Raw genomic sequence first — 57671 nt, 5'->3', positions numbered from 1 at the left:
AGGGAAGCTTAAGGCCAATAGGAAAGGTATAACTGCCGAAATATATTATTTTCCCTAAAATAATATATTGGGACTATACTAAATAGGTATAGTACTGTCTACGGTTGATTGCCCGATCTTCCTAAGGAGTGCTAATTTACACGGGGTGAGAGGTCTTTATATGATAGTTTCAGTCATGGTTGCCTTTTGCTCTTGGCTGTTTTTTTATTTATTAGGGCAAAATATTAATATTAAAAAGATATGATCTTAATAAGGTACAGGCAGGTGAGAACATGGCGATAGTAGTTCAAAAATATGGAGGGACTTCCGTAGGTACGATAGACAAAATAAAGAATGTGGCCCAGAGGGTGGCTAAGAGTAGAGCCAAAGGGGATGCTGTTGTAGTTGTTGTTTCAGCAATGGGTAAAACAACGGATATACTTCTAGGAATGGCCGATGAAATATCATTGACTCCCGATAGAAGAGAGCTAGATATGCTTATGTCAAGTGGAGAACAGGTATCAATAGCATTGTTATCAATAGCTTTAAAGGAACTGGGATACGATTCCATATCTCTTACGGGACCCCAGGCTGGTATACTTACCAAGGGCTTTCATACCAAGGCGAGGATAACAGATATAGAGATTGAAAATGTGAAGAAGCACATTAGTGAAGGAAAAATCGTGGTTGTAGCAGGTTTTCAAGGAGTAGATGGAGACGGTAATATAACCACCTTAGGTAGAGGCGGTTCAGATACAACAGCTGTAGCTTTAGCTGCTAAGCTAGGTTCGGTTTGTGAGATATATACGGATGTAGATGGAATTTATACAGTTGATCCTAGACTTTATAAGGTTGCTAAAAAGTTAGACTATATATGTTATGAAGAAATGGTAGAAATGGCAAGCTTAGGTGCAGGAGTAATGGAGACCAGGTCAATAGAAATTGCACAAAGATTTAATGTTCCCATATATGTGGCTTTAAGTACTGAAGATTGGCCAGGAACTTATATAAAGGAGTTTGATGAGTCTATGGAAAGTAAAGTCATTACTGGATTATCTGTTAGTGACGATGATATGATGATAACTATCAATCATGTTCCCTATGCGGTAGGAAATATATCTATGATATTTGAAAAACTGGCTTCTAATGATATAAATGTTGATATGATCAGTCAAACGGCACCATCACGTGGGCGAGTAAATATTTCATTTACTGCTCCTAAAGAAGATAAATTTTCAATTGATAAGTTAATGTCAGATATAAAAAGTAAACTTCAAGAAATTGAAATTGATGTTGAAAAGGATATAACTAAGCTGTCTGTTGTTGGAATAGGAATGAAAAGTCAATCTGGGGTTGCTTCTAAGATGTTTAAGATATTTGCTGAAGAAGAAATAGAATTCAAGCAAGTAACAACCTCTGAAATTAGGATATCCTATACAATCAATACACATGACAAAGAAAAGGCGGTAATTGCTGTGGCAAAGGAATTTAATTTATAATATATAAATATTAGGCAATTATACCAGTAATCAGAACCTATGGCTATTAGATAATAGCCTGCTCAAAAGTAGATTCTTTTGGGCAATATTAATTTGATATTCATACCCCCATATGGATATATATTGAAAGGGGACTGTTATATATGACAGTCCCCTTTCTTTTTTGATATAATATAGGGAGCTACAAGTTTCGACTGAAATCTCTATATAAATACTTATTAAGTATAGTAAGTGAAGGTAGGGAATATGACTTATTGGAGAAAGGAATGATTATTGTGATAAGAGCAATATTTAAATATCTATTGAAAGGTCTAATTTATTCTGCTGTTTTCACTGTGATTGGGGGTGGGTTCTCATTATTTAAGGGATGGCATTTTCTCAAGGGGGCTTATATTTTCGTGCTTGGGGCTGGATTAATAGCCAGTGTTATCTCATCGGGTTTATTGATTGGCACACCTAAAATAAGAAAAGGATATTTTGCTAGGAATAAAAAAGAAGGTTTTGAGGATCCAACACGTGGAGGAGAAGGGATTGCTCCAGCGTTGATGGGTATAGTAATGCTAGTGGTTGGTTTTGCCCTAGAAGCAATGATGCATTAGGAGAATTGGAGGGATGAACTAAGGGCACTATTTTCTTGGGACATCCCATTTTTAACTTTGTAATAAAAAATTAATTATTAAAGTACCTGTATTATATGATAAAATAATACTTGGTATATTGCTCTAAAATATTCTTGGTTAGGGTTGTAGTATGTTATGATTTGATTGGGGGAATTATGAACTTTGCGGTATTAAATAAAAGAGCTTAATGCCCTTGAATTTCTATTAATATGTAAATACATATATTTTATATAATACTATTAGTAGTGACTTATATATTGGAAGGTGAGTTTATGAAATCATTTATAAAAATATTTGCAATAGCTTTTGTCTGTTTCACTCTTTTGTTTGGAGGGGTTGTACTGGCAATATTAAAGATGCCAAATGATGGTCCAAGTAATGCTATTAAGCCTGATCCAGATCCCATTCCTGAACAAAGTGCTAATGAAGCTCCTGAGAAACCAAAAAAAATAGAGAAAACAGAACTCCAAAAACTTACAGAAAAAAGTAGCAGAATAAATGTTTTACTTATGGGATTAGAAGGAACTAGAACCGATACGATGATTTTAGCTAGCTTTGATCCTGAAAGTAAAAAGGTGGATTTGATCTCTATACCGAGGGATACTTATCATGAAACAGCTGGCTATACTAGAGCAGATCAAAAGAAAATCAATGCGGTATATGGATTTAAAAGAGACAATGGCGGTGGGCCAGAAGGTGTTATGAAGGCTGTTGCCAATATTCTAAAGGTTCCTATTCATCATTATGTGACAATGTCCTATAAAGGAGTAGAGAATATAGTTGATTCCCTTGGGGGAGTAAAGGTTAATATTCCCTTTAATATGGACTATGATGACCCCTATTCTAAGCCACCTCTTCATATTCATTTTAAGAAGGGTACTAGGGTGTTGAAGGGTAAGGACGCTATAAAGTTTTTACGGTATAGAAAAAATAATGATGGTACTCATTCTGACGGGGATATAGGTAGAATAAAGCGTCAAAAGCAGTTTGTAAAATCTGCGGCTAAAAGTGCATTAAACCTTAAAAAACTACCTGCAGTTGCTCGTACTGTATTTAAATTTGTAAAAACCGATATGGAACTAGATCAAATAGTATACTATGCTACAAAGGCGGTAGGAATTTCTGAAAATGATATTGAGACATATACTCTTCCTGGTAAGCCTAAGGGAATATCATACTATATATATGATTCAACGGAAACTAAAAATCTAATGATACAAATATATAAGAATGGTTCTGGAGAACAATAAAATATTAGGCGGTATCCAAGACTCCTAGGTCTTAAGGGGAATTATTGTAAACGATGTTTTGAAGCGGCTGATATAAAGCCGCTTTTTTTTATTGTAATTGTAATAGAGCAGATAGATGGGGCATAGGGTTTTATAGATGGTGATTGTGTAATTTGCTAAGCCAATAAGTCAAGAGGATTTAGAGTAGGAAAGGATAATAAAGGGATGTTTGATAAAAAAAATGTTTTTACATTCATTGTATGTCTTATAATTCTATCTACAATTAGTGCTGCTATAACATATAGAATCGTTATTAGAAAAAGCAATGATAAGGTTATCATTAAAGAAAATTTAGAAAAAAAGGATATTGAGTTAGTTCCAAAAAAGATTGGAAATTATGGGCAAACAGAGTTTGGAGCTAATGATGTCTTTAATGATGTTAAAAAGATGAGTATAGTAAATGACGCTCAATCGACGACAGGCATTGATCTGGAGGAAGGTAAAAATAGAAAAGTAGTTATAGCAAGTATAAAGTCACTTTATAAAAAAAAGGTTGAGGATGAAGAGTTCATAAGAGAAGGCATAGGACTTAATGAAAATAATTATGAAATATATATTAATCATGATATAAAGCTTAAATTTTATAGTGAAACCGGGTATATGACAATAGGCTTAATTGAGTCTGAAGAAAATAAGAGGTATATATATAAATTAAATAAAAAAGAGTTAGTAAGTTTCATAAAAATTTTAGAAAAAATTTATTTAGAAGAAGCACAAAAAAAATTAGCTGATTTGTAAAAATAGTTAACGATTTCCCTTGTATATGTGATTTACTTTTCCCACCGATAGGCGTAGAATATATTTTGTTGTATTTTATATTCAATTTTGAAACACAACAAAATATATAGGATTTATATAGTATAAATTAAATTCTCTACTTAAATCCCTATACTATTAAATTCATAATTATGAAGAGGTGTGTGAAATGAATCCATTTATTGTATTAGGAATAGCACTAATTGTAGGTGTTTTATTTGGAAAATTTTTAAACAAATTAAAAATTCCAGCTGTTGCTGGATACATTATTGCAGGGTTACTGTTAGGGAAATCGGGATTTGATATTATAAGTAGTGGGTTTATAGAAGACTTGTCATTTATTAGTGATTTTGCATTAGGTATAATTGCCTTTAATATAGGTAGTGAATTGGAATTATCCGTTATTAAAAAGTTAGGGAAATCTATATTTATTATAGCCATATGTGAGGCATTAGGAGCCTTTATATTAGTTACGGGGATAACATTCCTAATAACTAAGGATATGGCAATTGCTTTGATATTAGGGGCGGTTTCATCTGCAACTGCTCCGGCTGCAACAGTAATGGTTTTAAGGGAGTATAATGCAAATGGGCCCTTAACAAGCACTTTGCTTGGGGTAGTGGCTGTAGATGATGCCATTTGCCTTATGATATATGCCATTGCTTCATCTATAGCAAAGGTATTCATCAAACATGAAGTTATAACCCTATATAAGGTGGTAGTTTATCCTGTTCAAGAAATTATTTTATCCATTATAGTTGGAGGAATAATAGGAATACTCTTAGCATACTTAATTAAAATCTCAACTAAGGAAATGGAAATGATTTCATTTATCATCGGCATTATTATACTTACGGATGGAATTGCAACCATGCTTACATTGTCGCCTTTGCTTACTTCTATGTCATTAGGCATAATGGTTGCTAATATATCCTCAAACCATAAAAGGGCTTTTTCTAGTATAGAAAGATTTTCTCCACCGATTATAACTGTATTTTTTATTTTAGCAGGGGCAAGACTCGATATAAGCTTAATTCCAAAGATTGGATTGATAGGTATAGCATACCTTATACTTAGAATCACAGGGAAAATTGCTGGAGCTTCCCTAGGAGGAGTAATATCAAAGGCATCGGATACCGTTAGGAGATATATTGGTTTAGGACTGTTATCTCAGGTTGGAGTAGCTGTAGGGCTTGCAATTGTAGTGAATAGAGAATTTGCAGGTACTAAACTAGGAAATATAGTTATCACAATATTATTGGCAACAACAATTATTACAGAAATAATTGGACCAGTTGCAACAAAATATGCAATAATTAAAGCTAAAGAGACTAACTTATAGTAAATAGGGAGGTGAAAATATGTATGCGCTATTTTTAATATTGAATGATGTTGATAAGGTAGAAGATATTCATAAAATCTTTTATGATATTGGCTGTGGGGCAACAACCCTTGATAGTGTGGGAATGGGTAGAGTGCTTCTTCAGAATAAGGTAGATGTCCCTATCTTCGCAGGTATTAGAAAGCTTTTAGATGGAAATAAACCATATAACAAAACCATAGTAAGTGTTATTAAAGATGAAGACAAGCTAAGAAAAGCAATAGATGCCATAAAAGAAGAGTTGAAATTAGGAACAGAAAATACAATGGGTATTGGATTTATGTTTGTTGTACCGGTTTTAGAATGCTATGGGGGTATAAAATAGAAACATAGGTCTATGGGTGATATTTTGTATTGAAAAATTCTTTACATATATTAATATGTAAAGAATTTTTCAATGTAGCCATCTTAAAATGTAGTTTTTTATTCCATACCCTAGGGTTTTAAAATAAATGAAGTCCAAGGTATGGAGATACCCCTATGAATTGGCATTTTCTTCAATTAGCATTTTTCCGACCTCATAGACATTTCCAGCACCCATAGTCAATACAATATCTTCAGAAACCGTATGTTCCTTTAAATACTCTACTACCTCATTAAGGGAACTAATGTAAGTTACATCAAGGTCTTCCTTTCTAATAAGATCAACTAAAGTTTTTGAATGAATTTCGCCGGTATCTTCTTCCCTCGCAGCATATATATCTGTAATAATAATTTTATCAGCATCATTAAATGCCTTGGCAAAATCTAAAAGCAAGGCTTTAGTTCTACTATAGGTATGGGGTTGAAATACACACCATATTTTATTGTGGGGAAATTTTTTAGTGGCATCTAAGGTCGCCTTTATTTCAGTTGGATGATGGGCATAATCATCAATTACTCTAACTTCATTCCATTTACCTAATATATCAAAACGTCTATGGGTTCCCTTAAACTGACTTAGTTTTTCTTTGATTTTTATTAAAGGAACATTTAAGGTATAAGCGGTAGCTATAGAAGCAAGGGCATTATAGATATTATGTTTACCGGGAATATTTAATGTAAAGCGTTCTAAGTTTTTGCCATTATGCATTACATTAAAGGATGGATATCCCCCTTCACTGAAGGTTATATTTGTTGCTTGAAAATCGCTAGCTAAATTAATTCCACAAGTGATGATATTACATTTTGCATGGGGAATAAGCTTTTTAACATCATAATCGTCATTATTTAATATGAGATGCCCCTTCTTAGGGATGAGCTTAACAAACTTTGAAAAGGTTGAAAGAATATGGTCAAGATCATTGAAATAATCTAGATGATCTTCATCTACATTAAGTACTATTCCCACATTAGGATTGAATTTAAGAAAATTATCTTTATATTCACAGGCTTCTGTAATTAAGATTTCATTACTACCTATCTTAACATTCCCTCCTATTTCCGATAGTTCTCCCCCCACTAATATAGTTGGATTTAGCTCAGCGTGTTCAAATATTAAGGATATCATTGAAGTTGTTGTGGTTTTACCATGGGTTCCCGATACGGCAATGCTCGTGTCGTATGAAATCATAAGCTTACCAAGCATTTCTGCTCTATCTATAGTAGGAATATCAAGGGCCTTAGCTTTTACTATTTCCGGATTGTCGGGCTTTACCGCAGAAGTATATACAATAATATTAGCATTTAGAACATTGTTTTCATCATGGCCAATATAGATTTTTATACCTTTGTTCTCTAGTTTTCGGGTTATATGAGAAGACTTTATATCCGAGCCAGAAATCCTAAATCCCTTATCTAAAAGTATTTCTGCTAATGCACTCATCCCAATCCCACCAATTCCTACTAGGTGAATACTATTCACATTTTTCTTATTCAAAAAATCTAACATTGTACACTCTCCTTGATATAATATAATTGTGAATAAAACCTTTAGGACATTGAGTCCCTATGTATTGGCTCATTACACTTTTAGAAATAAAATCCATATAAAATTACATTTATTAACATATTACTATTATATGTATTATAGCCATCAATTTATTTTACTATAATTTTTAAAATATAAAAAAATAGCCTATTTGCATAATTGAAATTATACCACAATTTTATTAATAGAGGAAACTATTGAAAAAATGCAATTATTACAATTCATCTATTGAATAAATTTTAAAAAACGAATAAAATTATATATAATAAAAAAAACATTCGAATAGGAGAGGAAAGAGTGAGTAAGCTTAAAAGAAATGAAAGGGTAGGGGCATTAATTAAAATTTTATGCGACAATCCCAACAAAATATATACACTTAATTATTTTACAAATTTATTTGATGCCGCAAAGTCTACAATAAGTGAGGATTTAGTCATTGTAAAAAAGCTTATGGAGGACTTACAATTAGGTAGAGTTGAAACAATTGCTGGGGCTTCTGGAGGGGTAAAATATGTACCCTATATGAATTTGGAAAGTACTAAAGAGGTTTTACATGAAATATGTGAGGTTTTAACGGACAACAGCAGAATAATACCAGGAAGTTTCCTATATATGTCGGATATCATCTATAATCCAATTTATGTTAGAAAAATGGGGAAAATTTTTGCAACAAAATTTATGGACGAGAATATTGATTATGTGATAACAGTGGAAACTAAGGGTATTCCAATAGCATTAATGACTGCAAATTATTTAAATATCCCGTTGGTCATAGTAAGAAATAATAATAAGATAACTGAAGGTGCTACCGTAAGTATGAATTATGTATCAGGCTCTACAGGAAAAATTCGAACAATGTATGTATCTAAGAGGGCAATAAAAAATGGATCTAATGTACTTATTATAGATGACTTTATGAAGGGTGGAGGAACAGCTAAGGGGTTATTAGATCTTATGAAGGAATTTGATGCAAAGGTTATTGGGATCGGGGTAATGATGTCTACAAAAAAACCAGAGGAAAAGCTAGTCGATGAATATCTTCCTTTGATGATACTTGATAAGGTGGGCAATAGTGACGAAATAAATCTTTACCCAAATAGAAATTTATTCGAATAAAATTTAGGAATATCTTGCAAAAAATAAAATTTTCTTAAAATTTTGTCATAGATAAAGAGGAGTTTATCATTTTATGGAGAATAGAAGTTATTAATGATTGACGTGAAAGGTGGGATAAAATGAATATTACAGATGTAAGAATTCGAAAGATGAATGACGAGGGGAAAATGAAGGCCATAGTATCCGTAACTTTTGATGATTCTTTCGTTGTCCATGATATAAAAATAATCGAAGGACAAAATGGCTTATTTATCGCAATGCCAAGTAGAAAGGTCGCAGAAGGAGATTACAGAGACATAGCTCATCCGATTAACTCTAGTACTAGGGCAAGTTTGCAAGAAATTATTCTTGCAGAGTACGAAAAGGCATTAGTTAGTGTAGGATAGCAAAGCAAAAGCTGATTATAGCTTTTGTTTTTTTTTATATAAAGTGATATAATATATCGCGGAAAGTATGATTTTGATATATAAACAATTTTCAAATAAAAATTTTCAAATAAATATATAAGGAGTGCGTTGAAGAATATGTTAATGTCGATTGTTTTAGCTGCTGGAGCGGGTACGCGGATGAAATCAAAGCTGCCTAAGGTACTGCACGAAGTGGCAGGAGTTTCTATGATTGAGCATGTTCTAGATGTAGTAGAAGGAGTAGACTGTAGTAAAAAAGTTGTTGTTATAGGACATGGAGCAGATGAAGTTAAAAAGTCTATTAGCCATAGGAATGCCCAGTTTGTAATTCAAAGTCAAAGACTGGGAACTGGTCATGCAGTTATGCAGGCCGATGGGGAAATACCAGAGGAAGGCAATGTAATAGTACTTTATGGAGATACACCATTAATAAAACAAGAGTCCATAAATGAGTTTATCAAATTCCATACAACTAATGATCTTTCTGCTTCGGTGTTGACTACAGAAATCCATGAACCCACAGGGTATGGAAGAATTATAAGAAATGATTCAGGTGGGGTTGTGGCTATAGTTGAAGAACGGGATACCAATGCCAAGGAAAAACTAATAAAAGAAGTCAACTCAGGAATTTATTGTTTTAAAGCAAAGGAATTAAAAAGATCTTTAGCTAAACTTGATAACAAAAATAGTCAAGGTGAGTATTATTTAACTGATATTATTGGGATTTTAAAGGATGAGGATAAGAAGGTTGGAGCTTTTAAAATAGAAGATAGCACTGAAATCATGGGGGTTAATTCTCGAAGACAGCTTGCTGAGGCAGAGAAATTAATGAGGGATAGGATATTAGGCAGCTTGATGGATGAAGGGGTTACAATAATAGACCCTAACAATACCTATGTGGGTAAAAATGTTAGAATTGGAAGAGATACCATATTGTATCCAGGAAGCTTTATAATGGGAGATGTGGAAATAGGTGAAGACTGTAAAATAGGACCAAATACTCGTATAGAAGATTCTATAATAAAGGATAATATTGAAATTATAGATTCTACTATCTTACAAAGCTTTGTTGATTCCAATACAAAGGTTGGGCCATATGCATACCTAAGACCAAATAGTCACCTAGGTAAAAATGTTAAAATTGGGGATTTTGTTGAGGTTAAAAATTCAACAATAGGAGATAACTCTAAAGCTTCTCACTTATCATATATTGGTGATGGTGAAGTTGGCAAAAATGTAAATATTGGATGTGGTGTTGTATTTGTAAACTATGATGGGAAAAATAAGAATAAAACCATAGTTGAGGATAACGCCTTTATTGGCTGTAATGTTAATCTTGTTGCACCAATAAGGGTTAAGAAAGATGCTTATGTTGCAGCAGGTTCTACGATTACTAAACAGGTTCCAGAACAATCCTTAGCAGTTTCAAGAATTAAACAAAGCAATATAGAAGGATGGGTTAGAAGAAAAGGTTTAGTAAAAAAATAGTTTTAATAATAAACATAGGAGGAAAGGTTATGAATTTAGAAAAAAGAAAGATTAAAATTTTTGCGGGAAACTCTAATAAAGAGTTAGCACTGAAAATTTGTGAAGAACTTGGTATGCCCCTTGGAGTTGCTTCAGTTAGCTCATTTAGTGATGGAGAAATAGCAGTAAACATAGATGAGTCAGTAAGGGGTGCAGACGTATATGTTATTCAATCAACTAGCGCTCCCCTAGTAAATAGGTATTTAATGGAACTATTAATATTAATTGATGCATTAAAAAGAGCATCTGCTGCAAGAATAAATGCTGTTATTCCATATTATGGGTATGCTAGACAGGATAGAAAGGCCAAGGCAAGGGATCCAATTTCAGCTAAGCTAGTAGCAAATTTACTGACTACAGCTGGGGCTGATAGAGTTGTATCAATGGATCTACATGCTTCCCAGATACAAGGATACTTCGATATTCCCGTTGACCATTTAGTTGGTGTGCCAATACTTGCAAAATATTTTAAAGAACTACATTTACAGGATGTAGTGGTTGTATCGCCAGACCTTGGAAGTGTAACAAGGGCAAGAAAGTTTGCTGATATTATTGATGCATCCTTGGCAATTATTGATAAAAGAAGACCAAAGGCTAATGTTGCCGAGGTCATGAATATCATAGGTGAAGTGGATGGTAAAAATGTCATACTTATAGATGATATGATAGATACTGCTGGAACAATAACCCAAGGAGTAAAAGCATTAAAGAAATTTGGAGCAAAGGAAGTATATGCATGTTGCACACACCCAGTTTTATCTGGACCTGCCATAGAAAGATTAGAGGATTCTGATATTAAGGAAATAGTAGTATTAGATACGATATTACTTCCAGATGAGAAAAGACTTCCAAATATGAAAATGCTATCAGTAGCTCCAATATTTGCAGAAGCTATTAGAAGAATCTATGGAAATGAGTCTGTAAGTAAATTATTTGATTAAATCAGTAGAGATATGTGACTAGGAAAATTAATAATAAAGAAAATCCCTTTAATTTGAACCCGGGGGTGTTTCAGAATGAATCTCAAACAACGAAGAGATTCATTCTGAGACACCTCCCTTAATTTTAACGATTATAATGTAATTGTTTTATGGTATAATAATCATAGTTTTGGTCCTTGCACGTTTTAAATTTAAGTAAAATGTGAAGAATCACTATTATGGGTTTCAATATGTGTATCAGCTAGGGGAATAGCTTTTCTTGGAGGTGAGAACAATGTATGTAGTAGTTGGATTAGGAAATCCAGGTAAAAAATATGCTGGTACTAGGCATAATGTTGGATTTGAAGTAGTAGATTATTTAGCATATAGAAATAATATTGAGCTAAAGAAGATAAAGCATAAAGCATTAATTGGAGAAGGAATAATTGATGGCAAGAAGGTTATGCTTGTTAAACCCCAAACATTTATGAATTTAAGTGGACAAAGTGTTTCAGAAATATGTGAATACTATAAAATAGATACAAGTAAACTAATAGTGATCTATGATGATATAGATATTGATTTAGCAAGAATAAGGATTAGGAAAAAAGGTAGTTCAGGAACCCATAATGGAATGCGCAATATTATATACCTTCTTCGGCAGGATGATTTCCCAAGAATAAGGATTGGCATTGGCAGACCTATCCATGGTGATCTTGTTAACTATGTTATTGGGAAATTTAGTGAAGGTGAAAAGGAAGATATTTTACTTTCCATAAAGCTATCGGCTGAAGCTGTGGAAAGTATAATCTCAGAAGGTATGGACAAGGCAATGAATAAATATAATAAATAGAGCAAATTGCATAATTACTTTCTAAACAGTTAATTTATACACATCAAAACTCCCTAGAAACATCGGATATTTTGAGATGTATAAATTAAGTTTAACTTTTGGAAATCTATATATATAGTTTTAAAAGCCACAAGGCTATACCATCAAATATGCTATATCTTAAATATTCAAATTAAGGATGATATTCCCATATTAGGTTTAGCCAAGTCAAAGTTATGCAATTTCCTCAATAGATATAGAACTGGGGTCTAGGATGAAACTTTGAGACTAAAAGTAGTTCCCTTTATTATACTGATAAAATAAAATATAAGATGTAGAAATGCCTGGGTTTCATAAATCCGGGCTAATAGTGTTATCTTTAACATCTAACCAATGATTACCACCTCTACCTAAGAAATAAAACTTCTTTGCAGAAATTTTTTTGAAGACTGATCAGGAAGAACCCTGTACTTAGAACTTTGAATACGAAACTCAGAATTACAAATGCGTTGTCATACGCCTTTGTCCTCCGGAAGGAATGATATATAAGATGAACAATTTTTTTGTGAATGTTTTAAAAAGCTCTGGTAAATACTCAGAACTTAATAATAGTATTGATAAAGGAATGCTACCTATATCAATAACGGGCCCTTCTGGTTCAGCTATCAGCAATATTATATTTTCTATAGGCTCTAATAAAGCTAAGCAAAGTTTAGTTATTACACATAATGAGCTTGAGGCAAGAAAAATATATGAAGATTTAAAATTTTTTGGTGGAGAAAAGGTATTCTACTTTCCCTCGAAGGAGATAGTATTTTTTGATGTATATGCCCATAGCAATCAGATTATAGAGGAGAGACTAAAGGCTATACGTACAGTTCTTAGTGGAGAAGAATGTATAGTTGTCACAACTATAGATAGTATATTGTTAAAGCTTGTACCGGGTAAGGATTGGATAGGATATGAAATGCCTATAAAGGTTGGGGACATCATAGATGTAAGTGACTTTATAGAAGGATTAGTATTCATGGGATATGAAAGGGTTGATATGGTCCAGACCAAGGGGCAGTTTAGTGTAAGGGGAGGAATAATAGATTTTTATTCATTAATAGATGATTATCCCATAAGAATCGAGCTGTTCGATGATGAAATAGATTCTATAAGAACCTTTGATGCCGTATCTCAATTATCCCTGGAAAAAATTGACACTGCCATAGTTAAATTAACAAGGGAAATGCTTTTTACAGAAAATCAAATTAAAAAGGGAATAAAAAAAATAAAAGATGAGTTTGACCAGTATCATAAAAAAATAAAAGAAGAATTAAGGAATAATTTTAGTGAGAAAATTACTGAACTTATATCGAAACTAGATAATAAAATATATTTTGATACTATTGATAATTATATCGATTATTTTATAGATAGGCCAGAAACTTTTTTAGACTATTTTAGTGAAAATAGTTTAATATTCATACATGAACCAATAAGAATAAGGGAAAAAGCTGAAAGCTCTATAAATGATTTTTATGAAAGATTCAAGCAGTTTTTTGAAAGAGGAGAAGTATTGCCTAGTCAATATAATATTCTCAAATCATATGAAAATGTACTTGAAGATTTCCAAGGCAAAAAAAATATACTCATAAATAGCCTGCCTAAAAAATTTGATGATTTTTATGTAAGGACTAATATAACCTTAGCGGTAAAGGATATGCACTCATATCATGGAAAGATGGATGCCCTTAAAGAAGATTTAAGGGATTGGAAGTATAAAGGTTATAAGGTTGTTTTGGTATGTAGTACATCTAAAAAATGTGAAAGCTTAGAAAGAGAGCTAAGAGATAAGGATCTTGAATGTGAGTATATTGATGGTGAAAGGGAAAATATACTATCGGGGCAAACCTTTATAACTAAAGGCATACTAGGAAATGGATTTATGTTTACTGACCATAAATTTATTGTAATAACTGAAAAGGAAATATTTGGTTCAGCAAAAAAACAAAGAAGAAAAGCTTCCAATAAAAAGGGAAGGAAAATCAAAACCTTCAGAGATTTAAATATTGGGGACTATGTAGTTCATGAAAACCATGGAATAGGTAAATATATAGGGATAGAACAATTGAAGGTCGAGGGTATAAAGAAGGATTATTTAAAAATAAAGTATTCAGGTACTGATCTTCTTTATGTTCCTATAGATCAGATGGATTTAGTGCAGAAATATATAGGTGGAGAAGATAAGGGACCTAGGTTAAATAGACTAGGTGGGGCAGAATGGAAAAAAACGAAGGACAAGGTAAAAAAGGCCATAGAGGATATGGCAAAGGAACTTCTAAAGCTTTATGCCATAAGGACATCTACAAAGGGATATGCTTTTTCAAAGGATAGTGAATGGCAAAAACAATTTGAAGATATGTTCCCCTATGAAGAAACCCCTGATCAGCTAAGGTGTATAGAAGAAATAAAAAAAGATATGGAAGACAGCAGGGCGATGGATAGGCTTTTATGTGGAGATGTGGGGTTCGGGAAGACAGAGGTTGCTCTTAGAGCAGCATTTAAGGCTATTGTGGACGGCAAACAAGTGGCCTTCTTGGTTCCAACTACTATATTGGCACAACAGCATTATAATACCCTTGTGGATAGATTTAAAGACTTTCCTGTAACTATTGAGATGCTTAGCCGCTTTAGAAGTAGCGCACAGCAAAAAAAGACCATAGAGGATTTAAGGATGGGAGTTATTGATATAATAGTAGGAACCCATAGACTTTTGTCAAAGGATGTTAAATTTAAGGACTTAGGTATTCTATTGGTTGATGAGGAACAAAGATTTGGAGTGAAGCACAAGGAATCCCTTAAGGAACTCAAGAAAAATGTTGATGCCCTTACCCTATCGGCAACCCCAATACCAAGGACCTTACACATGTCCCTTATAGGCATAAGGGATATGAGTTTGATTGAAGACCCTCCAGAGGATAGGTATCCCGTAGAGACCTTTGTTATTTCGTATAATGAAAATATGGTAAGGGATGCCATCGTCAAAGAACTGGAGAGGGGAGGACAGGTTTACTTTGTATACAATAGAGTAAAGGACATTGAGAAGATCACCTCAAAGATACAAATGCTAGTTCCAGAGGCCAGGGTAGCATATGCCCATGGGCAAATGAGTGAAAGAAAGCTAGAAAAAATAATGATAAGCTTTCTAAATAAAGAGTTTGATGTCATAGTATGTACAACGATAATTGAAACAGGATTGGACATTGGAAATGTTAACACTATGATAATAAAGGATGCAGATAAACTGGGACTTTCCCAACTCTATCAGCTAAGAGGTAGGGTAGGAAGAAGTAATAGAATAGCCTATTGCTATTTGACCTACGAAAAGGATAAGGTTTTATCAGAGGTTGCAGAAAAAAGGCTTAGGGTTATAAAAGAGTTTACTGAGCTTGGCTCTGGCTTTAAGATCGCCATGAAGGATTTAGAAATAAGGGGAGCAGGAAATTTACTTGGAGCGCGACAGCATGGACATATGGCTGATATTGGATATGACTTGTATTGTAAGCTTTTGGAGGATACGGTAAAAACCTTCAAGGGAGAAAAGGTAGAGGAAGCAATAGAAACATCCATAGATATAAATGTAAATGCCTTTATATCCAGTGATTATATTTCCAATGAAAGATACAAGCTAGAGATATATAAAAAGATAGCATCTATTCGAGACAAGGAAGATGCTTATAATATTGAGGAGGAAATTGAAGATAGATTTGGTACATTACCACAGCCTGTATATAACCTCATATCCATATCATATATAAAAATTTTGGCTCAGAAACTTAAAATAAATTTAATTTCAGAGATCAAAGATGGCCTCAAATTTGAATTTGATAATAAATACAAATTAGATCCATATTTACTGGCGAATATATCCGATGCATTTGGCAGAAGAATAATTATGAATTGTAGTAATAACCCTTATTTTACCTATAGATTTAATGACAAAACACTAAATCAAAATAAAAAATTGAATGAGATAATAGATATGTTAGAAAAAATTAGAGGTTTTCAGCTTAGCTAATATGATATATAATAGTTAGTATGAGAAAATTATGCAGGTTTCTCATTTGTTAATCATAGACGAGGGAGAGGATTTTGTTGATTCAAATAAATAAAAAAATACTTTCATGTACTTTAATTTTAATCCTACTAATAGGAGCTTTTACAGGCTGTGCTATGGGAGGGGACAAGTCTAAGGTGGATGAAAATGTAGTTGCTAAGGTCAATGATAAAGAGATAGATCATGAAACATTTAAAAAGAACTTCAGTATAGTAGAAAAAAGATATACAGAGTTATATACAGAAAACATTTGGAGTCAGGAGATTGAAGGTAAGACTGTATTAGAGATAGTAAGGGATCAAGTTTTAGAAAAATTAATAATTGAGGAATTGATTAAAGAAGAAATAGCTAAGAAGGAAATAGCTATTGAAGATACTGAGATTGAAGAAACCTATAACAGTTTTAAAGAGAGATTAGAAGAAGACGAAGAACTTAAAAAGTTCTATGAAGAAAATAATTTAGATGAAAAATTTGTGAAAGAACAAATCAGAATGGATGCATTAGTTGATGAATATGAAAAATCACTATATGAAGAACTTGGATTAAATGATCAAGAGAAATTGGACGAACTTACTAAGAACTATGTTGTTCAAGTTAGTGCAAAGCATATATTAGTAGAGAATGAAGAATCAGCTAAGGAACTAATTACTAAAATCAAAGCAGGAGAGGATTTCACAGAATTAGCAAAGGAGAATTCTAAGGACCCAAGTGTTAAGGAGAACAATGGAGATTTAGGATATTTCTCTAGGGGAATGATGGTACCTCAATTTGAGCAAGCTGCATTTTCTATGGAGGTTGGTGACATAAGTGAACCGGTTAAGACGAATTATGGTTATCATATAATAAAACTTGAGGCTAAGAAGACCTTAGAAGATCTAAAAGAAGAAATATCTGAGGAAGAATTGGCCGTTGAAAAACAAAATATTGAACCAATAGTAAAAAAAGAAAAGCTTCTTGAAAAAATTGAAGAGCTAAAGGGTAAAGCAAAAATTGAAAAATTTGAAGAAAATTTAAAATAAAGGCTCATGCATATAAAGGGAAAAATGTGGACTTAAGGTACCACATTTTTTTATTGCGGGTAAAAAATAAATTAAACAAAAAAGAAATTTACCATATATGTATAAAAAATATATATGAACAAATACTACCCATATGCTAGCAATTCATCTTAAATGATTTTAGGAGGGAAAACAATTGAAGGCGACTGGAATAGTAAGGAGAATAGACGACTTAGGTAGAGTTGTTATTCCTAAGGAAATTAGAAGGACACTAAGAATAAGAGAAGGAGACCCATTAGAAATTTTTACGGATAGAGAAGGGGAAGTGATACTTAAAAAGTATTCGCCCATAGGAGAACTGAATGAGTTTGCTACGGAATATGCTGAATCTTTGAATGAATCCATAGACGCTATAGCTATAATTACAGATAGAGACAATGTTGTGACCATAGCTGGTGGTTCTAAAAAGGAATATCTAGAAAAAAGAATCAGTAAAGATCTAGAAGCCGTAATTGAGCAAAGGGAATCAATGGTATTAAATGAATCTGATAAAATTATTCCTATTACTATAGAGGAAAGTGATATGGGTAAATATTCATCACAAATCATATTTCCTATTGTTGCTCATGGGGATCCTATAGGGGCAGTTGTACTTATATCCAGAGATACAGATAGACTAATGGGAGAACTAGAAACAAAAATTGCTGAAACTGCGGCTGGTTTTTTAGGCAAACAAATGGAGCACTAATATTATGCAATGTAATAAATACTTAATGTAATAGTTCGATGAATATATTGTTATATCAAAGGAGTGCATGGGAATGGCGAACTTTATTCTGATACACTCTGGGATTGAGAAAAAGGGATTGTCTTTTCAGACAGCCCCTTTTTCTTATTGTAGGTCATTTTTGGATAAAAATCTTAGTAAAAATAAAAAATCTACATGCTCCCTCTATTTTTAAAATAATATTTATATCAAAAATTAGGATTTATCCTATATATTTTGATATAATTAATATGCTTTGTTTTTAATTTAAGATTATTTGTTTCAATGCTTATATTTGTAGTATTTTTGTATATAATAAATTGAGGATATTTTAGGGAGGATATAGGATGGAAAAAAGCAATTCAAATTCGTTTATAAAAGGGGCATTTATATTAGGAATAGCAGCAATTATAGCTAAAATTTTGGGAGCTGCATTTAAAATACCCTTGGGTAATCTCATAGCAGATACTGGAATGGGTTATTATAATAGTGCGTACCCAATCTATTCTGCGTTACTTGTAGTTTCTACTGCGGGATTACCCGCTGCCATTGCTAAGATGGTTTCGGAAAGGGTAGCATTAGGAGATAGATATGGTGCCCATAGGATATTCAAAGTATCCTTTTCTGTACTTTTTGTAATAGGATTAATAACATCCATGGCTTTATTTATAGGGGCTGAGCCAATATCCAATCTAGTCAAAAATCCTAAAGCCTATTATTCTATGATAGCCTTGGCACCAGCTTTGTTTTTTGTATCTATAATGTCATCCTTTAGAGGGTATTTTCAAGGACTACAGAATATGAAGCCCACTGCTATATCTCAAATCGTAGAGCAATTTGGTAGATTTATTGTGGGCCTTTATCTCGCCTATCAGTTTGCTAGGATTAGCTTTGAAAAGGCCGCTGCTGGAGCTACCTTTGGGGCTACGGCTGGAGCGTTTTTGGGTAGCATATTAATAACCTATATTTATTTTAGGTACAGAAAAAAAATATTTAAGGATATATACAGTATAAGCAATGATCAAGAATCTTCCAGTATGATTATTAAAGAATTACTTATAATAGCAATACCGATCACTATAGGTGCCGCAGTGTTACCTATTATGAATTTGATTGACACTGGAATAGTTATGAGAAGACTTACGGCAATTGGCTATGAATATGATGCAGCTAATAGATTATGGGGACAGATTGGGCTAGGAAATAACATAATAAATCTACCTCAAGCAATAACTGCCGCACTTCAAGTTAGTTTGGTTCCGGCTATTGCCTATGTGGCAGCCAGAAAAGATAGGGTAGAATTATTAAAAAATGTTGAAACTGGAGTAAGGGTCACATTACTTATAGCTTTACCTGCTGCAGTTGGACTTTCTATTCTTTCAAAGGATATCATGCTTCTTCTTTATCCAAAGCAGATAGAAGCTGCCATAGGAGCAGGAGAAATTTTAAGAATCTCAGCATGGGGAATTGTTTTTCTATCTTTATTTCAGACCTTTACAGGTATTTTACAGGGGCTTGGAAAACAGCTTGTTCCTGCTGGTAATCTATTGATTGGGGCTTTGCTTAAATTAGTTTTAAGTTATATTTTGATAGGGATTCCTGACTTAAATATTAAAGGTGCAGTTATAGCTACAGTAATAGGCTTTGCATTAGCATGTATACTTAACTTGATTTTTGTTAAGATATATACTAAAGTTAAATTTGATATTATTAGGGATATAATGAAACCTATTATTTCAGTTATTGCCATGGGACTAGTAGTTAAATATTCTCATTATTTTTTAAGTACATATATCAGTAGCAGGATGGCTACAGTTATATCTATAGTTTTAGGAGCTGTAGTATATGGTATAATGCTTTTAGCAACAAAAACTTTGAATGAGGAAGATTATGACTTAATGCCTGGAGGACGAAAGCTTTATAGGATAGTAAAGAGATTTTATAAAAAATAGTTAAGGAATTTGCTCAGTTAAGAACTAGCAAGGGAGTACCCCTATGGGAGGTGATGAAAGTGGCGAAGACAATTACAGTGGTAGGTATTGGTCCGGGGGGAAAGCAGTATTTAACTCTTGAAGCAGTTGAAAGGTTAAAAAAAGCAAATCCTCTATACCTTAGGACTGAAAAACACCCTGTTGTTGACTATTTTAGGAGTTTAGGTATAAAAATAGATAGTTTTGACAATATTTATGATACAAATGAAAACTTTGAAGAGGTTTATGATAAAATTGTAGACAAGCTTTTAAATCTATGTGAGAATGAAAATATAATTTATGGAGTTCCAGGAAGCCCCTTTGTAGCAGAGAATACAGTGCAAAAACTTATGGATGTAGCTGAAAAGAGAAAAGATATAAATCTTGAGTTTATTGCAGGTGTAAGTTTCATCGAGGCGATTATAAACACATTGGGTAGGGACCCCGTGAATGGGCTAAAAATTATTGATGCATTGCGTATGGATTATCAAAAACCTGATATGGAAGTGGACATAATAGTAACTCAGGTATATAATAGACTTGTTGCCTCTGAGGTTAAGCTTAAGCTGATGGATTATTATGATGATGAGCATGAGATAACAATAATTAGGGGGGCAGGTATCCCTGGAGAAGAAAAAATAGTAAAGGTTCCATTGTATGAACTGGATAGAGTAGATTGTCTAGATCATTTAACAAGTATATTTATACCTAAAACTGGTAACCATATAATAAAAAAATATAAAATGGATAATCTAATAGGGATTATGAAAACACTAAGGAGTAATGAAGGGTGCCCATGGGATAGAGAACAGAATCATAAAAGCTTAAAGCCCTATCTTATTGAAGAAAGCTATGAAGTGTTAGAAGCCCTAGAAGATGATGATATGGAGCTTCTAGAAGAGGAATTGGGTGATCTGCTTTTACAAATTGTATTTCATAGTCAAATAGCCAGTGAAAATGGGTATTTTAATATAACAGATGTAACTACAGGGATCTGTAGAAAGCTTATTAGTAGACATCCCCATGTTTTTGGAGAATTAAAGGTTGAAACTACTGAAAAAGTATTGAGCAATTGGGAAGAAATAAAACGTGAGGAAAAAGAAGAACAAAGCTACACTGAATCCCTTATGAGAATACCAAAACAATTACCTTCATTGATGAAAAGCTACAAGGTACAAGAGAAAGCAGCAAAAGTTGGATTTGATTGGGATGATGTACATGGAGCCATGAAAAAAGTATATGAAGAGTTAAAGGAACTGTCTGATGCTTTAGACAGCAATATCCATGATGATATATACGAAGAAATAGGAGATATTCTATTTGCAGTGGTGAATGTAGCAAGATTTTTAAAAATTAGGCCTGAACTGGCATTGAATAGTACAATAGATAAATTTATTAGGAGATTTAGTTACATAGAACAGTCAGCTCAAGCTAAAAGTAAGAACATGGAAGAAATGACATTAAAAGAGATGGACGATCTTTGGAATGACGCAAAAAAAATAGAAAAAAAGTACTAATTATCAAAAAAAATCCCTCAAAAAGAAGGATTTTTCAATAAAAGATAGAATTAGCATATACGTAATAAAATTGAATTCTATAAAATCAAAAGATAATTTAAGGAGGTAACATTATGAACAAAGCTCAATTAGTTTCAAGTATGGCAGAAAAATCAGGATTAACAAAAAAAGACGCAGAGGCTGCTTTAAACGCATTTATGAAAAGTGTTGAAGAGTCATTAGTAGGTGGAGAAAAAGTTTCACTTGTTGGATTTGGTACTTTTGATGTAAGAGAAAGAAAAGCAAGACAAGGAAGAAACCCAAGAAATCCAGAGCAAGTAATTGAAATACCTGCTTCTAAAGCTCCTGTATTCAAAGCTGGTAAAGCTTTAAAAGATATGGTGAATGCTTAATCATTAAAAAGCGAAGAAAGCAGCCTAGCTGCTTTTTTCTTTTTGAGGTTGTTTTTTAAAGAAAAGTCTGAGGAAACAAAATAGCTTGATGATCCTTAAGTCTTTATTGCTATTTGATTTTTCAAAAGTCTAATAGGATGACCTAAATACTTGCAACATGGAACTTGCAACTTGCAACTTGCAACTTGCAACTATAAATGCGTCATAAGACGCCTTTGTCCAAAGGAGTTGATTTAATGAGAATAGATAAATTCTTGAAAAATTCCAGACTTATTAAAAGAAGAACAGTTGCTAAAGAAGCATGCGAACAGGGTAGGGTAAAAGTTAATGACAAGCCAGCCAAGCCTGGAACGGAAGTAGTCCAAGGGGATATAATTGTCATTGAATTTGGTAGCAGAACAGTCAAAGTTGAAGTGCTGGATTTAAAGGAACATGTTACTAAAGATGATGCTAAAGAAATGTATAAAAATATAGATTAAGATTTTTATTAAAGCTTAGGGAAATTTAACCCTAAGTTTTTATTATTTTTTGCACTCATATTTAAAATTATGAACCTAAAGAACAATTCAAAAACCTTCAATTTGGAACATGCAACTTGCAACTGATAAGGGGTTGGCAAAGAGTAATATATTCAAAATTTATATCATATCTTTATAAGAGAAGGAGGTGTGTACCCGTGGAAGAAAAGAAAACTGTCGGTAATAGATCCCATAATATAATATTAGAAAACAGAAAAAAAATGAGTGTTTCTGGCGTAGAACATGTTACAAGCTTCGATCCAGTATTAATTATCCTAGTAACAGTACAGGGTAATATTACTATAAAGGGAGAAGAGCTAGATATAAAAAAATTAAATCTAGACGATGGTAATCTATCTATTGAAGGACATATAAATTCCATTGTTTATACTGATAAAGAGGATATAAGTTCTAGGGGCGTAGGATTCTTTGGGAAGATGTTTAAGTAAATCTTCTATCTAAATTGAGGTGAAGGACATATGTCTACATTCGTATATTATCAATTATATGTATTTCTAGCTACATTTTATGGAGGAATAGTAATTGGATTTATGTATGACGTCTATAAGATATATAGAAGCATATTAAAGACAAAGAAAATTATTGCTGCAATCCAAGATATACTATTTTGGATTGCTATTTCTATAGTTGTTATATATGTACTTGTCTATAGTGATGATGGCAATGTGAGGGGATATTATTTTATAGGCTTTCTGTTAGGTGCTTTAATATACAATTTGCTTTTAAGCAGAATAGTGGTAAAAACCATTAAAATGTTCCTAAAAGCCATACAAAGGATATTTCATAGAATTTATATGGGGATAAAAAGAGTTATGGATTTCCTTTATAGGGTGATAAAATATCCATGCAAAAAAATCTATAAAGCCCTTCGGCCTTTAATTTTAAGGCTTAAGAAAATTTTGAGTATACCCAAGAGAATGATAAAAGATATAGAAAAATACACCAAAACAATTTTTAGTAAGAAATAGCACTAATAATTGGAGTTTATTAGAGGAAAAAACATAGTTCTATAGAATATATTTATTAAGCGAGCAAATTGCATAATTACCTTCTGCAAAAACTATTTACTATATATAGTTAAAAAACCTTAAGAACTATACCATCAAATATGCTTATATCTTAAGCAATTAAATATAGGATGATATTCGCATATCAGGTTCTGCCAAGTAAGAGTTATACAATTTCCTCAAGCATGTTTTAAACAGTTTAATTTTAAGATATTTTGAGCATATCTAAGGATGTGGATTTATGGCTAAGAGAAACAAAAGAAAAAAGGGAAGTTTTTTTAGAAGAAACATAATCGCATTACTATTTTTTTCAGTTTTGTTAGTTTATCTATCGGCGACCATAATAAATCAAGAGATGAAGCTAAGGGCGTCACAAAAAGAGGGCGAACAGCTGCAAGAGATAGTTGCCAAACTGGAAAAAAAGCTGAGTAGAATAGAGAAAGAAATTGAAGAAAGTGGCAACCCAGAATTTGTTGAAAAGACCGCAAGGGAAAAATTAAAAATGGTAAAGCCAAATGAAATAATATATATCATACAGGATTAAGCAAATTCAAAAAAATAAACTAGTCATTCTACCCCTTCTTTTGATTCTTTTCACCCATACTCAATCACTTACAACAGTGAGTATTCCCTTGACCGAGGGCCCAGAAAACAATCAAAAATACTTTGTAACTCGACTCGTCTATTTTTTTCATATGTCTTAATCATTTCCTTTGAATAAAGTTAAACCATTGATAAAAGGTATATTGACATAGTAGCTATGATAAAATATAATTGATGTGAGGCAATAACGTAAAAAAAATTTAAGGAGGAAGGTTTTTAATGCCCTTGGAAATTGGTAAGGTAGTTGACGGCACTGTTACAGGTATTACAAATTTTGGAGCCTTTATACAACTGCCAGACGGAAGCACAGGATTATGTCATATATCAGAAATAGCTGATGAATATGTAAAGAATGTAAAGGATTACTTAAAGGAACAGCAAGTAGTAAAAGTTAAGGTTATAGAAACCAATGGAAGTGGAAAGGTGAGTCTTTCAATTCGTAAGGCCTGCGAGAAGAAGGAAACTAAAACCGAAGCAGCAACACCTCCAAAACCTGAAAGAAAGCAGTTTGAGAGAAAACAGTTTGATAGAAGACCAAATGATAGAAGACAAAACGATAGAAGGTCAAATGACAGAAGGCCAAACGACAGAAGACAAAAGTTTAATAAACCGAATGGTAATATGCAAGGTTCATTTGAAGATATGTTATCAAAGTTTATAAAAGATAGTGATGAAAAATTAAAAACCATGAAAAAAAATGCCAGTAATAGAAGGGGAAATGGCTTTAATAGAAATGGTTAATAATTAGTAGATAATACCGGGGATTGATTCTCCGGTTTTGTATTTGTACTAATAAAAAATATGTTAAAGACTAAAATATTATATATTTCTGAGACATTCTAAGATTCCTCATTTTTTAACATATATGTACAAAGGAGAAGATTTTGTTATGGATAAATATTGTGTCATAGATATTGGAACAAACTCCATTAGAATGCTTATGGCAAGGCTTGAAGATAGGCATATAGTCTATAGTGAAAAGTCTTTAGAAATGACTCGCATGGGTGAGGGAGTGGACAAAACAAAAAGATTATCCTTAGCTGCCATAAATAGAAGTATCAATGCCCTAGGAAAATTTAAAGCAGAGGCAAAAAAAGAGGGAATAGATAAAATACATGCAATAGCAACTAGTGCAGTTAGAGATGCAGTGAATAAAGATGAATTCCTTAGACTTGCAAAACATGAATTAGACCTAGACATTGAAGTTATAAATGGTGAAAGAGAAGCAGAATTAGGATTTATGGGAGTTATCAATGGAATAAATAAAGAAATTAAAAATTTACTTGTTATAGATATAGGTGGAGGCAGCACAGAATTTATTTTTGGTGATGATAAAGGAATAAAGTACTCTAAAAGCTTAAATGTTGGTGCCGTCAGAATGACCGATAAACATGTGACTAATGACCCAATTACAGATAAAGAGATGGCCAGTATGACAGCTGATATAAGAGATATATTAAGTGAAATTCTTGATAATATAAATGGGTTTGGAAAAGTTCATGCCATAGGAATAGGTGGAACCGCTACAACCCTTGCCGCGATAGCCCAGGAGCTAGAAATCTATGATAGAGATAAAGTACATAATTATGAATTAAAGGCTAAAGAAATACAAGACATGACAGAAAAATTTAAGAATTTGAATAATGATCAGCGTAAAAAAATTAAAGGACTGCAACCGAAACGAGCTGATATCATACTAGCTGGAAGTACTATATTATATGAAATACTAGCTGCTTTAGATATCGAAAAGATTGGAATAAGTGATTTTGATAATCTTGAAGGATATATTTATAGGAAAATAGGAGAAGGGTTGTAGGAGAAAAGTTTTAGTGTGTATATATTTGGAAAATAAAAATTTTAGGATTTTTATTGACAAAGCATGAAATTTATTGTATTATATATCTTGTCGCTAACAAAAAATATTTCGCCGGGGTGGCGGAACTGGCAGACGCACAGGACTTAAAATCCTGCGGTCCTTAAAGACCGTACCGGTTCGATTCCGGTCCCCGGCACCACTATGGCGGCGTAGCTTAGATGGCTAGAGCGTCCGGTTCATACCCGGAAGGTCGGTGGTTCGAGTCCACTCGCCGCTACCAAGTTAGTAAAACTTTGTAACAAACTTCAGTTTGAGGGAAGTTTTACGGTAATGACCTTTAGGTCATTAAACTACCTTGTTCTTATGAACTTTATAGGTAACCTTTAGGTTCGAGGGAAGTTTTGTGGTTTTTACCCATAGGAAAAAGACTACCTTATTAACAGGATATTATGAAACTTAAAGGGGCGCATAGCTCAGCTGGGAGAGCACCTGCCTTACAAGCAGGGGGTCACAGGTTCAAGTCCTGTTGCGCCCACCAAAAAACTGTTGCAATATTTGAGATAAAGTGTTAAAATGTTGTAGACACTGTTTTTAAAGTTTAGAGATTTGAAAGGTTACTGGTATTAGAAATATTCAATATTGAAACAAAAAACATAATATGGCCCAGTAGTTCAGTTGGTTAGAACGCTAGCCTGTCACGCTAGAGGTCGAGAGTTCGAGTCTCTTCTGGGTCGCCAAATAAAAAGCACAAGGATATTTTCCTTGTGCTTTTTTGTTTAGGTCATTAAACGCCTTTATTCCGAGATTTCTCCTAATATATGATGTCGAAAATAAAATTTATTTGAGATATTCATTAATTTTGTCTAGTATTGATACAAAATGTCTTAAAGTTTTTCTAATATGAAGAGTGAAGTTGACAAATATTTTAAAGACCTCCTGTTATAATCGTTGATAACGGGAGGTGTTTTTATTATGCAAAAGCTTAGCACTGGAGCTATAACAAAGTTTAATGAAAAATATGGACAAGCTATTAGTATATTAAATAAAAATTTTATATTATTAGGGATTTTAGCATTTTTATTAGGACGAGCTTCAATACTGGAAGGGTTGATGCCCTTTGGAATAGGTTTCTTTGCCATAATCATAGCGAAGGATAAAAGAAGTGTTATTTTAGGAGGGGTTGTTTTACTAGGAGTAATGACCACTGGGGCAGAAAAATATAGGTACATAATCACCATGGTATCAATTTTGATCTGCTTTAGATATATAGCCCAAAATATTAAATTTAATATTTTTAAACTTGCCCTTTCCGCTGGATTGATTACATTTATATCGGGAAGTGTTTATACTTTTTTTACAGAGTTCTATTTATATGACTTGTTTATGATGGGCTTTGAAGCAATTGTAGTATTTGTTTTTACATATATACTTTCCTATGCCATTCCAGCCCTAACAAATAACTCAAATCGAAGGGTACTATCAAACGAAGAGGTCATTTGTATAGCCATAGTATCGGCTGTTGCTATACTGGGGTTTGCCAATGTCAAGGTAATGGATTTTTCATTGAAAAATATTATTGGAATGCTTTTGACCCTATTTTTTGCATATAATGGGGGTGCCTCAATAGGAGCAGCCGTTGGGGTAACAATTGGAGTAATAACCAGTATGACAACAACTTCAACACCGGCAATTATAGGTATATATGCTTTTTCAGGATTGTTAGCGGGAATATTTAAGGATATAGGGAAGACTTCATCTGCCCTAGGGATGGTATTGGGGAATTCAATACTGACCTTTTATATCAATGGATCAACAGAAACCTTTATACAATTAGAGGAAATATTAATTGCCTTTGTAATTTTCATGATAACACCAAGGACATTATCCAATTATTTGTCTAAAATTATTAACTCAAGGGTGAATGTCATGGAAATGGATAAAGTGCATAGTGAAAGAATTAAAAAATTGACTACTAAGCAATTAAATGAATATTCAAAGGCTTTTTTTGAATTAGCCGATACATATTCTAAAATATCGGAGAAGGAGCAAATTATTGATAATAAAGAAATCACAAATCTCATTAATGATATTGCGAATTCAACATGTTTAAATTGCAGTATGAAAAGAAGCTGTTGGGATAAATGTTTCTATAGTACGTATAATGGGATAATGGATGCCATAACGATTTTAGAAACTCAAGGTAATCTAGATGAAAATAACCTACCCACATATTTGAGAAAGAAATGCTTAAAGGAAGACAAACTTATAGATAAGATCAATTCAACCTATGAAATACATAAAATAGGATATAAATGGAGTAAGAAGCTTTTTGAGATGAGGCAGCTGGTGTCTGAGCAATTTAATGGAGTGGCTAGGATCATAGATGATTTATCCACTGAAATTGAAACAAAGGTTGAATTTAAAAAAGATGTGGAGGATGCTTTATATGTGGCATTTGACAAGGAAAAAATATATGTCGACAACATTACGGTTCTAGAAAATGAAAGGGGAAAATTTCAAATAGATATAAAAAAGAGTAATTGCTATCATAGAAGGGCATGTGAAAAGCAAATAATACCCTTGGTATCAAAAATAATTGGTAATGAAGTTATAAAGAAAAATAGTGGATGTAGCTCCGATAATGAAAAGGGAACTTGTCTACTTCAGCTTGTTGAAGCTCAAAGATATAGGACAAATACGAGTATAGCAAGAATTTCAAAAAATAATGAATCTATTAGTGGAGACAGCTATTCATTTTTAAATCTCAAGGATAATAAATATATGGTTGCCTTAAGCGATGGAATGGGTTCCGGTGAAAAAGCGGCCAAGGAGAGTATGGCCACAATAACTTTGCTTGAACAATTAATGGAGGCAGGATTTAGTAAGGATATAGTTATAAAGACCATTAATTCCGTACTAATGTCCAAATCCTTAGATGAAGCCTTTTCAACCATAGACTTATCTATCATTGATCTTTATGGTGGGAAGGTTGAATTTATTAAGAGTGGAGCAGTTGCCTCATTTATTAAAAGAGAAAATGGAGAGGTGGAAGTGATAGAGTCTGCATCCTTACCCGCTGGAATATTAAATGAAATATTTCTAGACAGTAAAGTGGTGAAGGTAAATGATGGAGATTTCATAGTAACAATGTCTGATGGAATCCTAGATGCAGACAAAAACTTCATAGATAAGACAAACTGGGTTGTAGACCTGTTAACCAACTTAGATACCAGAAATCCTCAAATTATTGCTGATGAAGTTTTAAGTAAAGCCATAGAAAAGAGGGGAAACAAGGTGGAAGATGATATGACGGCACTAGTAACAAAAATTTGGAAAAAATAAACTTTTTATTTTGAATTCACATGATATATAAAAGTCGGATTTCAGGGAGCTGGAGACTAAGTCTAAGGATTTAGTCTTTTTTCTATGGCAAAAATCAGATATAATAGTGATTATTAAAAAATATTAATAATATAAATAATAAAAATTATATGAGTGAAGAGTTATATGGTGATGTTTAGAAAAATTAAAGTAAAATATAAGGAAGAGATTATAAAAATTTGAGGAGGGAAAATAAATGCTAAATAAAAGTTTGATTGAAGATGTATTGGCCGCGGCTCTTTCTACGGGCGGCATCTTTGCAGAGATTTTCGTGGAAGATAGGCTTAATACTTCTATTGGTATGGTTGGAGGAAAGGTTGAAAATACAATATCAGGTAGAGACTATGGAATAGGAATTAGAATCTTTGATGGCGTTAAAAGTGTATATGCCTATACAAATGATTCTAAAAAGGATAATCTGATTAAAGTGGCAAAGGAGACCGCTGCAGCGATACATAGCTCTAAAAAGGATATACAGATTAATTTGATGAAAAACGATATTAAAAATATACATAATATAATCACTTCTCCAAATGATGTACACAGTTTAGATAAAGTGGATTTAATGAGAAGAGCATATTATGCTGCAAAGAATTATGATGAGGCTATTTCCCAGGTGAAGGTTAGGTATATAGATTATGAGCAAAATGTTCTTATCGCAAATTCAGAGGGTTTATTTGCAGAGGATAAAAGGGTTAGAACTAGGACCTTTATAGAAGCGGTGGCTTCAGCAAATGGAGAAATGCAGTCAGGATACTTTGGACCTGGTGGCCATATGGGATTTGAGTTTTATGAAAAAATTAATATCGAAGAATATGCAAAGGAAGCTGCCAGAATGGCTAAAACCATGGTATTTGCAAAGCCGTGTCCAAGCGGTAAGATGCCCGTGGTTATAGACAATGGCTTTGGGGGTGTAATATTCCATGAGGCGTGTGGTCATGGCTTAGAAGCTACATCGGTTGCAAAGGGAACCTCAGTATTTACGGGGAAATTAGGGGAGAAAATCGCATCGAATGTAGTAACAGCAATAGATGATGGAACAATTCCCAATGCATGGGGTTCTCAGAATATAGATGATGAAGGGCACACTATGAAAAAAAATGTACTCATAGAAAATGGTGTTTTAAAGGGATATCTAATAGATAAACTAAATGGAAGGAAAATGGGAATGCCATCAACTGGTTCGGGAAGAAGACAGTCCTATAAATATGCTCCGACCTCTAGGATGACCAATACATATATAGCTCCTGGGGAGCAAAGCTTTGAAGAAATGATAGGAAATACTGAGTATGGATTATATGCAAAGTATATGGGTGGAGGTTCAGTTAATACTGCCACTGGTGACTTTAACTTCTCAGTTGCCGAAGGATATCTCATAAAAAATGGCAAGATAGATATCCCTGTGAGGGGAGCGACCTTAATAGGAAATGGGCCCAAGATTCTTACTAAGATAGATATGGTAGGGGATAACTTAGCCCATGGACAGGGTATGTGCGGCTCCCTCAGTGGCTCCATACCAGTGAATGTGGGACAGCCACCAATAAGAGTAGAATCTATCACAGTAGGCGGAAGGAAGGGGGATCAATAATGGATACAAGACAGCTTATAGGAACTCTTTTTGAAAGAGGTAAAGAAAATGGAATGAAGGATATGGAAGCCTTTGTTCAGAGAAATAAGAGTCTCAATATAAGGGTATTCAAGGGGGAAATAGATAACTACAGCATATCAGATGAGAATGGATTGTCCTTTAGGGGAGTCCATGATGGCAAAATGGGGTATGCATATACCGAGAAATTAGATGAAAGCTCCATAGATATTCTTATAAAGGAAGTAATAAATAATGCTAAAATCATAGATAGTAAAGACGAAGAATATATTTTTGAAGGATCAAAGGATTATAAAGAAATAAATAACTATAATAAAGATTTGGAAGGCATTACAAATGAAGAAAAGGTTGAATTCACTAAATTAATGGAAGGCGAAGCTTTGAAAGCGGATAAAAGAGTAGAAGCCGTTAATTATTGTATGTATGGTGAAGGAATGGAATACAGCCTGTTAATCAACACAAAGGGCTTAGACCTAGAGAAAAAATCGAATATTGCATATGCATATATGTCTGCAATGGTTAAAGAAAATGGAGAGATTAAAACCGGCACAAGTTATGTTATTTCCAATGATTTCAAGGATTTTGATCCTAAGAATATAGCTGCAAAGTCAGTAAAAGAAGCGGTATCAATGATAGGTGCCGATACCATTGAATCAAATAATTACCCGGTAATACTTAGAAACGATGCAGCCGCTAGCTTGCTGGAAGCATATAGTGGAATATTTTCCGCTGAAAATGTTCAGAAAGGACTTTCCATGTTGAAGGGGAAAATAAATGAGAGTATAGCTAATAGCATCATCACTTTAGTTGACGATCCCTTTATGGAGGGGGGCATCATGTCACAATCCTTTGATGGTGAAGGGGTAGCCTGCGAAAAGAAAAATGTTATAGAAAAGGGAATCCTCAAAACATTTCTTCATAATTTAAAGTCTGCAAAAAAGGACGGAGTAAAATCAACTGGAAATGGACATAAAGGATCATATAAGTCAGTTATATCAATTTCTCCAACAAATATGTATATAGAAAAAGGAAATATTGACTTTGAAGAAATGATAGAAGGTATAGATAAGGGCATTGTTATAATAGATTTTCAAGGACTTCATGCAGGTGTAAATACTGTATCAGGAGACTTTTCATTATCCGCCCACGGCTATCTAATAGAAAATGGTAAGATTACTAGACCCATAAATCAAATCACCGCCGCCGGAAACTTTTATGACATGTTAAAAAGCGTTGAAGAAGTAGGCGCCGATTTAAAATTTGCCTTCCCAGGTGGAGGCGGCTATATAGGTTCACCATCATTAAGGATAAAAGAGCTCTCTATTTCAGGAAAATAATATTTTAAAAAGTATAGAGTCAAGGGAATAATTTAATTCTCTTGGCTTCAGGCTGCCTAAAAACCCGAATTTCTTCGTTGTTGCTGAAACCAAGAACCCTTACGTATGTCTATATACGCTGCGGCCTCTTGGTTTCAGCACGCCTCGAACTTCAAAATTTTAGGTAGCCTACCATCTTGTAGACTTTGTCTACAATCTGGAGCCAAGGGAATAGTTTAATTCTCTTGGCTTTTTTATGACCTGAAGCATTGCCTACAATAGGTATAAAATCCACTAAATTTGCATATACTAAACTAATGGACAACCGTTGGGGATAATTAATGTTTATATACAAAAATTAGGGGGTTGGGGTTATGAAGGAAATGAGAATTAACCAGATTATCGTTGTAACAGATGGAAGGTCTAACATAGGGGGAGACCCTATTGTGGCTGTACGTGAAGCCGCTAGTAATGGTATAGTTGTCAGTGCTATTGGGATTGTGGACAGGCCGGATACAAGTGAAAATCCCATTGAAGAGGTACAAAACATCGCTGAAAAGGGCGGGGGAGAATGGGAACTATCCTATATTGAAAATCTAAGTAGTACCCTTCATATGTTAACGCAGAGAACCGTAAATAAAACTATAAATACGGTGGTAAACAAGCAGCTAAAGGAGATTATTGGAGCAGAACTCGATGAAATTAAACCCGAGAGCAGGAATAAATTCATTCAATATATAGAAAATATAAGTGATGAAATACACATAAAGTGCTGTATTCTAATGGATTGCAGCGGTAGTATGAAGTGTAAAATCCATAAAGCAAGGGAAAGTATCATAGATCTAATGAATTGCTTGAAAGCTAGAAAGGGAAAAAGTGAGATTGCAGTTATAGCGTTTCCAGGACCCGGCAAAGAGATGACAAAGGTCATTAATAGCTTTAGTGATGATATGGAGTTTATAAAGAATGAAATAAGAAATATGGATGTAGGTGGGACAACTCCCACAGCCCCAGCGATTTACAAGGCCATAGAACTATTTACAAATAGAGCCCTTGAATCCGATGAAGCAATAGAAGAAGAACCACTTTTTTCAGAAAACATAGTATAAAATAAAGCGGCTATATAAGCCGCTTTAGGCTGCCTAAAAACCCGAATTTCTTCGTTGTTGCTGAAACCAAGAACCTTTACGTATGTCTATATACGCTACAGTCTCTTGGTTTCAGCACGCCTCGAACTTCGGATTTTTAGGTAGCCTGCCATCTTGTTGACTTTGTAAACAATCTGAAGCGGCTATATAAGCCGCTTTTAAGTTTTTGTAGAAAATATGGGATCATAACTATGGGTATAGGATTAAGTCCATATTTGCTGGTGGAGAAGCCACATATATTTTCTTCCAGTTTCTGCTATAAATAATTTTCTCATCTAGCCAATAAAATTTCAGAACAAATTGAAAATTGGTGGAAAATTTTATGGTATTCGCTGAAAGCAAATAGTCTTCATTATTATAAAGGACAAAACTGCTTTATAAGGGGAACTTCCATAAAATATATGTGTCTTCTCTAGCAAACAATGTTTTCCTAAAAGAATGACCTGCAAACTTAGAACTTACCACTTAGAACTCACAACTGACAAATAGGTTGATAGACTTATTTGTCTATAAAGGGGATTTAAAATGGGATTAGAAGGGAATATAATTACTGGGAAATGGAATAAAAATTCCTACAAGATAATTAGGCTAATCGGAAAAGGTGGAATCGCTAGGGTATATAAAGTATTGGATATTAAGCAAAAAAAGTACTATGCTTTGAAGATATCCGAGGATTTGCATAGTATTACAAAGGAATCAAATATGCTTGATAAGCTTAGGGAAATAAAGGCTTTGCCCATTGCTGTGGAATTAGATGATTATGAATACCAAGGGAAAGTATATTACTTTATAGTATTAGAATATATAAATGGAGAAAATTTCAAGGAGTATACTTTGAAAAATAGGCTGAATTTAAAAGAAATAGTGGGAATAGTAATAATAATCGGTACAATGCTTAGTGAGCTTCACAACAAAGGTTATATATTTGGGGATTTGAAGCCAGAAAATGTAATGATAGATAAAAGAAATGGAGAGATTAAGGTTGTAGATTTAGGAGGTATAGTTCCCATGGGTTCCAGTATAAAGGAATTTACTCCTTTATATGATAGGGCCAGATGGGATATGGGGATTAGACGAGCCGATGGTAAATACGATATGTTTTCCCTGTGTATGATGTTTGTAAATCTAAATTTTAGAAATACAGAAAAGCTTTTCAATATGAGTCTACCGGATATTATAAACGAGCTTAGAAGACAAAAACTGAATAAAAAGGTTGTTAAGCTAATAGAGAGAGGACTATATCAAAGGAAAATAGAATTTCCTGAATTTATAAAAGAACTAAAAAAAATATATAAAACCCTTCGCAGTGAAAAGAAAATACGATATAATGATAGAGTTAACCTAATAGTCAATACCTTTTTTGTTACATCACTTTTAAGCTTTTGTATCATTTTAATTTTGGTAATTGGAAGTAATTTTTAATTGAGGAAATTGCATAACTCTTACTTGGCTAAACCCAATATGGGAATATCATCCTTGCTTTAATTGCTTAATATATAAGCATATTTGATGGTATAGCCCCGAAAATTCTAAAACTACATGTAGTAGATGGTTTTTATTAGAAAGTAATTATGTAATCTGTTCAATTGAGTTCAATAATATAGGATTTACATAGTAGGACTTAATCTATACGTATCAAAATACTCACAGCTTCTGAAAACTGTTGATATGTATAGATTAAGGTGCCTACTTAAATACCTATAAAGGTGGAGAATAGTTATGGGCATAATTGAAAGGTTTTTAGGAACTATTAAAACAAATAACCTAATAGAAAAAGGCGAAGGGGTTGTAGTAGGTGTTTCCGGTGGACCAGATTCAATCTGTCTCTTACATCTTTTGTGGAGATTAAGGGAAACTTTCAATATAAACATTTCTGTGGTTCATCTTGATCATCAGTTTAGGGGAGAAGAGGCCCAAAAAGATGCAAAATATGTTGAAGAGTTTTGTAGGGCTTTAGGAATTAAAGCATTCATATTTTCCTATGATGTTGGCAAGTACAGTAGAGAAAAAGGGATTACCCTTGAAGAGGGTGGAAGGGAACTTAGATATCAATTGTTTGATAAAGTGGCAAGGGAAACAAGCTCATCAAAGATTGCAATAGCTCAAAATCGTAATGATCAAGGTGAGACTGTACTTATGAGACTTATTAGAGGCTCAGGATTAGATGGTCTAACCGCAATAGATTATAAGCGAGATGGGAAAATCATAAGACCTTTACTTGATATAGATAGAAAAGAAATTGAGGAATATTGTAAGGAAAATGATTTGAAACCTAGGATAGATAAAACAAATCTAGAAGCTATATATACCAGAAATAAAATAAGACTTGAGCTTATTCCCTACATAAAGGAAAATTTTAATCCAAGTATTATTGATGCCCTTTGGAGAAGTGCAAATCTTCTTAGGGATGATAGCCACTATCTTGATTTATTAACTGAGGAAAAGTTAAAGGGTATAACTATTAAAAAAAATGAAGACGAATTTTCTTTAGACCAAAATGGATTTGATAAATTAAATATTGCAATGAAAAAGAGGATTCTTAGAAGTGCTATTAGGGAAGTGAAAGGCAACCTAAAAGAGGTTGGATGGACTCATATAGAAGGGATACTTGAACTCATCGATAGAAAAAAAGTAGGTTCTAGATTAGACCTGCCTGGGCATATCATGGCTCAGCTTGGGTATAATAGTATAGATGTTAAGAAAAGTAAGGAACCACAAAAAGATAACAAAGACTATGGGTTTGAGTATAGGGTAGATATAGGAAAGACCACTCATATTGAGGCCTTGGATACATCTGTAAGGTTAGATATAGTTGATAAGTGGGAAATCAGAAGTAATAAAAAGGATAGATATACGGTTTTTGTGGATTATGATAAAATACAAGGTGGATTATCCATAAGAAATAGAAGAAATGGAGATAGGTTTAAACCCGTAGGAATGAAAGGTACGAAAAAAATAAAGAATTATTTTATTGACCAAAAAATTTCAAAGTATATTAGGGATGAGATTCCGTTATTATGTGATGAAAAAGGAATAATATGGGTTATAGGCTATAGACTTAGTGAAAGCTATAAAGTAGATGAACAAACTGATAAGGTAATTAAATTAACCTATAAAGATAGAGAAGGTTGTCTAGAAAATTAAAATATGTTAGAATTAAGAGACTCGGTTTAGGCATTAGAAAGGAGGAGAGTTCTTGAGAAAATTCTTTAGAGGGGCAAGCTTTTATATTCTGATATTCATTATAATTTTGATGATAGTACAGTTTTATACAAAGCAGCCAGAGCAAATGAAGGAGCTTAGTTTTTCGGAACTTACAACTAATTTAGAAACTAATAATATAAAAGAAATGCATTTGATTAATAATAGAGTAAAGGGTGTATTAAAAGGCGAAACTAAGGAAACGGAAGAAGAATTTACATCTTATATTCCTATGGTCATGAATACTGACACCTTCAATGAAAATTATATCTTTCCTGCTATAAAAGAGGGACTTAAAGTTACTGGAGAGCCTCCAGCAGGAACTCCGTGGTTTATAGATATACTTCCTTCAGTATTTATGGTACTTATTTTTGTAGTTTTCTGGTTTGTGTTTATGCAGCAATCTCAAGGCGGAGGAAGTAGGGTAATGTCCTTCGGAAAGAGTAGAGCTAAGCTTCATAAGGAAAACGAAAAAGAAAAAGTTACCTTCAAGGATGTTGCAGGGCTTGAAGAAGAAAAAGAAGAATTAAAAGAAATAGTAGATTTTCTAAAAAGACCAAGAAAATATATAGAATTAGGAGCAAGAATACCTAAGGGGGTACTCATGGTTGGGCCTCCGGGTACTGGAAAAACATATCTATCAAGGGCTGTTGCTGGTGAAGCTGGTGTTCCATTTTTCAGCATAAGTGGTTCTGATTTTGTGGAAATGTTTGTTGGGGTAGGTGCTTCAAGGGTACGTGATTTATTTGATCAGGCCAAGAAGAATTCTCCTTGTATTGTTTTTATAGATGAGATAGATGCAGTAGGTAGAAAAAGAGGAGCTGGGCTCGGTGGTGGACATGATGAAAGAGAGCAGACCCTAAATCAGCTTCTGGTTGAAATGGATGGCTTTGGTGTGAACGAAGGTATCATTATGATAGCTGCTACCAATAGACCTGATATATTAGACCCTGCCCTATTAAGACCCGGAAGATTTGATAGGGAAATAATAGTTGGAAGACCTGATATAAAAGAAAGAGAAGCTATATTGAAGGTACATGCTAGGAATAAACCTTTAGCCGATGATGTGAATTTAAGCGTATTGGCAAAAAGGACTCCTGGATTTACACCGGCTGATCTTGAAAATCTTTTAAATGAAGCAGCCCTTTTATCTGCTAGAAGAAATGACGATAAGATATTTATGGAGACTATTGAAGAAGCCATAACTAAGGTTATAGCTGGGACTGAGAAGAAGAGCAGAGTTATAACAGAAAAAGAAAAAAGGTTAACTGCATACCATGAAGCAGGTCATGCGGTGATTGCAAAGCTTTTACCTGATACAGACCCTGTTCATCATGTGACAATTATCCCTAGGGGTAGAGCTGGAGGATTTACTTTACAGCTTCCTCAAGAAGAGAGATATTATATGACCAAGAATGGTATGGAAAATGAAATAGTTATCTTACTTGGTGGTAGAGTAGCTGAGGCTTTGATTTTAGATGATATAAGTACTGGAGCAAGCAATGACCTTGAAAGGGCTACTAAAATAGCTAGAAGTATGATTACCAAGTATGGTATGAGTAAGAACCTAGGCCCTATGACATATGGAACAGGTGAAGAAGTATTCATAGGTAGAGATTTTTCTTCTAAGAAGGATTATTCTGAAGAAGTGGCAGCTCAGATAGATAAAGAAACTAGAGATATAATAGATAATGCATATCAAATAACTGAAAAACTTTTATCAGAAAATCTTGATAAGCTTGAGTCCGTTGCACAAGGATTACTTGCACAAGAGACCTTAAATGCCGATGAATTTGAGGCAGTATTTACAGAAGGAGTAGAAGCTTTATCTAGAATGAATAAAGAAAATGCTGTGGATATCAATGACGATAAACCAGCAGATAAAGATGTTCAAGACGATAAAGATGACGATAATATAGAATCTTAGTATAAGAGCCCTCGCTTCGAGGGCTTTTGTTTTTATAAAATTTTGATATAATTGATTTGTAGTAATAAAATAGGCAAATAGCATACAAAATATAATTATTTAGGAGTGAAAATTATGGAATTTAATCTTAAAGTCGGTATGACAGCAGAAGTCGAAAAAGTAGTTGGGGAAAAGGATACTGCCGCAAGCTTTGGAAGTGGGTCTGTTTTAGTTTTTGCTACACCAATGATGGTTGGCTTAATGGAAAATGCAGCACTTAATGCAGTAGATTCTTTTTTACCAGAAGACTATTCTACAGTGGGAATACATCTAGATGTAAAGCATATGGCTGCTACTCCTGTGGGGATGAAAGTAAGATCCAAGGCGGAGCTTATAGAGGTAGATGGTAAAAAGTTAAAATTTAAAATTGAAGCATATGATGAAAAGGATAAGATAGGGGAAGGATATCATAGTAGATATATCATAAATGTTCCTAAATTCATAGAAGCCAGCAATGGAAAGTTACAAAAATAACAAAGTTTCTTCAGCTGTTCAGCCGGAATTGAAGAAAAAAATAAAAATTATGCAGAAATAATTGAATACATATCAAAAATAGTATATAATTAAATAGAAGTCAATGAAAATATTAATATAATGTCAATAATTCATAGGTATAACAACCCCTATTTTATTTTCAAAGATAAAATAGTTAGTTGTATTTGTGAAAACTATAACTATATATTGCCAGATATCTATGGAAGTAATTACCCATTACTTATATCTTAGAGATCAAACGGCATAGGAAGTTCGCTCTTTTATTAAAAAGCGATGATTCCTATGCCGTTTTTATATTCAAAAGAAAATCTTTAAGCATCTCAAGGAAAACGATTTCTACATTGAAAGATATTTTTAAAGGCTGGGAATAATAAAAGTCATGGAATTTCCCTAGTATTTGAGCTTATACAATAAAAAGTATACAAATCAAGATAATTACAAAGGCTAAGCTGTAGAGATACCAGTGAGAACTTTAATTTATGCATATCAAAAATCCCCAAAAGTATAGGATGTTTTCATATGTATAAATTAGAATTCATTATAAACTTTATGCAGTATAGGGTTTCATAGTATAACTTAACTTATACATGGACAAATATGCCATGGTTCTAGGCATTTCGGACTTGTATAAGTTAAAGTCTATACTAAAATTCCTATAAAAATTTTTAGTATATATTAAAATAATCAATTTGAAAGGAGGGATGATTAGCAAGTATTAAAATAAATATAAAAAATTTGAAAAAGGGGGAAAGAATAATGAAATTTGATGCAATAGGTTGGATGTTAAATCCGTTTATCCTTATGTTTTTAGCAGTTTTTACGGGAATGTTATTTGGGAAAATAAAGTTTGGTAAATTTAATTTTGGTGTTTCAGGAACACTTTTCACAGGATTAATTATTGGTTGGTGGGCATTTGGATATGCAGACAAGTTTAAAGAAAATTCATCGGCAGTAAAGCTAGTAAAGGCTGGAGTCATCCCCAAGGATTTCTTTTACTTATTTTTAATACTTTTCGTAGCAGCGGTTGGTCTTTTGGCGGCTAAGGACATGGGGGTGGTACTTAAGAAATATGGTGCAAAATTTGTAATCCTAGGCTTTATTATTACTTTACTAGGTGCAGGAGCTACCTATGGTATGACTTTAATAAGTGGAGTTTTAGATATTAAATCTACTCCTTATCAGATTTCTGGGGTTTATACAGGGGCACTTACTAGTTCGCCGGGGCTTGCGGCGGCGATGGAAACCGCTAAAGGACATGCGACCCATAGAGTTGATGATTTTGAAAAAGCTAGTGTAGAAGAAAAGAGAGCAATCTTGGAGGATGTTGGAGTAGATCTAAGTACAATAGATATAACAAATTATGAGTTGAAACAAGAGGAAAAGGAGTTATTCATTAAAAATGCAGAGGCTGGAATTAGTGTAGGCCATGCCATTGGCTATCCATTTGGAGTTCTTATAGTTATAATTGCAGTAAACTTCTTTCCCAAAATTTTTGGAATCAAAGTTGATGAAGAAATGAAGGCCCATAGAGCTGAGATGGAAGCCGCTAAAAGGTCTTCAGGTGTAAAGGAGATTGAGGAAGTCAGTTTCGATTTAACAGCATTTGCAGTAGCTTGTTTCTTTGGATATACATTAGGAAAGGTCAAGATATATTTAGGACCTGTACTAGGCGATTTTAGCTTAGGTGCCACAGGGGGAGTTCTTATTGGATCTCTTATCCTTGGATATATAGGTAAAATTGGCATGTTGCATTTTAGAATGAATAATAAGATATTGGGAGTAGTTAGACAAGTATCATTGGCATTCTTTTTAGCGATAGTTGGACTAAGATATGGTTACAAAGTAGTTGAAGCTTTAACTGGATCCGGTGCTTATTTGGCTGTAGTATCTCTAGTAGTAGGTGTTGTGGCCATGATGGTTGGTTTCATCATAGGGAAATATGTGTTTAAGATCAATTGGATTATGTTATCCGGGGCCATTTGCGGGGGAATGACTTCAACTCCAGGACTTGGAGCTGCCATAGATGCAGTGGGAAGCGACGAACCAGCAGCGGGATATGGTGCTACTTATCCATTTGCACTGCTAGGGATGGTCATATTTACAATTATATTACACAGACTACCAATGTGATAGAAATATATCTATGTAGAAGTTTTCAGAAAATTATTTTATACACTTCACAATTTATTAAATAAGTGATAAAATTAATTAAGGTAAGAGATCGACATAAAATCAAGGGTTTCTTGCCTCAATATTTTATTTTAAGGAAGGGATACTGTGGAGCCTAATGAAATCTTTGTAACCGGATATGCAAAATTACCCAAAGGAATAACTGCTACCGAGCTTTATCATGTAATAGCAGTTGGACTAATAGTAGATAAAGAGACCGGTATTATTGTAGATGCAGATTGTTCTCTGGTTACTAGAGTAGCTAAAGAATTCTTTAAGGAGCTTGTAGTTGGACAAAACTTAAATGATTGTCAAGAATTACATGCTTTATTTAAAGATAAATACTATGGTTCTGCAAAAAAAGCCCTATTGTCAGCTCTAAAAACATGTAATGAGAAGTTCAAACAAATTACTGTTGGTGGTATTGAGCTAAATGATAATTAAAACTTCTATATATAGATTATAAGTATAAAACAAGTTGAACTATGAATTTCATTATTTATGGTTTGCATTTAACTTTATTATTTATGGAAACAAAACAACCTTTTGTTTCATTAGTAGATAAAACAAAGTTAGATGACTGGTAGTTTAAATGATATTAATCCCAGTCTATCTAACTTTTTTTTGTTGAAAAAATTAGGTTTTTAAAAATCGTATTTCTATATGAAGAATTGAGGGAATTGCATAATAAATATGGTATGGCTTTAGGGCATTTAAGACCATATGTAGTAGGTTCTTGAGGATTGTAATTATGCATTTTGTTCAATTATAAAAATAGGGGGGAAATATTATGATAATAAATAGAATTAGACGAGAGGATCTTAAAAATAAAATAATGACAGCGGATGAAGCTGCAATGTTTATAAAAGATGGAATGATAATGGCAACCAGTGGATTTACTCCATCTGGATATCCAAAGGCAGTTCCATTGGCTATAGCAAAGAGAGCTGAGAATGGAGAGAAAATAGGTTTAACAGTAATCACGGGTGCATCGGTGGGGGATGAATTAGATGGTGCATTGGCAAGGACGGGAGTCATGAAAAGAAGATATCCCTATCAAACAAATAAATCTTCTAGAAATGCTATCAATGAAGGTAAAGTAATGTATCAGGATATGCATCTTAGCCATGTAGCACAATTTATAAATTATGGATTTCTTGGGAAAGTAGATGTAGCTGTTATAGAAGCTTTAGCTATTACAGAGGAGGGAGGCATTATACCCACTACTTCTGTTGGGATATCTCCTCAAGCTGTTAGTAATGCAGATATCGTAATAATTGAAATAAACACAAGCCAACCTATGGAATTAGAAGGTATGCATGACATTTATATGACTAAAAATCCTCCTAATAGAAAACCTATTCCTATTCTAAGTACAGGTGATAGAATAGGAACACCATATATTCCCTGTGATCCAGAAAAAATTGTTGCAATTGTGGAATGTGATATAAAAGACAACGTTAGACCATTGGGGGCTATAGACGAAGACTCTAAAAGGATTTCAAGCCATATAATTGAATTTTTAGAGCATGAAGTGGGGGCCGGAAGATTGCCTAAAAACTTATTGCCACTTCAATCGGGTGTTGGTTCTGTTGCAAATGCGGTTCTGGGTGGTTTGGTGGAATCTAGTTTTGAAAATTTGACTTGTTATACAGAGGTTATTCAGGACTCTATGTTCGATCTAATAGATGCAGGTAAGGTAACAGTGGCTTCAGGTTGTTCATTGACACCTTCTGAGGACGGGTTAAAGAGACTACACGATAACATGGAACACTATTCAAAGTATTGTATCCTAAGGCCATTGGAAATTTCAAACCATCCAGAGGTTGCCAGAAGACTTGGGGTTATAGCAATGAATACCGCCATAGAATTTGATATTTATGGACACGTTAATTCTACTAATATTATGGGTTCAAGAATGATGAATGGGCTTGGAGGTTCAGGAGACTTTACTAGAAATGCATATCTTTCAATATTTACGACTGTATCCACTGCAAGGAGTGGAGGCATTTCTTCAGTAGTACCAATGGTATCCCATGTAGACCATACTGAACACGATGTAGCAGTTGTAGTTACAGAACAAGGTTTAGCTGACCTTAGAAATACATCTCCCACGGAAAGGGCTAAAAGAATTATCGAAAAATGTGCCCATCCTGATTATAAGCCAATGCTCAATGAGTATTTTGAAAGAGCAAGTAGGGGTAAATATAAACATGAGCCCCATGTAATTGGTGAGGCACTATCGTGGCATGCAAGGTTTTTAGAAACCGGTTCAATGAAGGTTAAATAGCTAAAATCCCCATAAATGGTTTTAGATAATGAAACTACAAAGCTACATGTAAATTTTCAATGGAATATTTTATATAAGATAAAAGTTTTGCAGTATAAATGGCTATACTACAGATTGTATACAAACTTATAGGTTTATACATGTATAAAAACTCATAAGATAATTACTATTTGCTTGTTTTATGATATTCTATATAGAGTAATATGTAGTATAGCTAAATAATAAAATAAGACATCAAAAAGGAGGAAAACTGATGTTTGACAAGGAAAAACTATCTCAAATTAAGGAAAATGCTAATTCTTTTGAGGCAAAAACTCAAGAGTCATTGGCGAAAAGACCTGAGAGACAAGAAAAATTTTATACGGGGTCTGGTGATGAAGTAAATAGATTATATACACCAGCAGATGTAGAAGATTTTGATTACAATGAAGAATTAGGTATGCCAGGTCAATATCCCTATACTCGTGGGGCTCAGCCTACCATGTATAGAGGAAGACTTTGGACAATGAGAATGTATGCTGGATTTGCTACAGCAGAAGAATCAAACAAAAGATATAAATACCTTATAGAACAAGGTTCAATGGGTTTATCTGTTGCCTTTGACCTACCAACACAGATTGGTTATGACTCAGACCATTCGTTATCAGAGGGAGAAGTTGGTAAAGTTGGAGTTGCGATTGACTCATTAGCTGATATGGAAGTTTTATTTGATGGAATACCACTTGACAAAGTAAGTACTTCAATGACTATAAATGCACCTGCTTCAGTACTACTAGCTATGTACATTGCTGTTGGTGAAAAGCAAGGTGTTAGTGCAGATAAATTAAGAGGAACAATACAAAATGATATATTAAAAGAGTATATAGCTCGTGGAACATATATATTCCCAACAGAGCCTTCTATGAGACTTATAACCAATATTTTTGAATATTGTTCAAAGGAAGTTCCAAAATGGAATACAATAAGTATTTCAGGATACCACATTAGAGAAGCTGGTTCAACAGCCGCACAAGAGGTAGGATTTACCCTTGCCGATGGTATAGCATATGTTGATGCAGCCATTAAAGCAGGACTTGATGTAGACTCATTTGCCCCTAGACTTTCATTCTTCTTTAATGCACATAATGATCTATTAGAAGAAGTTGCTAAGTTCAGAGCTGCAAGAAGATTATGGGCTAAAATTATGAAAGAAAGATTTGGAGCTAAAAAAGCGAATTCTATGAGACTTAAGTTCCATACACAAACCGGTGGATCTACATTAACTGCACAGCAGCCAGAAAACAATATAGTTCGTGTTGCTATACAAACACTTGCGGCTGTCCTTGGTGGAACTCAGTCTTTACACACTAACTCCAAAGACGAAGCATTGGCACTTCCGACTGAAGACTCAGTAAGAGTCGCACTTAGAACTCAACAGGTAGTAGCATATGAGAGTGGTGTTACGAATACAGTTGACCCTCTAGCAGGATCATATTATATTGAAGCTAAGACTAAAGAAATTGAAGATAAAGCCATGGAGTATATCAAGAAGATTGATGAAATTGGTGGGGCTCCAAAGGCTATAGACATGGGATATATCCAACAAGAAATCATGGATGCTGCTTATCAATATCAAAAAGAAGTTGAATCAAATGAAAGAATTGTTGTTGGTATGAACAAGTTCCAAATCGAAGAAGAGGCTCCTAAGGGGCTACTTAGAGTTGATCCAGCAGTTGGAGAACTTCAAAAAGGAAAACTTGAGCAGTTAAGAGCTAAAAGGGATAACGAAGCCGTTAAAGAAAGATTACAAGCTTTAAGAAAAGCATGTGAAGGTGACGATAACTTGATGCCATTCATATTAGAGGCTGTTAGAGTATATGGTACTCTAGGAGAAATCTGTGGAGTAATGAGAGAAGTATTTGGCGAATATCAACAATCCGTTAATTTGTAAGGACTGAAAGACGATAAGGAGGAAAATTAAATGGATAGACCTATTAGAGTTTTAGTTGCTAAGCCAGGTTTAGATGGTCATGATAGAGGAGCTAAAGTTATAGCTAGGGCCTTAAGAGACGCAGGTATGGAAGTTATCTATACAGGACTTAGACAAACACCGGAACAAATAGTAAGTGCAGCCATTCAAGAGGACGTTGATGTAGTTGCTATGAGTATATTGTCGGGAGCCCATAATACTTTACTTCCGAAGGTAGTAGAACTATTAAAGGCTGAAGATGCAGATGATATGCTAGTTGTTGGTGGTGGAGTTATACCAGATGATGACATCCCATATTTAAAGGAAAAGGGAATCGCGGAAGTGTTTACTCCCGGTACTCCGACACAAGTGACTATTAATTACATTAATGAAAACGTTACAAGATAACAAAAAAATATATATAGCTGGTGATAAGGTATGATCCTTATTGCTAGCTCTTATAAAGTTCCAAGTTCCACGGTGCAAGTTTAATGGGTGCTGAAATTCACCTTTAGAGGTAGCTTAAAGAGCTTGTAACGTGGAGCTTGGAACCTAGAATTAACAAATTGCCAATGGCGTTTTTGTTAAAGATAGGTGGTGTTATATAGATGGAACTTGCACAGAGACTACTAAAAGGTGATAAAAGGGCAGCAGCAAGACTTATAACCTTAGTAGAAAATAAGGATCCTGAGGCATTTGAAATTTTAAAAAAGACATATCATAAATCTGGAAACGCATATGTCATAGGTATAACTGGGCCACCGGGTGCAGGTAAAAGTACACTTACTGATAAACTTGTTAAAGGTCTTAGAAAAAAAGACAAAAAAATAGGGATTATTGCCATAGACCCTACAAGCCCATTTACAGGTGGGTCTATACTAGGGGACAGGGTAAGAATGTCGGACCTTAGCCTAGATAGGGGAGTTTTTATCAGAAGTATGGGAGCTAGAGGGCACCTAGGAGGGTTATCTGAATCTACTCAAGCTGCTATTAAAATATTGGATATATATGGATGCGACTATGTATTTGTTGAAACTGTTGGAGTAGGTCAATCAGAGGTGGATATAGTTAAAACATGTGATACAACTGTTATGGTAATGGTTCCTGGACTAGGGGACGATATACAAGCCATCAAAGCTGGAATAATGGAAATAGGAGACGTTTTTGCTGTAAACAAGGCCGATAGAGATGGAGCTAAAAGAACTGCTAGGGAAATTGAAATGATGTTAGATTTTAACAAATCAGATTGGCGTCCGCCTGTTGAAATGGTTGTAGCAATAGAGAACAAGGGAGTTGAAGAACTTCTTGAGCATGTTGAAAAACATAGGAGCTATTTAGAAGAAACAGGTGAAAAGGAAGTAAGAAGAATTAGAAATAGTAAAACGGAAATTGTTGATTTAGTTCAGCAAAAGCTTATGAGCATATTGCTTGACAAATCCAATAAGGAACAAATGATCAACGAACTATCAAAAGAAGTAGCGGCTAGGAAGACTGATCCCTACTCAGCATGTGAACTAATATTTGATAAACTTAAATAAAACTTTAAGGTGAAGCTTTAGGGTTAAGATTAAAATTAAAAGTTGAAAATTAACTTTAAGATTTACTTGGAACTCTCTATAGATATTCCATTTAAACAGTTAATTTATACACATCAAAAATCCCTAGAAACATCGGATATTTTGAGATGTATAAATTAAGTTTAACTTTAGGAAATCTATATAATAAGTTTCAATTTGGTACTTAATCTTAACCTAGATTTAAAAGTATTGACCTTTTAGAAATTCCTGAGGCAGTTGACGCTTGCAATTGACCGATGAAGGATGAAATTATATGAATATAAATTTGAAGGAGGATTTAGAATGAAAGTTTTAAAGGTAGATCATATTGGTATAGCTGTAAAAAATTTGGATGAAACATTAAAGTTTTATACTGAGGCTTTGGGTTTAGAGGTTCAAGGGACTGAGACAGTGGAAGAACAAAAGGTTAAAGTAGCATTCTTACCATTAGGAGATACAGAGGTTGAACTTCTTGAATCTACTTCCCCCGATGGACCAATTGCCAAGTACATTGAAAAAAAGGGAGAAGGAATACAGCACGTAGCATTCAAAGTTGAAAACATTGAAGAGGCAATTGAACATATGAAGTCAAAAGGCTTTAGAATGATTGATGAAAAGCCAAGATATGGAGCTGGTGGAGCTAAGATAGCATTTATGCATCCAAAAAGCTCCCATGGAGTATTAGTTGAGCTTAGTGAAAGACAATAGTACAAACTTTGATAAAAACAAAGATAATATATGCTATGGGAGGTAAATAAAGGATGGCTGTAAACAAATTAGAAGATTTACGAAAGCGCCGCCAAAAGATAGAAGCGGGCGGAGGAGCAAAGAGAATTGAAAAGCAGCATGCTAAAGGGAAGCTGACGGCAAGGGAGAGAATAAACCTTCTATTTGATGAGGGGACCTTTGTAGAGCTAGATGCGTTTGTAAAGCATAGATGTACAAACTTTGGTATGGAAAAGTTGGAAGCACCGGGAGAAGGTGTAGTATCGGGATATGGTATGGTAGATGGAAGGTTAGTATATGCCTTTGCCCAAGACTTTACGGTAATCGGAGGCTCACTAGGAGAAATGCATGCAGAAAAAATCTGTAAGGTATTGGACAATGCCCTAAAAGTAGGAGCGCCAGTAGTGGGACTAAATGATTCAGGTGGAGCAAGAATCCAAGAAGCGGTAGATGCTTTAGGTGGCTATGCAAAGATATTTTATAGAAACACCATAGCCTCAGGAGTAATACCACAGATATCAGCAATCATGGGACCATGCGCAGGGGGAGCAGTATACTCACCGGCAATAACAGACTTTATATATATGGTGGATCAAACCAGCCAGATGTTCATAACAGGACCACAGGTAATAAAAACAGTAACGGGGGAAGAAGTAACAGCAGAAGCCTTAGGTGGAGCCATGACCCACAACAGCAAAAGTGGTGTAGCCCACTTTGTATCGTCAAATGATGAAGCTTGTATAGCTGACATAAGAAGATTACTTAGCTTCCTTCCATCAAATAATATGGAAACAGCACCTGTATTTGACACAGCAGATGATATAAATAGAATAGTACCAGAGTTAGACACGATAATACCGGATAATCCAAACAAACCATATGATATGAAGGACATAATATCACTGATAGTGGATGATGGAGATTTCTATGAGTATCAGCAATATTTTGCACAAAATATGCTTACATGCTTTGCAAGAATAAATGGAAGTACAGTAGGTATCATAGCAAATCAACCAAAGGTACTGGCAGGATGCTTGGATATAAGTGCATCGGATAAGGCGGCAAGATTCATAAGAACATGTGATGCCTTCAATATACCACTATTAAATATAGTAGATGTACCGGGATTTTTACCAGGAACTACTCAGGAATACGGTGGAATCATAAGACATGGAGCGAAGATGCTATATGCGTACAGTGAAGCAACAGTACCTAAGGTGACGCTAATAGTTAGAAAAGCCTATGGTGGATCATATATAGGAATGTGTAACAAAGAGCTAGGAGCAGATATCGTATTAGCATGGCCATCGGCAGAAATAGCAGTAATGGGACCAAAGGGAGCTGCAAATATCATATTTAGAAAAGATATATCGGATGCAGATAACCCAGCGGAAATGAGACAAAGGAAGATAAACGAATACACTGAGGAATTTGCTACACCATACAAGGCGGCGGAAAGAGGTATGGTAGACGATGTAATCGAGCCAAACTCAACAAGACCAAGACTTGTAGATGCACTAAACATGTTATCATCAAAGCGTGAAACAAGACCAGCCAAAAAACACGGAAATATTCCACTATAGAAACAGTTAGACGGTGGAGAAGCCACATATGTTTTCTTCCAGTTCCTCCTATAAACCAGTTTATCATTTAAATAGAGAAAGGACAAAACTGCTTTATAAAGGGAACTTCCAAAAAACATATGTGTCTTCTCTAGCAAGGTATGTTTTTTCGTAAATATACACAGAAAGAGGTGAAGTGATGGAAAACTTAAGTCTAGTTGATAGATTAGCCGATCCTGAGATAATAAAGACCATGACTATAGGTGAAAAGACTATGGCATCCCTACAGGTAACATTGCTAGGAATGGCTATAACCTTCGTAGCACTTATGATTTTATGGGGATTGATCATAATAATGACTAAGCTCCTTCATACTACACAGCCTACTAAAAAGGCAACTAATGCAGTAAAGCCAGCACCAGCTCCTGAGGTAAAACCACAAGAAGACCTAGGGGAAAGCGAAGAGCTAGTAGCAATAATTACGGCCGCTATAGCAGCAAGTCTAAATACATCTACCCACAATATAGTAGTAAGAAATATAGTAAGGGTGGCGGATGCTACTCCAGCATGGGGTAGAGCAGGTAGAGTAGACCAAATGAATCAAATGCTTTAGAAATACTGTGGTTAACCATACAAAACCAAATGATTTGAAGGAGGAACTAAAATGAGAAAGTTTAATATAACTGTAAATGGTAAGGCATATGAAGTAGAAGTAGAAGAAATAGGCGGAGCTGTATCAGCACCGGTATCAAGACCAGCAGCGGCTCCAAGATCAGCAGCTCCAACGCCAGCTCCAAAGGCTGCACCTGCGCCAAAATCAGCGGCTCCAGCAGCTCCAGCTCCAGCGGGTGCAAACACTATCACAGCTCCAATGCCAGGGACAGTACTTGACATAAAGGTAAAAGAAGGAGATACAGTGGGTAATGGTGATGTATTACTTATATTAGAAGCTATGAAGATGGAAAATGAAATAATGGCACCTGCAGGTGGAAAAGTAGTATCAGTAAATGTTTCCAAGGGTGCATCAGTAAATGCGGGAGATGTTCTAATAGTATTAGGATAATATTATCTTAATATCCTAAAAAGGACACTTCAAAGGAAAGGAGATGCACGAATGGGTCAAGCCATAATTAAATTCCTGAATAGCACAGGATTTATAACTTTATTTCAGCAACCAAAGCATATTGTAATGTTAGCTATATCATGTTTGCTTCTCTATCTGGCAATAAAAAAAGGATTTGAACCATTGCTTTTAGTACCCATAGCCTTTGGTATGCTTTTAACCAATCTACCATTAGCGGGGATGATGAATGCTCCTGGAGTAGATCCCCATGGCCACGTAATACCCGGTGGACTTTTATGGTATTTCTTCCAGGGTGATGAGCTTGGAATATTTCCACCAATCATATTCATGGGCGTAGGAGCAATGACGGACTTTGGGCCACTAATAGCTAATCCCAAATCATTATTATTAGGTGCAGCAGCGCAGTTCGGTATATTTACCACATTCTTAGGCGCAATATTCCTAGGCTTTACTGCCCAGCAGGCAGGAGCTATCGGGATCATCGGAGGAGCCGATGGGCCTACAGCAATCTTTCTGGCATCAAAATTAGCACCGGAAATACTTGGACCTATAGCCGTAGCGGCATATTCATATATGGCACTTGTTCCAATCATACAGCCGCCGATAATGAAGGCACTAACAACTAAAAAAGAGCGTATGGTAAAGATGGAACAGCTAAGACCAGTATCGAAGACGGAAAAGATACTATTCCCAATAATGGTAACATTATTAGTATCACTGATGTTACCACCAGCGGCCACATTAATAGGTATGCTTATGCTTGGTAACCTATTTAGGGAATGTGGAGTAACACAAAGACTAACGGAAACAGCATCCAATGCACTGATCAATATAGTTACTATATTCCTTGGATTATCAGTAGGTGCAACTGCGACTGCAGATGCATTTCTGAAGTGGCAGACAATAAAGATAATCGTACTAGGAGTAATTGCATTTGGTGTTGGTACAGCAGCAGGAGTACTACTTGGTAAGATCATGTATAGGGTATCCGGTGGAAAGATAAATCCACTAATAGGTTCCGCTGGGGTTTCGGCAGTACCAATGGCAGCAAGGGTATCCCAAGTAGTAGGACAACAAGAAAACCCATCAAATTTCTTATTAATGCATGCAATGGGACCTAACGTTTCAGGGGTTATCGGTTCAGCAGTTGCGGCGGGTGTATTATTATCATTATTCGGATAGTAAAGTAAATCAAAGGACAGGAGGAGTACTTTCTGTCCTTTTTGTTTTTTGCTTTAAACACATTTTAAAAATAGACTAGCCATCATACTTGTTTATTTTTACATGGGAATAAATTTAATATATAATTTAGAAGTGTAATAAATTTGAAGACTTATATTATAATTGTCCACAATTGGAGGGCTAAATTTGAAAAAGGAAGTATTAACAGTACTTAAGAAGAATAAAGAAAATTTTATATCGGGAGAACAATTAAGCAATCAATTGGATGTAAGTAGAACCGCCATATGGAAGCATATCAATGCCTTAAAAGAAGAGGGCTATAAAATAGAATCCATACCTAGAAAGGGCTATAAGCTCATAGAAGAACCGGATATATTATCAAGGGAAGAGCTTTTAATAGAACTTGACTCCAATAGGCTAGGTAATGACATATATTGTTTTAAAACCATTGATTCAACAAATAATTATGGTAAAAAACTAGCCATGGATGGTGCTGAGGAAGGGACTATCGTGATTAGTGATGAGCAAACCGGTGGTAGAGGTAGATTGGGAAGGACTTGGGTATCACCGAATGGGAGTAACATTTATATGTCAATGATACTAAGACCAGCTATATATCCTAGTGAAGCGGCGAAAATAACGGAGATAACAGCTGCCGCAGTTGCCAATGCCATTGATAAGGTCACAAATTTAGGGGTTGGTATTAAATGGCCCAATGATATAATTCTTGATAATAAAAAGATATGTGGAATACTTACGGAAATGAGTGCAGAGTTAAATGATATCAATTATGTAATAGTAGGAATAGGGATAAATGTAAATATACATGAGTTTCCAGAGGACATAAAAGATATAGCTACTTCTATAAGGATGACTCTGGGAGGTGAAGTATCTAGAAGGAAACTTGTCATAAATATAGTGAAGGAGTTTGAAAAATTATACTACGATTTTATTGGTACTGGAAGTTTAAAAAAGACAGTGGATATATGTAAAGAAAGATCAGTAACATTAGGAAAAACAGTAAAAATAATCAATAAAAATACAACTATGATTGCAAAAGCCATAGATATTTCACAAAATGGTGAACTAGTAATAAAAAAGGATGATGGAGAGATAATAAATATTATATCCGGAGAGGTTTCCGTAAGGGGAATCGATGGCTATGTATAAATTAAGATTTATCCTAAACTCTCTATGGAATGTTTAAAAAAGTACAAGGGATTTTGATTTCTAAGACCTTTATCAAGTTTGAGGTATACCTAGAGGGTACGTTGAGGATGTCACGAATATCTTAGAAATAAAATGACCTAGTAGGGTTTTAAATTTTCTACGAATAATATGGGATTATTATTGATAAGATTACTTAAACATGATAATATACTTAAGATGATTATTATTAAGGACATTTCTTTTAAAAAAAGCGGCCCTAAAATAAAGGGGAAAAATGTCCGGTAAGCATATACAATAGATGATAAGTAGGTGATTTAGATGTTATTAGCATTTGATGTAGGTAATACAAATATTGTATTAGGTGTATATAAAGATAAAGAATTAATAAAGTATTGGAGAATGTCTACAGATAAATCAAAAACATCCGATGAAATTGGTATGTTAGTAAATCAATTATTTACCTATGACGGTTTAGATATGAGAGAGGTTACGGATGTAATAATATCTTCAGTAGTTCCAACTATAATGTATTCCCTTCAGCATATGTCCATTAAGTTTTGTGATAAAGAAGCTATAGTAGTTGGACCTGGTATTAAAACAGGAATAAATATAAAATACGATAATCCTAGACAGGTTGGAGCCGATAGAATAGTTAATGCTGTATCAGCTTTTCATAAATATGGTGGCCCCATAATAGTAGTTGATTTTGGAACAGCAACTACATTTTGTGCCATATCTGAAAAATGTGAGTATTTAGGAGGAACAATTTCACCGGGTATAAAAATATCTAGTGATGCATTATTTCAAAGAGCCGCTAAACTGCCAAGAGTCGAATTAAACAAACCTAGAAAGGTTATATGTAAAAATACTATTCAAAGTATGCAATCAGGAATTATATATGGATACGTTGGTTTAGTTGACTATTTGGTAGAAAGAATGAAGGAAGAACTTAAATCTAAAAAAGTTAAAGTAATAGCTACTGGAGGGTTGGCAGGACTAATAGCCTCTGAGTCAAAAACCATAGACCATGTAGATAGATTTTTAACTTTAGAAGGATTAAGGTTAATATATGAGATGAATAAAGAATAAAATGCCGGGAATATTAATCCTGGCGTTATTATTATAGAGATTACATTCAAAACTTTAATTTATACACGTCCAAAATGCCCAGAACCGTCGCATATTTGTCCATGTATAAGTTAAGTTATACTATGAAAACCCTATATATATGTAAGATAAAAGTAGGTGATATATTGAAAATAGGAAATATAAATATAGAAAATCCTGTTGCATTGGGACCAATGGCTGGAGTTACAGATTTGACATTTAGACTTATCTGTAAGGAATTTGGGTGTGGGATTGTATTTACAGAGATGATTAGCGCAAAGGGGATATATTATAATGATCCTAAAACTAAAAGACTAATGAAAATTGAAGAAAGAGAAAGACCAGTAGGTCTTCAAATATTTGGTTCGGATCCTGAAATTATGGCAGAGGTTACTAAAAAAATAAACCATCATAACCATGATATATTGGATATAAATATGGGATGTCCTACGCCTAAGATCGTGAAAAATGGTGATGGATCGGCGCTTTTGAAAAATCCTAAGTTAATTGGCAAAATAGTAAGTGGTATAGTGAAGGCATCTGATAAGCCAGTCACTGTTAAGATAAGAACCGGTTGGGATAGTGACAGCATAAATGCTGTGGAGGTAGCTAAAGTTATAGAAGAGAGTGGAGCTAATGCTATTTCCGTACACGGAAGAACAAGGGAGCAGTTTTATACTGGCAAGGCAAATTGGGAAATAATAAAAGGGGTAAAAGAAGCCGTTAATATACCTGTATTTGGTAATGGAGATATATTCTCGGTAGAGGATGCCAAAGAGATGAAAAAAATCACTAACTGTGATGGTATAATGATTGCCAGAGGAGCCCAAGGGAATCCATGGATATTTAAAAGAGTTACCCACTATCTTAAAACAGGAGAAGTTTTACCCTCTCCTACGGTAGAAGAAAAGGTAGAGGTATGTAGAAGACATCTATATATGTTAATAGAAAATAAAAGTGAGTATGTGGCCATAAGAGAGATGAGAAAACATTGTGCATGGTATCTTAAGGGAATAAGAAATGCCGCTAAGGTTAGAAATAAAATAAATACTGCAAATAGTGTAAAGATGATAGAGAATCATCTTAATGAAATACTTGTTTAGTGTTATGGGGTTTTAAAAATAACAGTAAATTATTATCTTGACAATAAATTACAACTACATTATAATAATGCGCATAAGTATAAGCACTGAGGCCCAGTGCTTATACTATTAAATACTTACAAACATTATATTTAATTGAGCAAATTGCATAATTACTTCCTACAAAAAACCAGCTACTATATATAGTTTAAAAATCTCCAAAGGTATATACCACCAAATATGCTATATCTTAAATACTCAAATTAAGGATGATATTTGCATATGCAACTTAGCTAAGTCAGAGTTATGCAATTTCCTCAATTGTAAGAATAATTTTATCAAAATAACATATATTAGGGAAATAAACATTACTTTAAAAGAATTAAGGTTGCTTATTTTATGAAATATTATATTCAATATTAAATCATAAGGGAGAGGTAATAAATGGTTGATAAGGAAATAATTTTAACTAAGCAAGGATTGAAAAAGGTAGAAGATGAATTAGAAGAACTAAAAGCAGTAAAAAGAAAAGAAGTAGCTGAGAAAATAAAGCAAGCATTAGCTTTTGGAGATATAAGTGAGAATTCTGAATACGATGAAGCCAAAAACGAACAAGCACAGGTGGAGGAAAGAATAGCTAAACTTGAAACCATCTTAAGAAAAGCAAGAGTTGTTGATGAAAGTAATATATCTAAGGATGTAGTAAGTGTAGGTTCGACGGTAAAAGTTATGGATTTAGAGTTTGATGAAGAAGTAGAATATACTATTGTTGGTTCGGCTGAGGCTGATCCCTATGAACTAAAGATTTCGAATGAATCTCCTGTTGGAAAGGCTTTAATTGGAAGCAAAGTAGGGGAAACTGTTGAGGTTCAAATTCCTGATGGAGTTACAAATTATAAAATACTTGAGATAAAAATACAATAGGAGGTGCAGTATTAAATGACTGAGGAACAAAATATTAGCGAAGTACTGAGGATAAGAAGAGAAAAGCTTAAAAAGCTACAAGAAATGGGGAGAGATCCCTTTAAAATTGAAAGATTTGAAAGAACTGCATTTAGTACTCAAATAGCAGATAAGTTTGAAGAGTTTGAAGGAAAAGAAGTAAAAATAGCTGGTAGAATAATGGCCAAAAGAACAATGGGCAAAGCCAGCTTTATAGATATATTGGATAGAGACGGAAGAATTCAGTCATATGTCAGAAAAGATGCTATAGGTGAAGAAGAATATGAAGTATTTACTACATATGATATAGGAGATATTGTAGGTATAAGAGGAACAGTATTTAAAACAAAGAAAGAAGAAATATCTATTAGAGCAGAGGAAGTAAAGCTTCTTTCTAAGTCTTTACAGGTTTTACCTGAAAAATGGCATGGACTTAAGGATACTGAGCTTAGATATAGGCAAAGATATGTTGACCTTATTGTTAATCCAGAAGTTAAGGAAACATTTTTAAAAAGAAATAAAATAATCAAAGCCATAAGGGAATTTTTAGATGAAAAAGGATATTTAGAAGTAGAAACCCCTATCCTCACAACTGTTGCCGGTGGTGCTGCTGCAAGACCTTTTCTTACCCATCACAATACATTAGATATAGACATGCAGATGAGAATTGCAAATGAATTATATCTTAAAAGACTTATTGTAGGTGGATTTGACAAAGTTTATGAAATGGGTAAAATGTTTAGAAACGAAGGAATCTCTATAAAGCACAATCCTGAATTCACAAATATAGAGCTTTATGCAGCCTATGAAGATTATGAATATATGATGAAAATAACTGAAAACCTAGTGGCTTACTGTGCAGAAAAGGCATTAGGGTCTACGGTTATAAACTATCAAGGCACTGAAATAGACTTTAAACCACCTTGGAAAAGAGTTTCTATGCATGATATGGTTGAGGAAAAAACAGGTGTTGACTTCTATGGCATAGAAAATGATGAAGAAGCAAGAAAGATTGCAAAGGAAAAATTACATCTAGAAGTAGAAAATCATATGACTAGAGGACATTTAGTTAATCTTGCCTTTGAAGAATACTGTGAAAAGGATTTAATACAGCCAACCTTTGTGTTACATCACCCTGTAGAGGTTTCACCATTAGCTAAAAGAAATCCTGACAATCCATTGATTACAAATAGATTTGAAGCCTTTGCTAACACTTGGGAAATTGCCAATGCTTTCTCAGAGTTAAATGACCCAATTGATCAAAGAGGAAGATTTGAGCAGCAGCTTAAGCAAAGAGAATGTGGGGATGAAGAAGCACATCCAATGGATGAAGACTTCATAAACGCATTAGAAGTAGGATTGCCTCCTACAGGGGGACTAGGTATAGGGGTTGATAGATTGATGATGTTACTTACTGATTCAGCTTCTATCAGAGATGTAATACTTTTCCCAACCATGAAGCCTATAGAATAATGATATTTATATAGAGAGTATAGGTTACCTATACTCTCTCCATAAATTAACATTTGACATGATAAATAGTTTATGTTAGGATATAGAGGCGTCAAAAAATACAGTGGTTTGGAAAAAATATTTTTAAAGAGTTATAAAAAGTTTTTTAAAAATAATTTCAAAAACTGTTGACAAAGAAAAACAAAAATGATATTATATTTAAGCGTCGTTGGTGAGAAACGAAGCGAAAAAACTTTGGACATTGAAAACTAAACAGTGTAAGGAATTAAACCTTAGTTTGATAATCAATTCAAACTATAAAGAAACGCCAGTTTTATTT

The 57671-nt window shown here is 34.0% G+C and carries 48 protein-coding genes, 4 tRNA genes and 1 riboswitch (1 of these 53 running past the window's edge); of the genes, 51 read left to right on the top strand and 1 reads right to left on the bottom strand.

Going from position 1 to position 57671, the window contains the following annotated elements; translation table 11 throughout:
• Positions 1–142: riboswitch (Lysine riboswitch) on the top strand (it extends 47 nt beyond the left edge of the window).
• A 130-nt stretch (positions 143–272) separates the two neighbouring features.
• From N4A68_16925 to N4A68_16900, 6 genes are all read left to right on the top strand, one after another.
• Positions 273–1478: an aspartate kinase gene (locus N4A68_16925; protein ID MCT4565976.1), complete on the top strand. Its 1206-nt coding sequence runs from the start codon at positions 273–275 to the stop codon at positions 1476–1478.
• 266 nt (positions 1479–1744) lie between these two features.
• Positions 1745–2077 (top strand): hypothetical protein, encoded by a 333-nt coding sequence (locus N4A68_16920; protein MCT4565975.1) that lies wholly within the window; start codon positions 1745–1747, stop codon positions 2075–2077.
• A gap of 293 nt (positions 2078–2370) precedes the next feature.
• Positions 2371–3348, top strand: a complete 978-nt coding sequence (locus N4A68_16915) for an LCP family protein (GenBank protein ID MCT4565974.1) — start codon at positions 2371–2373, stop codon at positions 3346–3348.
• A 204-nt stretch (positions 3349–3552) separates the two neighbouring features.
• Positions 3553–4125 (top strand): hypothetical protein, encoded by a 573-nt coding sequence (locus N4A68_16910; protein ID MCT4565973.1) that lies wholly within the window; start codon positions 3553–3555, stop codon positions 4123–4125.
• A 187-nt stretch (positions 4126–4312) separates the two neighbouring features.
• On the top strand, positions 4313–5485 hold the full coding sequence (locus N4A68_16905; GenBank protein MCT4565972.1) for a cation:proton antiporter: 1173 nt from the start codon (positions 4313–4315) through the stop codon (positions 5483–5485).
• Positions 5486–5504: 19 nt separating this feature from the next.
• Positions 5505–5849 carry a hypothetical protein gene (locus N4A68_16900; protein MCT4565971.1) on the top strand — a complete coding sequence of 115 codons (345 nt, stop codon included), beginning with the start codon at positions 5505–5507 and terminating at the stop codon, positions 5847–5849.
• A 153-nt stretch (positions 5850–6002) separates the two neighbouring features.
• Here N4A68_16900 and murC read toward each other — a convergent pair whose 3' ends face one another.
• Positions 6003–7394, bottom strand: a complete 1392-nt coding sequence (gene murC / locus N4A68_16895) for a UDP-N-acetylmuramate--L-alanine ligase (protein MCT4565970.1) — start codon at positions 7392–7394, stop codon at positions 6003–6005.
• Positions 7395–7730: 336 nt separating this feature from the next.
• Here murC and purR point away from each other — a divergent pair, with 336 nt between their 5' ends.
• The 45 genes from purR to lysS all read left to right on the top strand — a co-directional run bounded on the left by purR (position 7731) and on the right by lysS (position 57352).
• A complete protein-coding gene (purR, locus tag N4A68_16890) occupies positions 7731–8549 on the top strand; it encodes a pur operon repressor (protein ID MCT4565969.1) in 819 nt (272 codons plus the stop codon).
• A 119-nt stretch (positions 8550–8668) separates the two neighbouring features.
• Positions 8669–8935 (top strand): septation regulator SpoVG, encoded by a 267-nt coding sequence (spoVG, locus tag N4A68_16885; protein ID MCT4565968.1) that lies wholly within the window; start codon positions 8669–8671, stop codon positions 8933–8935.
• A gap of 138 nt (positions 8936–9073) precedes the next feature.
• Positions 9074–10444 (top strand): bifunctional UDP-N-acetylglucosamine diphosphorylase/glucosamine-1-phosphate N-acetyltransferase GlmU, encoded by a 1371-nt coding sequence (glmU, locus tag N4A68_16880; GenBank protein ID MCT4565967.1) that lies wholly within the window; start codon positions 9074–9076, stop codon positions 10442–10444.
• Positions 10445–10473: 29 nt separating this feature from the next.
• Positions 10474–11424 (top strand): ribose-phosphate diphosphokinase, encoded by a 951-nt coding sequence (locus tag N4A68_16875; protein MCT4565966.1) that lies wholly within the window; start codon positions 10474–10476, stop codon positions 11422–11424.
• 274 nt (positions 11425–11698) lie between these two features.
• On the top strand, positions 11699–12256 hold the full coding sequence (gene pth / locus N4A68_16870; protein ID MCT4565965.1) for an aminoacyl-tRNA hydrolase: 558 nt from the start codon (positions 11699–11701) through the stop codon (positions 12254–12256).
• Between the two features lie 529 nt (positions 12257–12785).
• On the top strand, positions 12786–16301 hold the full coding sequence (mfd, locus tag N4A68_16865) for a transcription-repair coupling factor (protein MCT4565964.1): 3516 nt from the start codon (positions 12786–12788) through the stop codon (positions 16299–16301).
• Between the two features lie 77 nt (positions 16302–16378).
• The gene (locus N4A68_16860; protein MCT4565963.1) at positions 16379–17359 is read left to right on the top strand and encodes a peptidylprolyl isomerase; all 981 of its coding nucleotides are present in this window, start codon (positions 16379–16381) and stop codon (positions 17357–17359) included.
• A gap of 175 nt (positions 17360–17534) precedes the next feature.
• Positions 17535–18086 carry a stage V sporulation protein T gene (gene spoVT, locus N4A68_16855; protein ID MCT4565962.1) on the top strand — a complete coding sequence of 184 codons (552 nt, stop codon included), beginning with the start codon at positions 17535–17537 and terminating at the stop codon, positions 18084–18086.
• Between the two features lie 365 nt (positions 18087–18451).
• Positions 18452–20056, top strand: coding sequence for a polysaccharide biosynthesis protein (locus N4A68_16850; protein MCT4565961.1), 1605 nt, complete (start codon positions 18452–18454; stop codon positions 20054–20056).
• A gap of 59 nt (positions 20057–20115) precedes the next feature.
• The gene (mazG, locus tag N4A68_16845; protein MCT4565960.1) at positions 20116–21591 is read left to right on the top strand and encodes a nucleoside triphosphate pyrophosphohydrolase; all 1476 of its coding nucleotides are present in this window, start codon (positions 20116–20118) and stop codon (positions 21589–21591) included.
• Positions 21592–21704: 113 nt separating this feature from the next.
• Positions 21705–21983 carry an HU family DNA-binding protein gene (locus N4A68_16840; protein ID MCT4565959.1) on the top strand — a complete coding sequence of 93 codons (279 nt, stop codon included), beginning with the start codon at positions 21705–21707 and terminating at the stop codon, positions 21981–21983.
• 236 nt (positions 21984–22219) lie between these two features.
• Positions 22220–22462, top strand: coding sequence for an RNA-binding S4 domain-containing protein (locus tag N4A68_16835; GenBank protein ID MCT4565958.1), 243 nt, complete (start codon positions 22220–22222; stop codon positions 22460–22462).
• A 197-nt stretch (positions 22463–22659) separates the two neighbouring features.
• A complete protein-coding gene (gene yabP, locus N4A68_16830) occupies positions 22660–22950 on the top strand; it encodes a sporulation protein YabP (protein ID MCT4565957.1) in 291 nt (96 codons plus the stop codon).
• 30 nt (positions 22951–22980) lie between these two features.
• Positions 22981–23490: a spore cortex biosynthesis protein YabQ gene (yabQ, locus tag N4A68_16825; protein ID MCT4565956.1), complete on the top strand. Its 510-nt coding sequence runs from the start codon at positions 22981–22983 to the stop codon at positions 23488–23490.
• 280 nt (positions 23491–23770) lie between these two features.
• Positions 23771–24073 carry a septum formation initiator family protein gene (locus N4A68_16820; protein ID MCT4565955.1) on the top strand — a complete coding sequence of 101 codons (303 nt, stop codon included), beginning with the start codon at positions 23771–23773 and terminating at the stop codon, positions 24071–24073.
• Positions 24074–24351: 278 nt separating this feature from the next.
• The gene (locus tag N4A68_16815) at positions 24352–24873 is read left to right on the top strand and encodes a S1 RNA-binding domain-containing protein (GenBank protein ID MCT4565954.1); all 522 of its coding nucleotides are present in this window, start codon (positions 24352–24354) and stop codon (positions 24871–24873) included.
• 148 nt (positions 24874–25021) lie between these two features.
• Positions 25022–25948, top strand: coding sequence for a Ppx/GppA family phosphatase (locus N4A68_16810; protein MCT4565953.1), 927 nt, complete (start codon positions 25022–25024; stop codon positions 25946–25948).
• Positions 25949–26058: 110 nt separating this feature from the next.
• Positions 26059–26147 (top strand) — tRNA-Leu (locus N4A68_16805).
• Between the two features lie 4 nt (positions 26148–26151).
• Positions 26152–26228: transfer RNA gene (locus tag N4A68_16800), tRNA-Met, on the top strand.
• A gap of 182 nt (positions 26229–26410) precedes the next feature.
• Positions 26411–26486: transfer RNA gene (locus N4A68_16795), tRNA-Val, on the top strand.
• Positions 26487–26608: 122 nt separating this feature from the next.
• A tRNA-Asp gene (locus N4A68_16790) sits at positions 26609–26685 on the top strand.
• A gap of 235 nt (positions 26686–26920) precedes the next feature.
• Positions 26921–29290, top strand: a complete 2370-nt coding sequence (gene spoIIE, locus N4A68_16785; protein MCT4565952.1) for a stage II sporulation protein E — start codon at positions 26921–26923, stop codon at positions 29288–29290.
• Positions 29291–29525: 235 nt separating this feature from the next.
• Entirely contained in the window at positions 29526–30917 is a 1392-nt protein-coding gene (locus N4A68_16780; GenBank protein ID MCT4565951.1) for a TldD/PmbA family protein, read from the top strand.
• The gene (locus N4A68_16775; GenBank protein MCT4565950.1) at positions 30917–32272 is read left to right on the top strand and encodes a TldD/PmbA family protein; all 1356 of its coding nucleotides are present in this window, start codon (positions 30917–30919) and stop codon (positions 32270–32272) included. Before N4A68_16780 ends, N4A68_16775 begins: the two co-directional genes overlap by 1 nt.
• 353 nt (positions 32273–32625) lie before the next feature.
• Positions 32626–33360 carry a VWA domain-containing protein gene (locus N4A68_16770; GenBank protein MCT4565949.1) on the top strand — a complete coding sequence of 245 codons (735 nt, stop codon included), beginning with the start codon at positions 32626–32628 and terminating at the stop codon, positions 33358–33360.
• 564 nt (positions 33361–33924) lie between these two features.
• The gene (locus tag N4A68_16765; protein ID MCT4565948.1) at positions 33925–34821 is read left to right on the top strand and encodes a protein kinase; all 897 of its coding nucleotides are present in this window, start codon (positions 33925–33927) and stop codon (positions 34819–34821) included.
• A 297-nt stretch (positions 34822–35118) separates the two neighbouring features.
• Positions 35119–36543, top strand: coding sequence for a tRNA lysidine(34) synthetase TilS (gene tilS, locus N4A68_16760; GenBank protein ID MCT4565947.1), 1425 nt, complete (start codon positions 35119–35121; stop codon positions 36541–36543).
• Between the two features lie 52 nt (positions 36544–36595).
• Positions 36596–38527, top strand: coding sequence for an ATP-dependent zinc metalloprotease FtsH (ftsH, locus tag N4A68_16755; GenBank protein MCT4565946.1), 1932 nt, complete (start codon positions 36596–36598; stop codon positions 38525–38527).
• A gap of 114 nt (positions 38528–38641) precedes the next feature.
• Positions 38642–39040, top strand: a complete 399-nt coding sequence (locus tag N4A68_16750) for a thioesterase family protein (GenBank protein MCT4565945.1) — start codon at positions 38642–38644, stop codon at positions 39038–39040.
• Positions 39041–39817: 777 nt separating this feature from the next.
• Positions 39818–41191: a hypothetical protein gene (locus N4A68_16745; protein ID MCT4565944.1), complete on the top strand. Its 1374-nt coding sequence runs from the start codon at positions 39818–39820 to the stop codon at positions 41189–41191.
• A 147-nt stretch (positions 41192–41338) separates the two neighbouring features.
• Positions 41339–41674: a DUF3870 domain-containing protein gene (locus N4A68_16740; protein ID MCT4565943.1), complete on the top strand. Its 336-nt coding sequence runs from the start codon at positions 41339–41341 to the stop codon at positions 41672–41674.
• Positions 41675–42020: 346 nt separating this feature from the next.
• Entirely contained in the window at positions 42021–43520 is a 1500-nt protein-coding gene (locus tag N4A68_16735; GenBank protein ID MCT4565942.1) for an acetyl-CoA hydrolase/transferase family protein, read from the top strand.
• 253 nt (positions 43521–43773) lie between these two features.
• Complete coding sequence (locus tag N4A68_16730) at positions 43774–45450, top strand: methylmalonyl-CoA mutase family protein (protein ID MCT4565941.1); 1677 nt, start codon at positions 43774–43776, stop codon at positions 45448–45450.
• Between the two features lie 30 nt (positions 45451–45480).
• The gene (locus N4A68_16725) at positions 45481–45876 is read left to right on the top strand and encodes a cobalamin B12-binding domain-containing protein (protein MCT4565940.1); all 396 of its coding nucleotides are present in this window, start codon (positions 45481–45483) and stop codon (positions 45874–45876) included.
• A gap of 200 nt (positions 45877–46076) precedes the next feature.
• Positions 46077–47006, top strand: a complete 930-nt coding sequence (gene meaB, locus N4A68_16720) for a methylmalonyl Co-A mutase-associated GTPase MeaB (protein MCT4565939.1) — start codon at positions 46077–46079, stop codon at positions 47004–47006.
• A gap of 321 nt (positions 47007–47327) precedes the next feature.
• Positions 47328–47732, top strand: coding sequence for a methylmalonyl-CoA epimerase (gene mce / locus N4A68_16715; GenBank protein MCT4565938.1), 405 nt, complete (start codon positions 47328–47330; stop codon positions 47730–47732).
• A gap of 53 nt (positions 47733–47785) precedes the next feature.
• Positions 47786–49333, top strand: a complete 1548-nt coding sequence (locus tag N4A68_16710) for a methylmalonyl-CoA carboxyltransferase (GenBank protein ID MCT4565937.1) — start codon at positions 47786–47788, stop codon at positions 49331–49333.
• A gap of 178 nt (positions 49334–49511) precedes the next feature.
• Positions 49512–49925, top strand: a complete 414-nt coding sequence (locus N4A68_16705) for an OadG family protein (GenBank protein ID MCT4565936.1) — start codon at positions 49512–49514, stop codon at positions 49923–49925.
• Between the two features lie 51 nt (positions 49926–49976).
• Positions 49977–50375: a biotin/lipoyl-binding protein gene (locus N4A68_16700; protein MCT4565935.1), complete on the top strand. Its 399-nt coding sequence runs from the start codon at positions 49977–49979 to the stop codon at positions 50373–50375.
• 51 nt (positions 50376–50426) lie between these two features.
• Positions 50427–51578, top strand: coding sequence for a sodium ion-translocating decarboxylase subunit beta (locus N4A68_16695; protein ID MCT4565934.1), 1152 nt, complete (start codon positions 50427–50429; stop codon positions 51576–51578).
• Positions 51579–51764: 186 nt separating this feature from the next.
• Positions 51765–52748 (top strand): biotin--[acetyl-CoA-carboxylase] ligase, encoded by a 984-nt coding sequence (locus tag N4A68_16690; protein MCT4565933.1) that lies wholly within the window; start codon positions 51765–51767, stop codon positions 52746–52748.
• A 318-nt stretch (positions 52749–53066) separates the two neighbouring features.
• Positions 53067–53837 carry a type III pantothenate kinase gene (locus tag N4A68_16685; protein MCT4565932.1) on the top strand — a complete coding sequence of 257 codons (771 nt, stop codon included), beginning with the start codon at positions 53067–53069 and terminating at the stop codon, positions 53835–53837.
• Between the two features lie 164 nt (positions 53838–54001).
• The gene (gene dusB / locus N4A68_16680; protein MCT4565931.1) at positions 54002–54958 is read left to right on the top strand and encodes a tRNA dihydrouridine synthase DusB; all 957 of its coding nucleotides are present in this window, start codon (positions 54002–54004) and stop codon (positions 54956–54958) included.
• 423 nt (positions 54959–55381) lie between these two features.
• A complete protein-coding gene (greA, locus tag N4A68_16675) occupies positions 55382–55861 on the top strand; it encodes a transcription elongation factor GreA (GenBank protein MCT4565930.1) in 480 nt (159 codons plus the stop codon).
• Between the two features lie 15 nt (positions 55862–55876).
• Positions 55877–57352, top strand: coding sequence for a lysine--tRNA ligase (gene lysS / locus N4A68_16670; GenBank protein MCT4565929.1), 1476 nt, complete (start codon positions 55877–55879; stop codon positions 57350–57352).
• Positions 57353–57671: the final 319 nt, after the last annotated feature.

Origin of the sequence: Maledivibacter sp. (assembly GCA_025210375.1) — a bacterium.
GTDB lineage: Bacteria > Bacillota > Clostridia > Peptostreptococcales > Caminicellaceae > JAOASB01.
Note: the sequence above shows the minus strand (reverse complement) of the source record. Positions and strands in the feature narration are given on the sequence as shown.

Bases quoted from the DNA above. Each gene is read 5' to 3' on its own strand.
- N4A68_16925 (MCT4565976.1), top strand. From the start codon at position 273: ATGGCGATAGTAGTTCAAAAATATGGAGGGACTTCCGTAGGTACGATA.
- N4A68_16920 (MCT4565975.1), top strand. From the start codon at position 1,745: ATGATTATTGTGATAAGAGCAATATTTAAATATCTATTGAAAGGTCTA.
- N4A68_16915 (MCT4565974.1), top strand. From the start codon at position 2,371: ATGAAATCATTTATAAAAATATTTGCAATAGCTTTTGTCTGTTTCACT.
- N4A68_16910 (MCT4565973.1), top strand. From the start codon at position 3,553: ATGTTTGATAAAAAAAATGTTTTTACATTCATTGTATGTCTTATAATT.
- N4A68_16905 (MCT4565972.1), top strand. From the start codon at position 4,313: ATGAATCCATTTATTGTATTAGGAATAGCACTAATTGTAGGTGTTTTA.
- N4A68_16900 (MCT4565971.1), top strand. From the start codon at position 5,505: ATGTATGCGCTATTTTTAATATTGAATGATGTTGATAAGGTAGAAGAT.
- murC (MCT4565970.1), bottom strand. From the start codon at position 7,394: ATGTTAGATTTTTTGAATAAGAAAAATGTGAATAGTATTCACCTAGTA.
- spoVG (MCT4565968.1), top strand. From the start codon at position 8,669: ATGAATATTACAGATGTAAGAATTCGAAAGATGAATGACGAGGGGAAA.
- glmU (MCT4565967.1), top strand. From the start codon at position 9,074: ATGTTAATGTCGATTGTTTTAGCTGCTGGAGCGGGTACGCGGATGAAA.
- N4A68_16875 (MCT4565966.1), top strand. From the start codon at position 10,474: ATGAATTTAGAAAAAAGAAAGATTAAAATTTTTGCGGGAAACTCTAAT.
- pth (MCT4565965.1), top strand. From the start codon at position 11,699: ATGTATGTAGTAGTTGGATTAGGAAATCCAGGTAAAAAATATGCTGGT.
- mfd (MCT4565964.1), top strand. From the start codon at position 12,786: ATGAACAATTTTTTTGTGAATGTTTTAAAAAGCTCTGGTAAATACTCA.
- N4A68_16850 (MCT4565961.1), top strand. From the start codon at position 18,452: ATGGAAAAAAGCAATTCAAATTCGTTTATAAAAGGGGCATTTATATTA.
- N4A68_16840 (MCT4565959.1), top strand. From the start codon at position 21,705: ATGAACAAAGCTCAATTAGTTTCAAGTATGGCAGAAAAATCAGGATTA.
- N4A68_16835 (MCT4565958.1), top strand. From the start codon at position 22,220: ATGAGAATAGATAAATTCTTGAAAAATTCCAGACTTATTAAAAGAAGA.
- yabQ (MCT4565956.1), top strand. From the start codon at position 22,981: ATGTCTACATTCGTATATTATCAATTATATGTATTTCTAGCTACATTT.
- N4A68_16820 (MCT4565955.1), top strand. From the start codon at position 23,771: ATGGCTAAGAGAAACAAAAGAAAAAAGGGAAGTTTTTTTAGAAGAAAC.
- N4A68_16815 (MCT4565954.1), top strand. From the start codon at position 24,352: ATGCCCTTGGAAATTGGTAAGGTAGTTGACGGCACTGTTACAGGTATT.
- N4A68_16810 (MCT4565953.1), top strand. From the start codon at position 25,022: ATGGATAAATATTGTGTCATAGATATTGGAACAAACTCCATTAGAATG.
- spoIIE (MCT4565952.1), top strand. From the start codon at position 26,921: ATGCAAAAGCTTAGCACTGGAGCTATAACAAAGTTTAATGAAAAATAT.
- N4A68_16780 (MCT4565951.1), top strand. From the start codon at position 29,526: ATGCTAAATAAAAGTTTGATTGAAGATGTATTGGCCGCGGCTCTTTCT.
- N4A68_16775 (MCT4565950.1), top strand. From the start codon at position 30,917: ATGGATACAAGACAGCTTATAGGAACTCTTTTTGAAAGAGGTAAAGAA.
- N4A68_16770 (MCT4565949.1), top strand. From the start codon at position 32,626: ATGAAGGAAATGAGAATTAACCAGATTATCGTTGTAACAGATGGAAGG.
- N4A68_16765 (MCT4565948.1), top strand. From the start codon at position 33,925: ATGGGATTAGAAGGGAATATAATTACTGGGAAATGGAATAAAAATTCC.
- tilS (MCT4565947.1), top strand. From the start codon at position 35,119: ATGGGCATAATTGAAAGGTTTTTAGGAACTATTAAAACAAATAACCTA.
- N4A68_16750 (MCT4565945.1), top strand. From the start codon at position 38,642: ATGGAATTTAATCTTAAAGTCGGTATGACAGCAGAAGTCGAAAAAGTA.
- N4A68_16745 (MCT4565944.1), top strand. From the start codon at position 39,818: ATGAAATTTGATGCAATAGGTTGGATGTTAAATCCGTTTATCCTTATG.
- N4A68_16735 (MCT4565942.1), top strand. From the start codon at position 42,021: ATGATAATAAATAGAATTAGACGAGAGGATCTTAAAAATAAAATAATG.
- N4A68_16730 (MCT4565941.1), top strand. From the start codon at position 43,774: ATGTTTGACAAGGAAAAACTATCTCAAATTAAGGAAAATGCTAATTCT.
- N4A68_16725 (MCT4565940.1), top strand. From the start codon at position 45,481: ATGGATAGACCTATTAGAGTTTTAGTTGCTAAGCCAGGTTTAGATGGT.
- meaB (MCT4565939.1), top strand. From the start codon at position 46,077: ATGGAACTTGCACAGAGACTACTAAAAGGTGATAAAAGGGCAGCAGCA.
- mce (MCT4565938.1), top strand. From the start codon at position 47,328: ATGAAAGTTTTAAAGGTAGATCATATTGGTATAGCTGTAAAAAATTTG.
- N4A68_16710 (MCT4565937.1), top strand. From the start codon at position 47,786: ATGGCTGTAAACAAATTAGAAGATTTACGAAAGCGCCGCCAAAAGATA.
- N4A68_16705 (MCT4565936.1), top strand. From the start codon at position 49,512: ATGGAAAACTTAAGTCTAGTTGATAGATTAGCCGATCCTGAGATAATA.
- N4A68_16700 (MCT4565935.1), top strand. From the start codon at position 49,977: ATGAGAAAGTTTAATATAACTGTAAATGGTAAGGCATATGAAGTAGAA.
- N4A68_16695 (MCT4565934.1), top strand. From the start codon at position 50,427: ATGGGTCAAGCCATAATTAAATTCCTGAATAGCACAGGATTTATAACT.
- N4A68_16685 (MCT4565932.1), top strand. From the start codon at position 53,067: ATGTTATTAGCATTTGATGTAGGTAATACAAATATTGTATTAGGTGTA.
- greA (MCT4565930.1), top strand. From the start codon at position 55,382: ATGGTTGATAAGGAAATAATTTTAACTAAGCAAGGATTGAAAAAGGTA.
- lysS (MCT4565929.1), top strand. From the start codon at position 55,877: ATGACTGAGGAACAAAATATTAGCGAAGTACTGAGGATAAGAAGAGAA.